52 protein-coding genes (2 of these 52 only partly in view) are annotated in these 57,671 nt (G+C 62.2%); 29 read left to right on the top strand and 23 right to left on the bottom strand.

The window, feature by feature from the left end; genetic code table 11:
• From WG900_RS02650 to WG900_RS02605, 10 genes are all read right to left on the bottom strand, one after another.
• Positions 1-644, bottom strand: the 5' portion of a protein-coding gene (locus WG900_RS02650) for a sugar MFS transporter (protein WP_339964458.1). 628 nt of this gene lie to the left of the window's left edge; 644 of the gene's 1,272 nt are visible here — the first part of the coding sequence; it begins with the start codon at positions 642-644; its stop codon lies beyond the left edge, outside the window.
• 67 nt (positions 645-711) lie between these two features.
• Positions 712-1,824, bottom strand: a complete 1,113-nt coding sequence (locus tag WG900_RS02645; protein WP_339964456.1) for an S-(hydroxymethyl)glutathione dehydrogenase/class III alcohol dehydrogenase — start codon at positions 1,822-1,824, stop codon at positions 712-714.
• A gap of 27 nt (positions 1,825-1,851) precedes the next feature.
• Positions 1,852-3,021: a 4-hydroxybenzoate 3-monooxygenase gene (gene pobA, locus WG900_RS02640; protein WP_339964454.1), complete on the bottom strand. Its 1,170-nt coding sequence runs from the start codon at positions 3,019-3,021 to the stop codon at positions 1,852-1,854.
• Positions 3,018-3,983 (bottom strand): fumarylacetoacetate hydrolase family protein, encoded by a 966-nt coding sequence (locus WG900_RS02635; RefSeq protein WP_339964453.1) that lies wholly within the window; start codon positions 3,981-3,983, stop codon positions 3,018-3,020. Before WG900_RS02635 ends, pobA begins: the two co-directional genes overlap by 4 nt.
• A gap of 3 nt (positions 3,984-3,986) precedes the next feature.
• Entirely contained in the window at positions 3,987-4,778 is a 792-nt protein-coding gene (locus tag WG900_RS02630) for a cyclase family protein (RefSeq protein WP_339964451.1), read from the bottom strand.
• The gene (locus WG900_RS02625) at positions 4,775-5,959 is read right to left on the bottom strand and encodes a cytochrome P450 (protein WP_339964449.1); all 1,185 of its coding nucleotides are present in this window, start codon (positions 5,957-5,959) and stop codon (positions 4,775-4,777) included. Before WG900_RS02625 ends, WG900_RS02630 begins: the two co-directional genes overlap by 4 nt.
• Before the next feature lie 44 nt (positions 5,960-6,003).
• Positions 6,004-7,167, bottom strand: a complete 1,164-nt coding sequence (locus WG900_RS02620) for an alpha/beta hydrolase family protein (protein WP_339964447.1) — start codon at positions 7,165-7,167, stop codon at positions 6,004-6,006.
• Between the two features lie 3 nt (positions 7,168-7,170).
• Positions 7,171-8,073 (bottom strand): VOC family protein, encoded by a 903-nt coding sequence (locus WG900_RS02615; protein ID WP_339964445.1) that lies wholly within the window; start codon positions 8,071-8,073, stop codon positions 7,171-7,173.
• An 11-nt stretch (positions 8,074-8,084) separates the two neighbouring features.
• Positions 8,085-9,200 carry an FAD-dependent oxidoreductase gene (locus WG900_RS02610; protein WP_339964444.1) on the bottom strand — a complete coding sequence of 372 codons (1,116 nt, stop codon included), beginning with the start codon at positions 9,198-9,200 and terminating at the stop codon, positions 8,085-8,087.
• Between the two features lie 73 nt (positions 9,201-9,273).
• Positions 9,274-10,194 carry a LysR substrate-binding domain-containing protein gene (locus WG900_RS02605; protein WP_339964442.1) on the bottom strand — a complete coding sequence of 307 codons (921 nt, stop codon included), beginning with the start codon at positions 10,192-10,194 and terminating at the stop codon, positions 9,274-9,276.
• 101 nt (positions 10,195-10,295) lie between these two features.
• On the opposite strand from WG900_RS02605, the gene WG900_RS02600 reads away from it, so the two are divergent.
• From WG900_RS02600 to WG900_RS02590, 3 genes are all read left to right on the top strand, one after another.
• Positions 10,296-12,572 carry a TonB-dependent receptor gene (locus WG900_RS02600; RefSeq protein WP_339964440.1) on the top strand — a complete coding sequence of 759 codons (2,277 nt, stop codon included), beginning with the start codon at positions 10,296-10,298 and terminating at the stop codon, positions 12,570-12,572.
• Positions 12,573-12,618: 46 nt separating this feature from the next.
• On the top strand, positions 12,619-14,997 hold the full coding sequence (locus WG900_RS02595; protein ID WP_339964439.1) for a TonB-dependent receptor: 2,379 nt from the start codon (positions 12,619-12,621) through the stop codon (positions 14,995-14,997).
• A gap of 103 nt (positions 14,998-15,100) precedes the next feature.
• Entirely contained in the window at positions 15,101-16,375 is a 1,275-nt protein-coding gene (locus tag WG900_RS02590; protein WP_339964437.1) for a family 1 glycosylhydrolase, read from the top strand.
• A 22-nt stretch (positions 16,376-16,397) separates the two neighbouring features.
• On the opposite strand, the gene WG900_RS02585 is transcribed toward WG900_RS02590, so the two are convergent.
• The 5 genes from WG900_RS02585 to WG900_RS02565 all read right to left on the bottom strand — a co-directional run bounded on the left by WG900_RS02585 (position 16,398) and on the right by WG900_RS02565 (position 24,510).
• The gene (locus WG900_RS02585) at positions 16,398-17,387 is read right to left on the bottom strand and encodes a Gfo/Idh/MocA family protein (protein ID WP_339964435.1); all 990 of its coding nucleotides are present in this window, start codon (positions 17,385-17,387) and stop codon (positions 16,398-16,400) included.
• Positions 17,387-20,101, bottom strand: coding sequence for a glycoside hydrolase family 2 TIM barrel-domain containing protein (locus WG900_RS02580; protein WP_339964433.1), 2,715 nt, complete (start codon positions 20,099-20,101; stop codon positions 17,387-17,389). Before WG900_RS02580 ends, WG900_RS02585 begins: the two co-directional genes overlap by 1 nt.
• A 54-nt stretch (positions 20,102-20,155) precedes the next feature.
• On the bottom strand, positions 20,156-23,317 hold the full coding sequence (locus tag WG900_RS02575; protein ID WP_339964431.1) for an alpha-L-rhamnosidase: 3,162 nt from the start codon (positions 23,315-23,317) through the stop codon (positions 20,156-20,158).
• Positions 23,318-23,813: 496 nt separating this feature from the next.
• Positions 23,814-24,032 carry an AlpA family transcriptional regulator gene (locus WG900_RS02570; RefSeq protein WP_339964429.1) on the bottom strand — a complete coding sequence of 73 codons (219 nt, stop codon included), beginning with the start codon at positions 24,030-24,032 and terminating at the stop codon, positions 23,814-23,816.
• Positions 24,033-24,036: 4 nt separating this feature from the next.
• Complete coding sequence (locus WG900_RS02565) at positions 24,037-24,510, bottom strand: hypothetical protein (protein WP_339964427.1); 474 nt, start codon at positions 24,508-24,510, stop codon at positions 24,037-24,039.
• Positions 24,511-24,864: 354 nt separating this feature from the next.
• Here WG900_RS02565 and WG900_RS02560 point away from each other — a divergent pair, with 354 nt between their 5' ends.
• From WG900_RS02560 to WG900_RS02475, 18 genes are all read left to right on the top strand, one after another.
• The gene (locus tag WG900_RS02560; RefSeq protein WP_339964425.1) at positions 24,865-25,191 is read left to right on the top strand and encodes a hypothetical protein; all 327 of its coding nucleotides are present in this window, start codon (positions 24,865-24,867) and stop codon (positions 25,189-25,191) included.
• Between the two features lie 30 nt (positions 25,192-25,221).
• The gene (traL, locus tag WG900_RS02555; protein ID WP_339964423.1) at positions 25,222-25,509 is read left to right on the top strand and encodes a type IV conjugative transfer system protein TraL; all 288 of its coding nucleotides are present in this window, start codon (positions 25,222-25,224) and stop codon (positions 25,507-25,509) included.
• A 14-nt stretch (positions 25,510-25,523) separates the two neighbouring features.
• Positions 25,524-26,096 (top strand): type IV conjugative transfer system protein TraE, encoded by a 573-nt coding sequence (locus WG900_RS02550; RefSeq protein WP_339964421.1) that lies wholly within the window; start codon positions 25,524-25,526, stop codon positions 26,094-26,096.
• Entirely contained in the window at positions 26,096-26,845 is a 750-nt protein-coding gene (locus tag WG900_RS02545) for a type-F conjugative transfer system secretin TraK (RefSeq protein WP_339964419.1), read from the top strand. Before WG900_RS02550 ends, WG900_RS02545 begins: the two co-directional genes overlap by 1 nt.
• Entirely contained in the window at positions 26,838-28,193 is a 1,356-nt protein-coding gene (locus WG900_RS02540) for a TraB/TrbI/VirB10 family type IV secretion system protein (RefSeq protein ID WP_339964417.1), read from the top strand. The genes WG900_RS02545 and WG900_RS02540 overlap by 8 nt, the downstream gene beginning before the upstream one ends.
• Positions 28,194-28,261: 68 nt before the next feature.
• On the top strand, positions 28,262-29,071 hold the full coding sequence (locus WG900_RS02535) for a DsbC family protein (RefSeq protein WP_339965310.1): 810 nt from the start codon (positions 28,262-28,264) through the stop codon (positions 29,069-29,071).
• A gap of 5 nt (positions 29,072-29,076) precedes the next feature.
• Positions 29,077-29,820 (top strand): conjugal transfer protein TraV, encoded by a 744-nt coding sequence (locus WG900_RS02530; protein WP_339964415.1) that lies wholly within the window; start codon positions 29,077-29,079, stop codon positions 29,818-29,820.
• Positions 29,820-32,366: a type IV secretion system protein TraC gene (gene traC / locus WG900_RS02525; RefSeq protein ID WP_339964414.1), complete on the top strand. Its 2,547-nt coding sequence runs from the start codon at positions 29,820-29,822 to the stop codon at positions 32,364-32,366. Before WG900_RS02530 ends, traC begins: the two co-directional genes overlap by 1 nt.
• Positions 32,367-32,395: 29 nt before the next feature.
• On the top strand, positions 32,396-32,866 hold the full coding sequence (locus WG900_RS02520; protein ID WP_339964412.1) for a hypothetical protein: 471 nt from the start codon (positions 32,396-32,398) through the stop codon (positions 32,864-32,866).
• Entirely contained in the window at positions 32,863-33,279 is a 417-nt protein-coding gene (locus WG900_RS02515) for a TrbI F-type domain-containing protein (protein ID WP_339964410.1), read from the top strand. The genes WG900_RS02520 and WG900_RS02515 overlap by 4 nt, the downstream gene beginning before the upstream one ends.
• The gene (locus tag WG900_RS02510; RefSeq protein WP_339964408.1) at positions 33,266-33,811 is read left to right on the top strand and encodes a S26 family signal peptidase; all 546 of its coding nucleotides are present in this window, start codon (positions 33,266-33,268) and stop codon (positions 33,809-33,811) included. The genes WG900_RS02515 and WG900_RS02510 overlap by 14 nt, the downstream gene beginning before the upstream one ends.
• The gene (traW, locus tag WG900_RS02505) at positions 33,811-34,467 is read left to right on the top strand and encodes a type-F conjugative transfer system protein TraW (protein WP_339964406.1); all 657 of its coding nucleotides are present in this window, start codon (positions 33,811-33,813) and stop codon (positions 34,465-34,467) included. The genes WG900_RS02510 and traW overlap by 1 nt, the downstream gene beginning before the upstream one ends.
• Positions 34,468-34,520: 53 nt before the next feature.
• Positions 34,521-35,492, top strand: a complete 972-nt coding sequence (gene traU / locus WG900_RS02500; RefSeq protein ID WP_339964404.1) for a conjugal transfer pilus assembly protein TraU — start codon at positions 34,521-34,523, stop codon at positions 35,490-35,492.
• 80 nt (positions 35,493-35,572) lie between these two features.
• Positions 35,573-36,247 (top strand): type-F conjugative transfer system pilin assembly protein TrbC, encoded by a 675-nt coding sequence (trbC, locus tag WG900_RS02495; protein WP_339964402.1) that lies wholly within the window; start codon positions 35,573-35,575, stop codon positions 36,245-36,247.
• Complete coding sequence (locus WG900_RS02490; protein WP_339964401.1) at positions 36,244-37,944, top strand: conjugal transfer protein TraN; 1,701 nt, start codon at positions 36,244-36,246, stop codon at positions 37,942-37,944. The genes trbC and WG900_RS02490 overlap by 4 nt, the downstream gene beginning before the upstream one ends.
• Entirely contained in the window at positions 37,925-38,758 is an 834-nt protein-coding gene (locus WG900_RS02485; RefSeq protein ID WP_339964400.1) for a conjugal transfer protein TraF, read from the top strand. The genes WG900_RS02490 and WG900_RS02485 overlap by 20 nt, the downstream gene beginning before the upstream one ends.
• 76 nt (positions 38,759-38,834) lie before the next feature.
• On the top strand, positions 38,835-40,184 hold the full coding sequence (locus WG900_RS02480; RefSeq protein ID WP_339965308.1) for a conjugal transfer protein TraH: 1,350 nt from the start codon (positions 38,835-38,837) through the stop codon (positions 40,182-40,184).
• A 33-nt stretch (positions 40,185-40,217) separates the two neighbouring features.
• Positions 40,218-42,941, top strand: a complete 2,724-nt coding sequence (locus WG900_RS02475; protein WP_339964399.1) for a conjugal transfer protein TraG N-terminal domain-containing protein — start codon at positions 40,218-40,220, stop codon at positions 42,939-42,941.
• Here WG900_RS02475 and WG900_RS02470 read toward each other — a convergent pair.
• The 6 genes from WG900_RS02470 to WG900_RS02445 form a co-directional block, all read right to left on the bottom strand.
• A complete protein-coding gene (locus WG900_RS02470) occupies positions 42,928-43,161 on the bottom strand; it encodes a hypothetical protein (protein ID WP_339964398.1) in 234 nt (77 codons plus the stop codon). The two genes, WG900_RS02475 and WG900_RS02470, sit on opposite strands and share 14 nt — an antisense overlap.
• A 799-nt stretch (positions 43,162-43,960) precedes the next feature.
• On the bottom strand, positions 43,961-44,554 hold the full coding sequence (locus WG900_RS02465) for a DUF6338 family protein (RefSeq protein ID WP_339964397.1): 594 nt from the start codon (positions 44,552-44,554) through the stop codon (positions 43,961-43,963).
• 22 nt (positions 44,555-44,576) lie between these two features.
• The gene (locus WG900_RS02460; RefSeq protein ID WP_339964396.1) at positions 44,577-45,047 is read right to left on the bottom strand and encodes a hypothetical protein; all 471 of its coding nucleotides are present in this window, start codon (positions 45,045-45,047) and stop codon (positions 44,577-44,579) included.
• 104 nt (positions 45,048-45,151) lie between these two features.
• On the bottom strand, positions 45,152-46,051 hold the full coding sequence (locus tag WG900_RS02455; protein WP_339964395.1) for an S-4TM family putative pore-forming effector: 900 nt from the start codon (positions 46,049-46,051) through the stop codon (positions 45,152-45,154).
• Positions 46,052-46,064: 13 nt separating this feature from the next.
• Entirely contained in the window at positions 46,065-47,510 is a 1,446-nt protein-coding gene (locus WG900_RS02450) for an SMODS domain-containing nucleotidyltransferase (protein WP_339964394.1), read from the bottom strand.
• A gap of 211 nt (positions 47,511-47,721) precedes the next feature.
• On the bottom strand, positions 47,722-47,865 hold the full coding sequence (locus WG900_RS02445; RefSeq protein WP_176217829.1) for a hypothetical protein: 144 nt from the start codon (positions 47,863-47,865) through the stop codon (positions 47,722-47,724).
• A 155-nt stretch (positions 47,866-48,020) separates the two neighbouring features.
• On the opposite strand from WG900_RS02445, the gene WG900_RS02440 reads away from it, so the two are divergent.
• The 8 genes from WG900_RS02440 (at position 48,021) to WG900_RS02405 (ending at position 53,401) form a co-directional block, all read left to right on the top strand.
• Positions 48,021-48,350, top strand: coding sequence for a helix-turn-helix domain-containing protein (locus tag WG900_RS02440; RefSeq protein ID WP_339964393.1), 330 nt, complete (start codon positions 48,021-48,023; stop codon positions 48,348-48,350).
• On the top strand, positions 48,350-49,234 hold the full coding sequence (locus WG900_RS02435) for an ImmA/IrrE family metallo-endopeptidase (RefSeq protein ID WP_339964392.1): 885 nt from the start codon (positions 48,350-48,352) through the stop codon (positions 49,232-49,234). Before WG900_RS02440 ends, WG900_RS02435 begins: the two co-directional genes overlap by 1 nt.
• 418 nt (positions 49,235-49,652) lie before the next feature.
• On the top strand, positions 49,653-50,081 hold the full coding sequence (locus WG900_RS02430; RefSeq protein ID WP_339964390.1) for a transposase: 429 nt from the start codon (positions 49,653-49,655) through the stop codon (positions 50,079-50,081).
• On the top strand, positions 50,078-50,434 hold the full coding sequence (gene tnpB, locus WG900_RS02425; protein WP_339964389.1) for an IS66 family insertion sequence element accessory protein TnpB: 357 nt from the start codon (positions 50,078-50,080) through the stop codon (positions 50,432-50,434). Before WG900_RS02430 ends, tnpB begins: the two co-directional genes overlap by 4 nt.
• A gap of 32 nt (positions 50,435-50,466) precedes the next feature.
• Positions 50,467-51,990, top strand: a complete 1,524-nt coding sequence (tnpC, locus tag WG900_RS02420) for an IS66 family transposase (RefSeq protein WP_339964387.1) — start codon at positions 50,467-50,469, stop codon at positions 51,988-51,990.
• A gap of 133 nt (positions 51,991-52,123) precedes the next feature.
• Positions 52,124-52,768 (top strand): S24 family peptidase, encoded by a 645-nt coding sequence (locus WG900_RS02415; RefSeq protein WP_339965307.1) that lies wholly within the window; start codon positions 52,124-52,126, stop codon positions 52,766-52,768.
• A gap of 10 nt (positions 52,769-52,778) precedes the next feature.
• On the top strand, positions 52,779-53,207 hold the full coding sequence (locus WG900_RS02410) for a thermonuclease family protein (protein WP_339964385.1): 429 nt from the start codon (positions 52,779-52,781) through the stop codon (positions 53,205-53,207).
• The gene (locus WG900_RS02405; RefSeq protein WP_339964384.1) at positions 53,198-53,401 is read left to right on the top strand and encodes a DUF6961 family protein; all 204 of its coding nucleotides are present in this window, start codon (positions 53,198-53,200) and stop codon (positions 53,399-53,401) included. The genes WG900_RS02410 and WG900_RS02405 overlap by 10 nt, the downstream gene beginning before the upstream one ends.
• An 11-nt stretch (positions 53,402-53,412) precedes the next feature.
• On the opposite strand, the gene mobF is transcribed toward WG900_RS02405, so the two are convergent.
• Together mobF and WG900_RS02395 are read right to left on the bottom strand one after the other, a co-directional pair.
• Positions 53,413-56,343, bottom strand: a complete 2,931-nt coding sequence (mobF, locus tag WG900_RS02400) for a MobF family relaxase (protein WP_339964382.1) — start codon at positions 56,341-56,343, stop codon at positions 53,413-53,415.
• 31 nt (positions 56,344-56,374) lie between these two features.
• Positions 56,375-57,671, bottom strand: partial view of a type IV secretion system DNA-binding domain-containing protein gene (locus WG900_RS02395; protein WP_339964380.1) — the 3' portion only. Its footprint extends 1,112 nt past the window's final position; the window shows 1,297 of its 2,409 coding nt (coding positions 1,113-2,409); its start codon lies off the right edge, out of view; it ends in the stop codon at positions 56,375-56,377.

Genomic DNA, 57,671 nt, shown 5'->3' with positions numbered 1-57,671 from the left:
CCAGCGATTAGCGCGAGAACCGCAGCGATTCCGAGATAGGCATCGCCAATAACAGCAGCCTCCTTAGCCAGTAAAGCGGTTCGTTGATTTTCTGGAAGTGATACCGGGTCGATATTCGCGAGCGAGCCAAGTATGATCGCACCGCCGATTGGCGGAAAGACTGTGGTACCCAGTGAGTTGAAGGCCTGGGCCAAGGTCAAGCGGCTCGATGCAGTCGCTCGGCTACCCATGTTTGCGATGAGTGGGTTGGCTGCGACCTGGAGGATCGTAATTCCTGAGGCGAGGACAAATAGCGCCAGGAGGAAAGTCGCGTACACGCCTGAACTTGCTGCGGGAATGAAGGCCAAACATCCAAGCGCCATGGTGCCAAGGCCGATTACGATTCCCTTCAAATAGCCGACCCTCGCGATCAGACTGCCTGCAGGTAGTGACACCAAGAAATAGGCTAAGAAGAATGCGAACTGGGTGAGCAATGCTTCTGTGTAGGTTAGCGAGAACAGGCCCTTCAGTTTCGGGATCAGTACGTCGTTGAGGCTGGTCAGACCGCCCCAGATGAAAAACAGCGATATAGGGGCAACGATCATCGGCCTGACCGCCGAACCATTTTTGTATTGAATGGCTGCGCTCGTCTGGAGCGGTTTCATATTCATACTTTTCCCTTCACGACCGACCGCTCAAATTTCACAGTAGGAGTGACAATTATTGTCGGTATCAGAACACCACGACCGAACGGATCGACTTGCCCGCGTGCATCAGGTCGAAGGCGGTGTTGATTTCCTCCAACCCCATGACGTGCGTGATCATCGGGTCGATTTCGATCTTTCCGGTCATGTACATGTCGACGATCTTGGGTACGTCGGTGCGGCCCTTGGCCCCGCCGAACGCCGTGCCGCGCCAGTTGCGCCCGGTGACGAGCTGGAACGGGCGGGTGGCAATTTCCTTGCCGGCTTCGGCCACGCCAATGATGATCGAGGTGCCCCAACCGCGGTGACACGCTTCGAGCGCAGTCCGCATAACTTCGGTGTTGCCGGTGGCGTCGAAGGTATAGTCCGCGCCGCCGTCGGTCATGGCGACGATCTTCGCCACGGTGTCTTCACGGCTCAGCCCGCGCGAGTTGAGGAAGTCGGTCATGCCGAACTTGCGGCCCCATTCCTCGCGGTCGGGGTTGAGATCGACGCCGATGATCTTGCCCGCACCCGCCAACCTCGCGCCCTGGATGACATTGAGGCCGATGCCGCCGAGCCCGAAGACCACGACATTGTCGCCCACCTGCACATTGGCAGTATTAATCACCGCGCCGACCCCTGTGGTCACGCCGCAGCCGATGTAGCAGCTCGTCTGAAACGGCGCGTCGTCGCGGATTTTCGCAACGGCGATCTCGGGTAGCACGGTGAAGTTCGAGAAAGTGCTGCAGCCCATGTAGTGGAAGATGGTCTGGCCCTTGTAGGAAAAGCGGCTGGTGCCATCGGGCATCAGCCCCTGCCCCTGTGTGGCGCGGATCGCGGTGCACAGGTTGGTCTTACCGCTCAGGCACGACTTACACTGCCGGCATTCGGGCGTGTAAAGCGGGATCACGTGATCGCCGGGCTTGACGCTGGTTACCCCGACCCCGACCTCGCGTACGATCCCGGCGCCTTCATGACCGAGCACCGAGGGGAACAAGCCCTCGCTGTCCAGTCCGTCGAGCGTGTAGGCATCGGTGTGGCAGATCCCGGTTGCCATAATCTCGACCAGCACTTCACCCGCATTGGGCCCTTCGAGATCAAGCTCGACAATCTCAAGCGGCTGCTTGGCGGCAAAGGCAACGGCGGCGCGGGTCTTCATGATGGATTCCTGTCTAATAAGCGCAGATTAAACCGGCAGTCCGACATAGTTCTCGGCAATGCTGGTCTGGGCGGCGCGGCTGGAGGCGATGTATTCGAGCTCGGCGACCTGCATCGCCCGCTCGAACGGGCCGTCTTCGGGAAAGCGGTGCATCAGTTTGGTCAGCGACCAACTGAATCGCTCGGACTTCCATACCCGGGCGAGGGCCTTGGCCGAGTAACCGGCGATGCCATCCGCTTCGCCGCGCCTGAAGAAAGCGGTGAGCGCCTCGGCGGCGTAGTGCACGTCGCTTGCGGCAAGGTTGAGACCCTTGGCTCCGGTTGGGGGCACGATGTGCGCAGCGTCACCGCACAAAAGCATGTTGCCGTGGCGCATCGGCTCGAACACGTAGGACCGCAGCGGCGCGATCGACTTCTCGATCGACCGCCCACGAGTGATGTTGGCAGCGGGTTCGGGGCCAAGGCGGATGGCGAGCTCGTCCCAGATGCGCTCGTCCGGCCAGTCTTCGACCTTCTCGGTCAGCGGCACGTCGATGTAGTAGCGGCTACGGGTCTTGCTGCGCATCGAGGCGAGCGCGAAGCCGTGCTCGTGGTTGGCGTAGATCAGCTCGGAGTGGCAAGGCGGGACATCGACGAGGATGCCGAGCCAGCCGAACGGATAGACCCGCTCGAACTCGCGCGCGACGCTTGCGGGGATTGCCTTGCGGCTCGGCCCGTGGAACCCATCGCATCCGGCGATGAAGCGCACGTCGATGCGCTGCGCGGCGCCGCCCTTGGTGTAGGTGACGTAGGGCGCGTCACTCTCGATGTCGTGCAGCGCCACGTCGGCAACGCCGTAGATGACTTCCAGTCCGCGCGCGGGCGCCGCGTTCATCAGGTCGCGGGTGATCTCGGTCTGGCCGTAGACCACCACCGTCTTGCCAGTCAGCGCTTCACAGTCGATGCGGATCAGGCGTTCGCCGTCGGCGAGGTTGAATCCCGCTTCGACTAGCCCCTCGGCCTTGAGCCGCGCGTCGAGGCCGAGGCGCTCCATCAGGCTGACGGTAATCTGCTCGAGCACGCCGGCGCGGATGCGACCGAGGACATAGTCAGGGGTCTGCCGCTCGAGCACCACGCAGTCCACGCCTTCCGCGCGGAGCAGATGGCCGAGCATCAAACCGGCCGGTCCGGCCCCGATGATCGCAACCTGAGTCTTCATGCTCGTGCGACTTCCTGCACTATGGCGCCGAAGGGCGCTGCGCCGTCAGAGCATTGGCCAACCATGCGGATCGTCTCGCCAAATTGCAGAAACGGCGTGCTCGGCGCACCAACTGCGATGATTTCGATTGCGCGACGTTCCGAGATGCAGGCGGAACCGGTCGACGCGTACTGCGCATTGGAAACCGTGCCCGAGCCAATCACCGTACCGGCGACAAGATCACGTGTGCGAGCCGCATGAGCGACCAATTCGGCAAAGGAGAATGCCATCTCACCGCCATTGACGAACCCAAAACGCGCTCCGCCACGCTCGACCAGAAGGTCAAGGCACACACGCCCGTTCTGCCAGTGCTCACCCAGGTAATCGGGTGTCACGGCGAACGGTGCCATCGAACATGCGGGCTTTGCCTGGACCCAGCCGAAACCTGTCTTCATCTCCACAGGCGCGATCGTGCGCAGCGACCAGTCGTTGATCTGCACCACCAACCGGATGTATCCTGCCGCCTGCTCCACGCTGGTGCCCATCGGCACGAAATCGACGATCACGCCGAATTCACCTTCGAAGTCGATGCCGTCAGCCTCACTGGGAAAAGCAGCGGGCTCAACCGGGCCGAGAAAACGATCCGACATCCCTTGGTACATCAGCGGCCGCGCGCGATCGATCGGGTCCATGCCGAAGGCGACCTGCATCAGCTCGCCGTGGGTCACGAAGGCCGAGCCGTCGAGCCATTGCCATGATCGAGGCAGCGGAGCGCGAAGTTTCTCGCTGACGACGGCCTCGCCGTCACCGGCCTCGAGCCTGTCGGCAAGGCTGCGGAGATCCGGCAGGGCATCGGACCAGCTCTCGATTGCCGTTAGCAGGCTGGGCCACTTCGGACCGGCTGACATCGATCGTTCGCCATCGCCCGAGACTACGATCAATTCGCCATCGGGAAGGCCGTTTTCGTAGGTTGCCAAACGCATCCGTCAGTCCTCGAAAATCGCGACAGCCCGGGTCCATCCGGCCGAAGCGCCCTTGATCTTGTGCGGGAAGCAACTGACGAGGAAACCGTCTGCCGGCAGCGCCTCGAGATTATGCAGCTTCTCGAGATGGCAGTAGCCGATCTCCCGCCCCGCCTTGTGTCCTTCCCAAATCAGCGAGGTGTCACCGGTCTCGGCCACTCGCCGCGCGGTGTGAGCAAACGGCGCGTCCCAGCTCCACGCATCGGTTCCGGTCACCCGAATGCCGCGCGAGGTCAGGAACATCGTCGCTTCGTATCCCATGCCGCATCCGCGGTTCACATAATCGGGGTCGCCCAGCGCGGCTCCGGCGGCCGTGTTGACCAGGACGATCTCAAGCGGCCTCAACTGATGCCCGATGCGGTGGAGTTCGGCTTCGACATCGGCTGCTGTGACCACGTAGCCATCCTCGAAATGGCGGAAATCCAGCTTCACCCCTGGCTGGAAGCACCAGTCGAGCGGTATCTCGTCGATCGTCATGGCCGCCACGCCGCCATCCTGGGTCGGGTGATAATGCCAGGGAGCGTCGAGATGCGTTCCGTTGTGTGTGGTCAGCCGCACCCATTCCGCCGCCGCGAACCCTGCCCCGTCCGGGGTCTGCTCCGCGGTCACACCAGGAAAGAAATGCGCAAGTTCGGACATGGTCTCGCCGTGCGCCTGGTAGGTGATCTCGGGACGGAGAAACGGCGGGTCGCTTACAACGTCGTTGCATAGCGTGATCGACAGGTCGACGAACCTGCGGGTGGCTGCGGTGCTCATGCCGCCACCAGTTCGACCGGGAGGGTGCCGAGCGCATAGAGGGTGTTGTTCGGCCGCCGTGTCGCTGGCCCTGCGGCTCTGATCTCGGCAACCTGCTCGACCAGCGCGGTCAGGACCGCTTCCGCCTCGTATCGGGCGACCATCTGGCCGAGACACTGGTGAATGCCGAAGCCGAACCCGACATGGCCACTCGCATTGCGGTCGATGTCGAAGCGGTCGGGATCGTCCCAGCGCCGCGGATCGCGGTTGGCCGAGGCCAGAAACAGCAGAACTTTGCTCCCCTCCGGAATTGTCGTCCCCGAAACGTCCGCATCGCGGCTGGTCGTCCGGTAAAACGTCTGCGCCACCCCGCCCCAGCGGAGGCTCTCCTCGATCGCTTTGCGATAGAGCTCCGGTTTCTCCTTCAGCTTGCGCCATTCGTCGGGAAACTGGGTAAAGGCGAACACCAGGTTGGCTATGCCGTTGACCGTCGTGTCGACGCCGGCCGAAAGAAACGAACGGACAAGGCGCTCGGCTTCATCCTCCGAGCAATCTCCCCGGTCGGCCGCGGCATAGACCTCGCGGCCCCAGCCATCGGGCTTGAGGAACTCGCGCTTGCAGCTTTCGGCAACCCACGCCGTGGCGGCCGCGGCTTGCGACATGCTCTGTTCAAGCAGCGCGTTGCGGGGACCGAACGCATTAAACACCGTGGTGGCGTAGGGAATCAGGTTCTCCCGGCCTTCGTCGCGAAGTCCGATCATGTCCGGGAAGATGCTGAGCGGAAATGCCTCGGACAGGTCCGCTACCGCATCGACCGTGCCGCGCCCGACCAACTCGCCCACCAGCGCTGCGGCCTTGGCGCGCCATTCCGGCTGCCGGGCTTTGAGACTCGGCAGGGAGGCGACCTTGTTCATCAGTCCGCGGGTACGTTCGTGGAGCGGCGGATCGGCCTCGAGCAGCAGCGACGGCGGGCGCCAAGGCTGCTCGGTGGCAAAATCGGCCAGGCCGACGCCGCGCGAGGACACGAAGGTCTTCCAGTCGTCGAGCGCATCGCGGACTTCGGCAAAGCGCGCGAGCCCGTAGCACTGGTACCGCTCCAGCCAGACGACCGGCCCCGCTTCGCGCAATCTTTCGTGATGCGGGAACGGATCGGTCAGCACCGCCTCGTCATATGGATCAAAATCCAGTGCGCTGATCTTCATGTGGCTTCTCTCCCGGCGCGATCATCCACGCTCATCCCGGCATTTCAGGTGCTGCCGGTGTTTCCGCCCAGCGTTTCGGCAAACCAGTCGGCGATGCAGTCACGCCCATAGGCCATGTTGTCTGCGCCCACGTGCTCGACGCCACCTTCGCGAGCCGTGAAGATGACCTTTTCGCGGCGCGGCGAGTTGACCAGCTGGTCATACAGGTCGTCGGCGTAGGACAGGCTGATCTGCCGGTCTTCGGCCCCGTGCGTGACCAGGAACGGCACCCGGATGCGATCGACATGTCCGTTGAGATTCATCGCTTCCGACTTGACGAGGAACTCGTCCATGTCCTTCGCCCCGAAGGCCCACATCACATGCGCCCAATAGTGCGGGACCGGGTTTTCGCCTTCGCGCATCATCCGCTTATTCTGCACCTCGCGCCAATTGTGATTGGCGCCCCAGACCGCGCCGCTGGCGAACCTCGGCTCGTAAGCGACGGCGCGGGGAGCGAAGTGCCCGCCAAGGCTGATCCCTGTCATCCCGATCCGCGCGGGATCGACATCGGGCTGGCTTTCCAGCCAGTCGACCGCCCTTGCGGCCCATCTTTCCGAATGCGGATCGACCGGCAGTCCCTGCAGACGCAGCGCCTCGCCCGAGCCCGGCTGGTCGACGCACAGCGTGGAAATGCCGCGCCGGGCCAACGCCTCAGGCAGTCGCGACCAGTAGAGCAGCTCCTTGCAGCTATCGAGACCATTGCAATAGACAACTACAGGCTTGCGGCCCTCGCCCGGCGCGCGCGTATAAAGCGCTGGCATTGTTCCTTCAGCCAACGCGATCTCAACCCGGTCGCGGTTGATCTGCCCAAGTGCCGTCGAGCGGTCGAACGAATCCCTCGCCTTGCTGTAGGTGGCTTCGCGGCCGGGCGCACCATGCCCCTGCATCCGTTCCGCAGTGATCAGGTAGAGCGAAGCCCGCTCTAGCTTGTTCGAAGCGGAGATCGCATGCCCCCTTGCCTCGTCCTCGGCGGCGAGCTCGATCAGCTTCTCGCCCATCGCCGCCCACTGTTTCATGAATGCCGGCGTGCCGGCATCTGCACCGCTCGCCGCCGCGTCCCGGATTGGCTGACACATATCGACAATCTCGCCAATCTGCCCGCCGCTCTCCATCGCTATCGCAACAGAAAGGTTCCAGATGTAATTCGGGAAGAGTTCGAGCAGCGCCATCGATCAGGCCTCGACCGCAACGAATAGCCCGGGATTGGGATGGGCATGCGGCATTGTCTGCGGCCCCCCGACGCCGATACCCCACTGATCCATGATCAGCGGCGCGGGCGTATAGGTATTTGGCTGGTGGCTCTCGAAATCCACTTCCTCCAGCTCCGAAGTATACTCCGTGACAAAACCACCCGGCGTGACGAAATAGCTGAAGGTATTGTTTCCGGCGGTATGACGGCCCGGCCCCCACTGGATGTCGATGCCCTTGAGCTTGAGACGATGTGCTCCGCGCATCATATCGTCGACGCCCAGCATATCGTAAGCGACGTGGTTCAGGCACGGCGGCCCCGGCAATATGGCGAGACGATGGTGCGCGCTGTTGCAGCGCAGGAAGCACATGAAGTCGCCGAGCCAATCCGAAACCTTAAATCCCAGCACATCGCAAAAGAACCGGACGAGCCCCTGATGGTCAGGGGAGTGCAGGACGAGGTGGCTAATCTTGACCGGTAGCCCTTCCCACTTGGCAATCTCGCGCTTTGCCCCGCGCGCCACATCGGACGATATCTCCATCTGGATGCCGTCCGGAGTGAAAAAGCGGAACCCATAGCCGCCCCCTGGCGACGTCAGCTTGCGCGGTTCATGGACGACCTTCGCACCGGACTCCTGAACCTTGGCGCACAACGCATCGACGTCGGCGCTGCAGTCGGCAGCAAGTGCGATCACGTCGACACGGTTCTCTTCGGCCTTTCGAAGGCGCACCACATGGTGTTCGTCATGACCGGGAGTCTTGAACCAAGCCATGCCGTCATCGCTTGTGACGGGGTCGAGACCAAAGATCTCGCCATAGTAAGCCTGCTCGGCTTCAATATTGGTAACGCCATAGCCGACATAACGTATTTCGGAAACGCGGGTCATTGCTGATCCTCTCAAATGGGCTGGGATATGACCGCGAACATCTCCGCGGTGGCCTTGTGGTTGTCGATCGCGGGGCCCTTGCCGAGCTGCCCGTGACAGATCGCCAAACTTGACGTCACGATGTACGCGCAGCGTTCGAAGCGGCGATCGCGATAGGCGCGAAACGCCGATTCCGGATCGTCGTGCCGGGCCAATTCCTCCGCGAGCACGATCGCGTCCTCGATCGCCATTCCGGCGCCTTGGCCGAGATGCGGCGTGGTCGCGTGCACAGCATCGCCAAGCAGGACTGTGCGGCCGCTGTGCCAAGGACCGGTGACAAGGACACCTTCGAGCGGCCGATACACCACTGCCGCATCGTCGACTATCTGATCGGCAAGCGCACGGATGGCAGGCGCGCAGCCCGACAGCTTCGCAGCCATAGTAGCAGCTAGGCCGCGCAACGGATAACGGGGGTTCCCGGGCTCAGGGGTGGTGACGTACATGTACATCACTTCATTGCTGATCGGCACCAGTCCGACCCCGGTCGAGCCGTTATAGACCTGCAATGCGTCAAGCGCCGCAGGGCGCGGAAAATTGTAGCGCCAGACGGATTGACCGGTAAATTCGGGCTTCTCGGCCGCAGGCAAGACCATGTCTCGAACTTGCGAGTAGACACCGTCCGCACCGATCACCAGATCGTAGCGGCCCACCGAACCGTTTGAGAAGGTCACGGTGACCCCGGCCCCATCGTCGTCCAGTTGCTTCAGCGTCAGACCCAACCTGGTCTGTGCGCCGAGCGCGGCGGAGCTTTCGGCGAGCACCTTCTGCAGGGCCGTCCTGCTGATACCGACGTTCGCGGGTTGCCCCTCGACGAGACGGGGTGTCGGCACCCGAGCCGCCATCGTGCCGTCCGGCAGGAATATCTCGACGGCGTCGAACCCGCAGGCGGCATCCAGGAAAGCACTCAACACGCCAAGCTGGTCCATCGCCCTGATTACGTTGGCCTGCTGGATGATCCCGACGCCGTAGACGCTCCAGTCCGGATCGCGCTCGATCAGCTCCACCGAATGACCGGCCCGCGAGAGCGATATAGCCGCGGACAGTCCGCCGATGCCCGCCCCAACGATCAGAATCTTCTGCTGATGCACGCTGCTCTCCCCATGGAGAGCGGTGCGTAGCAAGCGCAGCCGAATATCAAAAAGTGATTATTCAAATAGAATTCTACTTGAATTTCTGATTGAACTTCTCCGAGCACTTCGCGATCTGGGCAACCATCCACTTGATCCCCGGATCGTCGGCGCGGGTTTTGTGATACTGGACCATCTCCTTCATCACGGGAAATTCGAAGGGGAGTGGCTGGTAGACGATCTCGCCCCTGCTCCGGACCATCTTCGCCAAACGCTCGTGCATGATGGCGAGACGGCTCGTTCCGACCAACAACTCGGGAACGAGGGAAAACGACGCCGCGTAGATCTCGATCCTCCGCTCCTTCCCCCGATCCTTGAGATGAGTCTCGGCAAAGGTGACGCGGCTGGTTCGGCCCATTTCGACCGCGACGTGACCGTGCGCATAGAAGTCGTCCTCGCTTAGCGGCTTCTGCAGCACGGCATTCCCGGACCATCCCGCGACGACATATTTTTCCTCAAATAGCAGTTCGGTCGGATGGCCGGGATGACAATGCTCAGTGGGAGTGAGAATCAGATCCAATTCTCCCCGATCCAGCAAGCCGAGCATTTCATCGGAAGGCGGTTGCAGATCCAGCCTGATGCCTGGCGCCAGCGCAGCCAGCCGCGGCACCAGATCCGCAAACAAAATCGTCGACAAGTAATCGGAAACGCCGATCCGGAACCAGCGATCGGACTTCAGGGGATCGAAGGCCGAAGTCTGGGTTATCAGCTGGTCGACCTGAGCGAGGATCGCCTTGGTCGGCTGATGCAGCGCCAATGCGAAGGCGGTCGGCATCATCCGCTTGCCGTATGCTGTAAGGATCGGATCGCCAAAGTAGTCCCGGAGCCGGGCCAGAGCCGCGCTCGCCGCTGGCTGACTGAGGTGCAGCCGCTCCGCTGCCTTCACCGTGTTGCACTCGTCTAGCAGCACATCGAGTGCCGCGAGCAGGTTGAGATCGAGACCCTTGACGCGCATGTTCTATCACCCAAACAAGTTGCAACCGATAAATACAAACAGTTTTACTGATTATCAGACCATCGGTATGGAAAGTCAAAATCAAAAGGGGGAGGCGTGTAATGGCCAAAATTCAGTTTCTCGCGGGCGTTGGTCTTGCCGGAATCGCATGGGCGACCCCGGTTGCCGCGCAGTCGGCCGCACCGGAATCAAGCGATCAGGGGCTTTCGGAAATCATCGTCACGGCCCAGCGCCGGGAAGAGAACCTTCAGAAAGCCGCCCTGCCCGTCAGCGCCGTTGCCGGCGACGTGCTCACCCAGCAGAGCATCACCCAAGCGACCGACATCACACGTCTCGTTCCGTCCTTGCAGATCGCGCCGGCCGCCTCTTTCACGCAGATCTACCTGCGCGGGGTCGGGACGTTCGGCGCGAATGCCTTCGCCGAACAGGGCGTCGCGTTCAATCTCGACGGCGTATATCTTTCGCGTCCCGCGGCGCCCGCAGCGCTATTCTACGATCTCGAGCGCATCGAGGTTCTGAAAGGTCCGCAGGGCACCCTATATGGACGCAACGCCACGGGCGGTGCCGTCAACCTCATCACCAAGCGCCCCGCTCTGGGTGACGCCTCGGGTTACATCAACGCCGAATACGGCAACTACGATGCCCTGAAAGGCTCGGGGGCGATAAATCTGCCGGTGGGGGACATCGCGGCTATCCGGCTCTCCGCCCAGTACGCCAAGCACGATGGCTACTTCAGCGACGGGTACGACGACGAAGACACGCTAGGGGTCCGCGGGCAGTTCCGCCTGGATACGGGCGCCGGCTTCAACATGAACTTGATGCTCGACTACGGGCATGTCGGCGGCAAGGGCTCGGGCGGTACGATTATGCCGTTGCTGAGCGGCAACCGCCGCCTAGGACCCAGCGATCCGGCCGTGATCGCCGCATATCTCGCGCGGACACCCACCGCGCCGGTGCCTCAGCTCATCGCCCGAAACGACGGGTTCCAAGACAACGACTATTACGGGGCGGTCGTCACTGCCAACGCCGACCTGGGTTTCGCCAAGCTCACCGTGATCCCGGCCTGGCGGCGCACCAACCTGGACTTCGAGAGCTATGCCTCCTCGTTCTTGATCGACGTCACCGAGGACAGCGACCAGATGTCACTCGAAGCGCGCCTCGCCAACGAGTCCGCGCGGTTCAAATGGGTCCTGGGCAGCTACTACTTCAGCGAGGACACCTCGGCCCGCCAGTTCTTCAACCAGGCCTCGAACGGCACCCGCATCAACTCCGAGCTTCAAACGCGCAGTTTCTCGGTCTTCGGTGAAGCGACCTTTTCGCTCTCCGACACTTTCCGCCTGACCGGCGGGCTGCGCTATACCCGCGATAACAAGCGGCAGGTCACCGAAGCGCACACCCTGCCCTTCGTCGGCTTCGTACCCCCCGGCCCGCCCGCGTTCATTCCGATCATTCTGGACATCCGGACGGACGCGACCAGCGACGTCGACTTCTCAAAGGTGACCTGGAAGGCGGGGGTCGAGTTCGACCTGGCGGAACGCTCGCTGCTCTACGCCACGGCCTCCACCGGCTTCAAATCCGGTATCCTCTATTCGGCGCTGGGCCAGAACTACTCGCAGCCCGAACTGTTGACCGCCTTTACCATCGGGTCAAAGAATCGCTTTCTTGACAATAAGTTGCAGTTCAATCTTGAAGCATTCTACTGGGACTACAAGGATCAGCAGGTGTCGCACCTGGCGCCCGTGCAAGTCGCATCGACTCCGGGCGGCCCGATATTCGGTCCCGTGTTCAAGACCGAAAATGCAGGGGCAGCCACTATCTATGGCGCGGAGGTGGAACTGCTGTGGCAACCCAGCCGCAATGACCTGCTGTCGCTGAATGTGCAGTACCTGCACACGAAGTACGACGACCTGCGCTACCAGGCCTATTCGACGACCGGTCCGGCACCCGTCATCGGCTGTGCCGTTTCGCCGACAAGCCTGACCGGAGCTTCCGCAGCGGCCCGCATCTACAACGTCGACTGCTCGGGCCAGCCGCTCCCCAACGCGCCGCGCTGGGCGATCAACGCAGGCTACGAGCATACCTTCGAACTGGCCGGTGGCAGCAAGGTCATCGCTGGTGTCGATACGCGGATCGAATCATCCAGGTATCTGTCGCTCGATTACCTCACGCTCGGTCGGCAGGGCAGCTACATGGTGTCCAACGCCAGGGTGACCTGGGAAAGCGCGTCGGGCGCGATCTCGCTGACCGGGTTCGTCAACAACCTCGAGAACGAACTGGTCTTCGCCAATTCCCTGCAAAGCCCTGCCAAAGCGGGGGTCATCTACAACCAGCTGCGTCCGCCGCGGACCTACGGCATTCGCGCAAGTGTGCGCTTCTGATCCTGCATCGGTTCAACCCGAATTTCAATTCATGGAGTATCAAACGATGAAGACTAACTCGAGACTGAAGGCTGGCCTTGTCCTCACGACAATGCTTGCGAGCATACCTGGCGTCGCTTTTGCGCAAGAGACCGCTGCCGCTGAAGGAGACGCCGCAGCCGGTGAGATCGTCGTGACCGCCCAGCGGCGCAGCGAGAGCATCCAGAAGGTGCCGCTCAGCCTGACCGCGGTGACCGGGGCGGAACTGCGCGATCGCGGGATCAGTGACCTTGCCGGCGTAGCGGCGGCCGCTCCCAGCCTCCAGATCGGCTCCGATGCCAGCTTCTCGGTTCGCGGCGTCGGTACCCTGGCTTTCGCCGGAACGATCGACTCCAGCGTGGCTCTTGCAGTCGATGAGGTCAACATGGGCCGCCCAGCACTGGGCACTCCCTTGCTGATGGATCTGCAGCGCGTTGAAGTGCTGAACGGGCCGCAAGGCCTTTTGTTCGGAAAGAACGCCTCGGCCGGCTTGCTCAACGTCGTGACGGCGCGGCCCGAACTGGGCGTCTTCGGCGGCTCGACCGAGCTCGAGTTTTCCTCTCGCGACACGCCCGGCTCCAACCGCAGCGCTCCGGGCATCATCGCCAAGCAGGTCCTCAATATCCCCGTTTCGGCGAACTCGGCGCTGCGTCTGAACGTCCTCTACGGCTATCAGGAATCCCCGGTTACCAACATCGGGACCGTCGCGGCGGGCAACCGGTTCGATTCCAATCGCCGGAATTTCCAGATCAAGGGCAAGTACCTGGCCGAGTTTTCGGACTCGTTCTCGCTCTACGTAATCGGCGATTACAACCGCGCGACGGGCGCCGGATCGTTCTTTGACGCCACCTGGCGCCAGTTTGGAACTGGAAGCGCGGCCCGGCCGGTCTATGCGCAGGTCGGCGGCGTCGCCGGGCCCGACAATTTCCTCTATGCCGGTGACGGCGCGATGTATCGCGACATCAACACCGGCGGAGCCCAGGCCACGCTCAAGTACGTGACCGGATCGGGCCTTGAGATCTCGAATCTCTTCGCCTGGCGCTTCTATGACGTCGAGCAGTCGCTCGACATCGACCGCCTTCAGACCAATCTGGTCAACGTCAACTACACTAAGGCCCGCTACGACCAGTATTCCAACGAGCTGCGCGTCGCCCTGCCGTCGGGCAACCGCCTGGGCGGTCAGGTCGGGCTCTACTACTTCCAGTCGAAGCTCAACCAGGAAGGCGAAATCTTCGGCAACCAGGGGCTTCCTTCGTTCGTCCTGCCATCCTTCCCCTTCTGCGTCGGCGCCACGGCTGTACCGGGTGCATTCCCTCCGACCTGCTCGGTCCGCAACGACTACTTCATCGGCCGCGATGCCAAGTACACCATGGACACCAAGAGCTATGCGGCGTTCGGTCAGCTAACCTACGAGATCGTCGATGGGCTGCAGGTGATCGGCGGAGCACGGTTCACGCATGACAAGATCGACGTCGACCTGTTCCACGGCAAGCGTAACTACTTCATCTCGCTTTCGGGCCCCAACGGTCGCTACCTGCAGACCTCTTCCAACGACAATTTCAGCTGGAAGCTCGGCGCGCAGTACCAAGCCACTCCGACGATCATGTTCTATGCTTTCCATGGCCGTGGCTACAAGGGTCCCGGTTTCAACGATACAGCGATCCGGAACTCAAGCGGCGTCGGCTTCATCCCAACCATCCGGCCCGAAATTTCGAACACCACCGAAGTTGGCGTAAAGTCGAGCTTCTTCGACCGAAAGCTGACCTTCAATATCTCGGCGTTCAACACGGACTTCGACGACTACCAGGTGCAGTCGCTCGATACTGCGCTGCAGACGTTCGTCGTCCAGAACGCGGCGAAGGTGCAGGCGCGCGGCATCGAAGTGAACGTCAGTGCCCGTCCCTTCGCAGGCCTCACGATCAATGGCGGCTTCAACATCCTCGACACGAAGTTCAAGAGCTTCCCGGGTGCGCAGTGCTATCTCGGGCAGGCGGTTGCGAGCTGTGCGGTGAACAACACGTTTGACGCGACTGGCCTAAGGCTGCCCATTTCGCCGAAGTTCACCTCGACCGTCCAAGCGACCTACGAGCTCCCGGTGTCGGGAACCACCGTCCCCTATATCCAAGGCAACTGGTATCACCGCTCTTCGGTCAACTACATTCTGAACGGCGCGCCCGGCGGCGCATTCGGAGCGGTCGACACCTTCGGGTTCAGCCTCGGTGTGAAGGTCGGGGACAAGATGCAGTTCAGCCTGTTCTGTAAGAACTGCACGAACGAGCACATTCCGCAGAGCATCGGGATCGATCCAGGCGACCTTGCTGGCCGCCCTGCGGCCCTGTCCTACACGCAGGTGTTCGGTCTCGATGCCGTACGCTCCGTTGGCGGGACGCTGACCATCCGCTACTAATCGGTGCTCGGGGTGGCCCCGCTGGGCCACCCCGACACGCAATCTGATCTTTTCGGAACTTGCCCCAATGGACCGACGCACTTTCAGCCAAGCGGCCGCCGCCATGATCACCCTGGCCGGCGTCCCCGCCGTGGCAGCGGGCGCGGTTCGACGGCAATTTCCGTCAAGGTTCCTGTGGGGCGCATCGACGTCGGGCCATCAGACCGAGGGAAACAACGTCGCCAGCGATTTCTGGCACATGGAACATTGCGCCAAGAGCATGTTTGCCGAAGCATCCGGCGACGCCGCGGACAGTTTCAATCGCTGGCCGCACGACCTGGATCTGGCGAAGTCGCTTCATCTAAACAGTTACCGTTTCTCCCTGGAATGGGCGCGTATCGAGCCTGAGGAGGGGAAGTTCTCGGACGCGATGCTCGAACACTACCGTTCGATCGTCGAAGGGTGCAAAGCGCGCGGCCTCGCAGCTGTCGTGACATTCAATCACTTTTCCTGCCCGCGCTGGTTCGCGGCACGAGGCGGCTGGAGCAATCCTGCCGCGCCCGATCTGTTTGCGCGCTACTGCGCCAAGGCAGCTCAGGCGATCGCGGCGAACATCGACTATGCCGTGACAATGAATGAGCCCAACCTTCCGTCGATCCTCGCCTGGGCCAATGTGCCCGGGCAGCTCTACGAAGCTCATGCTAGCATGCTTGCGGAGTGTGCGAGGTCGCTTGGCGTTGCAGATTTCTCCGCTGGCTTCTTGCTCCCGCGCGCCCAGTTCGCCCCGATAATACCCATTATGGGCGCGGCCCATCGCAAGGCAAGAGCTGCGATCAAGTCGGCTCGCCCAGACCTCCCTGTCGGGATGTCGTTGGCGATTACGGACGATCAGGGGGTCGGGACAAATTCGAAATTGAACGCGAAGCGGGCCGAAGCTTATCAGCCGTGGTTCGAATTTGGCGCTCAGGACGAGTTCGTGGGCGTCCAGAATTACGACCGGATGCAGATCGATGCGAACGGGCCCGTCGCACCGCCCGCTGCAACTCCGCGGAATTTCATGGGTACGGAAATTTATCCGGCCTCTCTGCAAGGTGCCGTACGATATGTGCACGCTGCAACCGGCAAGCCGGTTTTGGTCACCGAGCACGGACTGGGAACAGACGATGACGCGCTTCGCAGGGGCTTCATCACCGACTCCCTCGCTGGGCTTCACCAAGCCATCGTGGAAGGCGTTCCCGTGCTTGGCTACATGCACTGGTCGCTCATCGACAATTTCGAATGGTATTTCGGCTTCCAGCCCAAGTTCGGCTTGGCTGCGGTCGACCGACAGACCCAAAAGCGAACGCCCAAACCGAGCTCCGCCGTCTTGGCGCGGATCGCGCGGTCGAACCGGGTCTGAGGATCGGCGCGCGTGCCCTTGGCTACGCGCGGCCCATCATTTTCGTGATCAGCCGCTGAGCGGCCAGCGCATCTTCCCCGGACGGCACCGGGCTTCGACCGGCTTCGATCGCGGCATGAAATTCGCGCAAGACCTCGCGGTGCGCCTGGTGATCGAACGCCATTATCCCGGCGCCTGATCCGGAGCTGCCGCTGTCGCCGGCTGTTTCAACTCTGCCATCGTGCCAGGTCACTTCCAGAAGCCCACCGGTCAAGATAGCCGTCCCGCTCGTGCCAATCAGCTCGATCACTTCGGGACGACCCGGGAAGCAGGCCGTCGTCGCCACGAAACTGACACTGGCTCCGCGCACCGTGCGCAGCAGCGCCACGACGTGATCTTCGGCCTCCATTTTGTGAATGCTTGTCGTGGTCGGTACGGAGGCGATCAGGTCCAACGGCCCGACCAGCGACAACAGTAGATCAATGCTGTGAATTGCCTGCGTGAGCAAGACTCCCCCGCCGTCGCGATGGTATGTCCCCCGCCCCGGCTCGTCGTAATAGGATTGCGGCCGCCACCACATGAAATTGAGGCTCGCGGCCACCACTTCGCCCAGTTCTCCCGCCTGCACCAATTGCCTGAGCCGCACCGCGCCCGGGCGAAAGCGATGCTGCAGGACCACCCCGAGCCTGCGTCCCGCGCGCTCGGCTGCGGCGACAAGGGCCGATGCGCGCTCAAGCGATATGTCGAGTGGCTTTTCGACCAGCACATCCTTGCCGCACTCGAAAGCGTTTCGTGCCAGCTCCAGATGCGAACTCGGGGGCGTCAGCAGTATAACCGCGTCTGTTCCGGGATCCGCTATCGCCGCATCGACATCGGCGCTCACCCGAAATCCCAGGCTTTCAGCCAATCCCTTGCGCGCGCCCGACCCTCTGCTGGCGACCTGGACGACCTGTATCGTATCCTTCAGGTCTGCAAGGCTCAGCAGATGGGGCTCGGCCGCAAGCCCGAGACCGATCACTGCAACTTTGAGCATCAGTGATCGACGCGTTCGACTTGAATCGCCGAGACGATCGCCTGACCGGACCGCGGCTTGAACCACAAGTCAAGCAGTCCGTCCCTTACCGGTGTCACGAATGAACGGATCACTGCTGCGTTTGCCGCAGCACCGCTCTTGGCCGGATCAAACCGGCCGATCGCGACCCTTCCGCCAGCCAATACGTCGAAGACCCGCACGCTCTTGTCGGAAGGTTCGATGAAAGTCAGCGTCACCCGGTACTTGCCGTTTGAAACCGGAATTCGATAGCGGAACTCTCCCTCCCGGTAGGTTGCGGCAATCTCGCTGTCGGCTGTACCCGCTATCTGGGTTGGCTGCGCCGGCTTGCCGAAGTCGGCTGGCTTGACTACCGATCCTGGCTTGCCGCCTTGGAAGAAGTTGTCCGAGCCGAACACCCCTGCCGCAGCTCTTGCGGCGACCATCGCGCCACTGTCGATCCGTGTGCTGCGCAGGGCCTCGGGAGCGACCTGCCAGAATATCCTATCTTCCTGTGAGCCGCTGGAGAACTCCCCGCGCGCTAGAATTTCGTTGGCGCCCGATTGCAACTGGATGCCCGTCCAGACGCAGACCCGCTGAGGGCAATCGGTCAAGGTTGGCAGAGCATTGCCATTGACGGTCAGGGTGGTTCGCCGGGCATTGCTGTAGACGCGGACATCCGTCACTGCGTAGGCCCGGTTCGCATAGCGCCGGCCGGTAACATAGACCATCGGGGTCGAGGTCCAGTTCGCCATGTAGAAGTAATAGGCGTCCTTGCGGGTCTTGTGGTCGAACGCGATCAGACCCTTTGTGTTGATGTCATCGGCATCGCCTTCGTGGCGAACGGTCGAAGCAAAATCGAAGGCTGCCCACAGCCACGTTCCCCACAGGTCGCTACGCCGCGAAAGGAGCGGCCAAGTCTGCTCGTGAACGTAGCTCTCGTATTCCTCGGGCTGGGCTCGGCCGCGTGAGTCCACCATGCCGCCGAGCACATTATCGGTATGCACCGAAAGTGCGCCGCCGGCACCGTACTCGGTGACCGACAACGGCTGGCTGGGACGCTGCGATCGCAGCAGATCGAGATGACCCGGCAAATCGCCGGGCTCGCCGAAATACCATCCGAAGTAGCGGTTGGCACCGCCGACATCAGCGGCGGGCGCCGTGATCGGCACCGTCACATCGGCGGCGAACAGACGCCCCTCGCAACACGTCGCAAGCGCCGTCGGCCGGGTGGGGTCCAGGGTCTTGGCGTATTGGTTGAGTTCCGCCAGCAGCGGCAAGGGATCGGGACCCGCTCCTTTGAAGCCCGTCAGGAACGCGGGAAGCGAATTTCCGAAATCGACCTCGTTGGCGATGCCCCAGACCGCCACCGAAGCGTGGTTCTGATTCTGCCGGATCAGCTCGGTCATTTGCTGTCTTGCGTTGGCCCGGAGCTTCTCGGTGGCGACTTCTGCCTCGCCGAACGTCCACTGGGAGACCAGGGGGATCTCGTCCCACAGGATCAGGCCGTACTGATCTGCCAGTTCGTGAATGTACTGGCTGTGCTGGTAATGGGTCAGGCGGATCGACGTCGCACCCATCTCGCGCAGGAGTTTGATGTCCCCTTCGACGTCGGCGCGCGAAATCGCCCAGCCCTTGTCTTCCCGATCCTGGTGGTAGCCCACGCCCCGAATTGCATAGGGCTTTCCGTTCAGCAAGAAGCCCCGCGTCGGGCTGATCTCGATGGTCCGGATTCCGAATGGCTGCTCGACGCTGTCGATCACCTCCCCGTCCGGCTTGAGGACGTCGAGCACGAAGCGGTAGAGGTAGGGGTCATCGACCGCCTGCCACAGCCGGGCCTTGTCGACGCGCAGCGAATTCTTGACGGTTACCATGCCGCCCGGAGCGATTGCCTCGAGCTGATCCTGCGATGCGACGACGGTCCCTTGCGCGTCGATCAGGCGCGCCCGGACCCTTACGGTGGATGCCGCTTTCGCTCCGTTGGCGACCCGGGCTTCGGTGTCCACCACGGCCGAGCCGCCCTCGATGCTTCGCGTCGTCGCGTAGGTGCCCGGTCCACCCGAATCGAGCATGTCGACATGGACATTGTTTGTGACGACGATCCTGACAGGCCGATAGAGTCCGCCTGGAACGAAGAAATCACCCGACAGCGGCAGGACGTCGACTGTCGAAGAGCCGGGAGCTGGCCGGGAATTGTCCGTGCGTACGGCCAGGATGTTGGGCCCGTCGGTGCGCAACGCGTCCGTCGCGTCGAACCTGAAGCGCGAATAACCGCCCTGATGCTCCCCGAGCAACTTGCCGTTCAACCACACCGATGCAATTCGGCTGGCCGCATCGAACTCCAGCCATACCCGCTTTCCGGCGAGCCGCGCTGGGGACGTGAACGACAGTCTGTACCAGCCCAGACCCATCGCCTTGTTGATCACTTCGGGAGTGTTGATCCGGCTGGGCACCTGCGGCTGATAAAGCCCGACCCGGTTCCAGCTGTGGGGAAGCGATACCGAGGCCCAGGCATGGTCGTCGAATGTGAGGCCTTCGGCACGGGAAGTTCCCTCGCCCTGACGGAACCGCCATCCGTCTGTCAGCGGAATGACGATGCGCGCGCCGGTTACACCTTGAGAGGTCGCTTCGCGGGGGTACGGGCCATTCGCGTAGGACGCTGCAGGAAGGAGGAGCAGACAGACAAGACAAGCCCTCACGGCGAATTTCGACGACATTCCCAACTCCCTTTCTTGCACTCAGCTCGAGACGCTTGAGGCCTTCACCCCGGCCTAGACCCCTGTCAGCCTGATGAGGTGGCGGCCCGAGCGGAGCAGATGGAGCCGCCCCTCGCCACCCGGACATTCCGCTCCGTCACCCAGCGCTTTGCCGCCGGCAGTTCCGGTCGCGCCTACCGGAAGACAGAGATCAGCGCTTGCGCCTGACGGCACTTGCACGTCGAGCTCGGCTCCGCCGTGAGTCGGCCGAATGTCGACCGCGATTGCGCCGCGCACGCTCTCGTACCGTGCTCTAATCCTGCCGAGTCGTCGGTCGAACAACGGAGCAATACGCATCCGCGCAAAGCCGGGTTCGATCGGGACTATTCCGGCCACACGCCGGTAAAGGAACCCGCAAACCGCACCGAAGGCGTAGTGGTTGTAGGAATTCATCGCGGGATCGCCGGAATCGCCGTTCCACCGCTCCCACATCGTAGTCGCACCAGCGCGCACCATGTGGCCCCATGACGGGAAGTCGGTGCGAAGCAGCAGATCGACCGCAGTGTCGCGATGACCCGTGTCCGCCAGGACGTCCAATGCCAGCGGGGTCCCGAGGAACCCCGTGCTAAGCGCCGTGCCCCTCCTTTGAATGTCGGCGACGAGCTTGTCGGCCGCCAACGCACGCAGGCTCCGGGGCACCAGGTCCATCGACAGACCCAGGATGTAGCTCGTTTGGCTGCCATTGCCGACCGAACCGTCCTCCCGGACAAATGCCCCGGCGAACGCCTCCCGCACGCGTTCGGTCGCCAATCGCAACTCGCCGGCCTCGCTTTCGCGGCCGGTCCAGCGAGCCAAGTCCGCCAGTTGAGCCAGTGAGCGCGCCAGCATCGCGGTCGCAACCAGCCCCTTCGGCGTGGTCTCGTCGCCCGGCTGCTTGGCGTCGACCGCCAGCCAGTCGCCGAAATCCACGCCACGATTGTGCGCCCATAGCCCGTCCGGATTGGCCTTCAGAATACCGTCGACATATTTGCGCATCGCCCGCCAATTCTCGTCGACGATGGCGCGATCACCGTACCGAACATAGCTAATGTAGGGCAGCATTACGCCCGCATCAGCCCAGCCTGGCGTGGACTGCGGCGGACCGAAGCCCGCGGTTGCCGGCATCGGCGCCCACAGCGGATAGTTTCCTGCCGGCCCCTGTGCCGCGCGAAACTCTCTCAGCCATTCGCGCGTGAAGGAGCCGACGTCCATGTTGAAGGCGGCGGTGTCCCAGAAAATCTGGGCATCACCTGCCCAACCAAGGCGCTCATCGCGCTGCGGACAATCGGTCGGGATGCCCAGAAAATTCGAGCGCTGGCTCCACATCGTGTTGAGCCAGACCTTTTGCACGACTGGTTGATCGACCGCGAAGGTGCCGGTCTCCTCGATCCCGCTGGTCATCACCAATCCCGCAACCTGGTTCGCCGCCAGTCCCGTGACCCCCGAGATCTCCGCGTAGCGAAAGCCCTGGTAGGAATAGCGCGGCTCGAGGACCACGCGGTCGGTGGCCTTGTCGAACCGGTAAGAGTCCTCGGCGCGGGCTGCTCGCAGGTTGCGCCGGTCGAGTTCGCCTTTTGCGTCGATCAGTTCGGAGTGTCGAACCGTGATCGTCCGGGCGTGGACTCGCGGCAATCGCAGCCGGACCCGACCGGCGAAGTTCTGTCCGAAGTCGGCGACATATCGATCGGGGCCGACTTGCCTGAGCGCTTGGACGCTCAGTTCTCTCGTCACTTCGATCGGCGGCGTAATTGACGACACCAGCGGCACCGCCGGGCCGGAAGCGAGATGCGCCGGCTCCCAGGCACTGTCGTCGAAGCCCACTGCCTGCCATCCGGCCTGGTCTTGCGAGTAGTCCCAATCCTCTCCGCCGTAGACCTCGGAATAGCGCAAGGATCCAGCAGCGCCCCGCCAATCTTTCGCGCCGCTAACGATGGTTGTCCCTGCGGGTGAAGTCGCTTCGAGCTGGACCAGCAGGCGCCGCGGGGCAGGCCCGAATGGGTAGCGTCCAACTGGCGCGAGATAGCTTGCGTAAAAGCCGTCTGCGACGCGCGCTGAGATGACGTTCACCCCAGGGCGCAGGAACCCGCCGACGTCATAGACGCGGTAAGGCACGTGGTGAGCGAAGTCGCTCGGGCTGACCTCCAGCGCGGCATCGCTGACTGGAGCGCCGTTTATCCAGATTTCGTAGGCGCCCAGCGCCGCTGCGTAGAGCCTCGCCCCCTGCGGTCTGGCCTCGAGGCGGAACTCCCGCCTGAGCAGGCGGGCGGGCGCAGCTGGCCAGGGAAACAGCGGTTGCGGGTCCATGACTTCCGCCACCGCGGCCTTCCGGGTTGCGAGATCCTCGGCAAGGAGGGTCGTCCAACCTCCCGAGATGCGCCGGTGCTGGCCTCCCTCCGTCACGCGGACCTGCGCCGCCACTGCAACGTTCGGTTTGGTGAAATAACCCGGGGTTGCCGATATCTCGGCCTCAAGCACGTGGTCGCCCGCTTCAAGCGGGGACTCGAGGCGCAGCGCAGGCGGGGCGCCGAAAGCGTTCCGGTCCCACGACGGAAGCGGCAGGTCGCGTCCGTCCAGGCTCAACCGGTGCAGGGTGCCATCGACGGAAAGTGTGATCAGGCCGTTCGCCTTCTCGCTTGAGAAGCCCAGCCTGAACAGGCGCGGCTTCCCTACCCCCGCGGATCCATTCACCCAAGCGGCGCCGGCTTCGCGGTCGCCGCGTTCGACCGCGTCTTCGCAAGCCAGCCAGGAGAGGTCCCAGTCTTTCGGGTTCAGAAGCCCCATTTCCCAGAACGATGATTGGGAAGTGGCCGTCGCTCCATGCTGGTCGCGAACCGAGACCATCCAGAAACACCGCTGACGCGAAGACAGCGCCGCGCCTTCATAGACCGCAGTAATCGCGTTGCGACTTTCGACCCACTGCGAATCCCAGAGGTCTGCGACACCGGACCTGAGGGCCTGCTCGCTGCTCGCGACCCGGATGCGGTAGGCCGCCGCCGAAATGCCGTCGCCGGCCTCGAAGCGCCAGCCCAGCGATGGCTGGCTGGACTCAACGCCGAGCGGCGTTTCAACCTGCGCAACCCGCAAGCCGAAGACCTTCAGCTTCGTCAGGTTGGCCGCAAGAACAGATTTACTGGATAGAAGTGGAGCGGCCGATGTCGTAACAATAAATGCGCGCCTGCTGAGGTGTAGTTTTCCCACGAATTATCACCTCAAATTTCTTGCATCGCATTCTACCAGCTCGCCCAACCCGCACATACATCTACTTGAAAGTGCTGATCAAGCTCAGGTGCCGAATAGGTATCGATAAGCAAGGCTGATAGGTAGCGCGGGAGTGACTGCCGCCCTGCCGGGCACTGCCTGGAGTTCGCGGCAGGGGTGCAGTCCGCGTCGAATTTCTGCTTGAGGTGCTCTACACCCGAAAACCTGGACCGTTCTGGGTTAGAGTTTCGGCTATGAGTCCGCGAAATGGCGACTATCCGGATGAAGTTTGCCATTTCATGTCTCAACTTTAGATCTTCAATCAAGGTGTTGTCGGCACGACTGGCGACTTTCCACCCTCTGCTCTGCCGCAACATTTCGGTAGTAGAGCAGCGTCACCAATGAGCAATTCCAGTGCAGTCCAAGATAATTTTACACGAACAAAGCGCGGACCACTCAATGGACGTCAGTCAACGGGTACCTGCAGTTGCACGGCTCACTTGAATGCCTGCTCACAAATCCATTGCTCAATTTCGCTTTCCACCCAAACGGTGCAGCGAGTTCCGAGCAAACGTGACTTCGGAAATCTACCATCGCTCATCCTCTGGTAGATCGCGGAGCGCTTCAGACCTACGCGGCGCATGACTTCGGGCAGGCGCAGCAAGCGCTGATGGATGCTTGGCTCGAACATTCGATTGTCTGGCATCGTGGTCATGGGATCATTCTCCGACCACGGCGGAGTACCGGGACCCGCCGATCACGTCGCCGCGTCGATTGAGATCGGCGATGTGCTGGGTGAGCGTCCGTGCGAGCAATTTGGCGGTGCCATGCGCCCAACGAGGACGTAACTCATCGATATCTTCACCCAGCTGTTCGACTATCTCGATAGGCGCGCGTTTGAAGAGCTCACCCAGAAATTGCGCTGCTCCTGTTCCGGATCTGGCCAGTGCGAAATCCTCTCCGACCAACAGGAGCAGCAACAGGGTCTCCTCGCCGGCAAGATCGGATGCCTCAAGAATCATCACGACTTCGCCCAAAGTGACAGGCCGCCCGCCGCTGAGCGAGCGGCGCAGGCTGTCACGCTTGATTCCGGCGACCCGCGCTATCTCTGAATAGGATTTGCCACTTTCCTTGACGGCGCGCTCGATTAAACGCGCGACGCGTGCCGGAAGATCATTGTGTGAAGTGGTCACGCCAGGCCTCGACTCGAATGGTTGAGCCGACAGCTATCCTGCGCAATCAGGCTGTAGGAAAGCGAAAAGAACAAACAAAGAACTTATAGGAATTCCAGAACGGGACGCGAATCACCGCGTGCGCTGCAATGCGTGACAACTGCGCATTCGTGAGCGGCCCTTGCGCAACGGCTCGCCGAATCCGCGCAAACCCGACGCTGTTCTGCGCACTACGCCGATACAAGCGTTCTTGACCTGCAATTCCTCTCAAAATCTGGGCTGAGGAAGGCCTTCCCCATTTCCTACAGCAGAACTTCTCCGCAATTAGAACAGACAGCGAACGAACGCTGCGACACTCAAGCGGAGAATACGTCCATGAATGCCCCTGCCCTTCCCTCGATCGGCGGCAACCGCCTCGGCAAGATCGCCAACTTCACCCTGCCGGTTGCCGTCGCGGCGCTTGCCGCCAGTGCTGCCTATGCCGGCGCCGACACGACCTTCACCCCTGCCCTGCAGAAGTTCACTGATTTCCTGGAAGGCTCGGGCGGCAAGATCATCACCGTACTGAGCCTCGCCGGCGGCCTGATCGGGCTCGCTTCGGGCCGCTTCACCCTCGCGCAGATCGCGGTGCCGGTCGGCGTCGGGATCGGCGTCGGCACCGGTGTGCCGATCGTCACCTCGGTTGTCACCGCGGTCATCTGAACCGGGTGTCACTGGAGGGCGTGCGTCATCATGAGCGACAGGTACATCGTGCCAAGGCGCCTCGACGATCCGGAACTGATCGGCTTCTGGACCCTCGACGAGTTCGCCGGGATGATCGTCCCTTTCACCTGGGGGATCCTCGGACAGCATGTCTTTATCGGCATAGCCCTGGCCGCTGCCTCCTGGTTTGCGCTCCGCAAGGCCAAGGCAGGCCGCAGTTGGGCCTGGGTTATCCATGCCGCCTACTGGCATCTGCCTGCAGGTCTCTCTGGCCTCAAGATGACGCCGCCCTCCCATTGCCGGCTGCTGGCCGGCTGAGGGGAGACAAATCCATGCTTGTCCAGATTTCTCACGAGCGCAGCCAGGCGCTGCTGAGGCAACGCAATCTGTTCGCGCTGACCAGTGCCGGATTGGCGATTGCCTTGGTTGTCGCCGGTGGTTTCGCCGTGACCCGCGACCGCGAGGTCGTGCTGGTCCCCACCGTCCGCGCGCCGCTCACCATAACGAGTACCGGCGCTGACGCCCAGTATCTCGAATTCGTGACCCGCGATGCCGCGTTGTTGCTGCTCAACCGCAGCCCCGAGGGGCTCGACTACTGGATGAGTCAGATCCTCGAACTCGCCGATCCTGCGGCCAATGGCACGCTCAAGGGCGAGCTGCTGCGGATCGTCGAGGAACAGCGCGGCTCAGACGTGACCCAGGCCTTCGTGATCAAGCAGATCAAGGTCGATCCTGCCGCCCTCACCTCCGAGGTCAAAGGCACGCTCAAGACCTTCGTCGGGGCGACCGTAATCGGCAGCGACGAGCGACGGTTCCGTTTCAGCTGGACCTACCAGGGCCTGCGCCTCGGCCTCGCCGGGTTCGTCCAGCTGCCACCCGAAGACACAACCAAGGAGTCCAAGTGATGCCCTTTGCCCAAAAGCGGCGCGCACCGATAATCGCGCTTGCAGTCTCGCTGCTGACATTGGCCAGCCCGGCGCTCGCCGACCAGTTCAAGCAAAGCGCCGATGGCGGCACGATCGCATGCTCAGTTTCAGCCCGTGAACTCACCCGGTTCGCGCTCATCGGCGACCAGTTCGCCAGCGTCTCGAAGATCTCGAGCGGCTATCCCTACAACGACTTTGCGGTGACCCACGAGCCGGTGCGCGGCGACATCTATGTCTCGGTCCCGGAAACCTTCGCGGCGGCGCGGATCAGCTTCTTTGCCACCACCAAGGCGGGCTACGTCTACAAGTTCTCCTGCTCGATCGACAAGATCGAGGCCGCCCAAGTATTCATCACCAACCCGGCGCTCGCCAAAGGCGATGCGGGACACTGGGAGAACCAGACCACCCCGGAAGAAGCTGCACTGCGCCTGGTCCAGGCCATGGCGGCGCAGCAGACGATCGAAGGGTTCGAGGTCAGCCAGCCTGCTGCGCTGCCGAGCCGGGTCGGCTCGCTCGAAGTCCAGCTGATCGCCGAATACCGCGGCGCGGCACTGGCCGGAAAGGTCGTCCGCCTCGTCAATCGCGGCGCCAAGGCCATGACACTCGCCGAAAAGGATTTCGCTCCTGTGGGTGCTCTCGCGGTGTCGATCGCGCGGGCCACCCTTGAGCCCGGTGCCAGCACCACGGCCTATCTCGTCGGCCCGAACGGGGGGCAAGGTCATGACTGATCAGACATCTGAAAATGCAATTGGCAGTGAGCAGCGGTCCCGCGAGGTCCATGAACCGGTCAGCGCCGGACAGCTCAATGAGCGCACCGCCAAGCGCCAGCGAATGCTGCTAGCCGGGATCGCAACCGTGATCCTCGCTGGCACCAGCTGGATCATTTTCGGCAGCGATCATTCGAAGAAGGTACACGCGGAACGCGAGGCCGAGACGATCGAGACCGCAAGCCTGGTCAATCGCAACCTGTCGCAGCGGGAATTTACCACCGTCTACGGCAATCAGCTGGGTGCGGTCACGCGCGAGCAAAAGGCCCTCAAGGAAGGGGCGGTCATGCGTCCCGAGATGGAAGCCGAACTTGCCGCGCTGAAAGCCGAGAACCAGGCGATGCGCACCGACGGCCAGGCGGCGATCGACGCAATCTCGGCCGAAAACACCCAGCTCAAGAACCAGCTGCAGAGCCAGGCGAGCACGCCCGTCCCCAATGCCGCGGCCATGCCTGCCTATGGCCCGCGCGCTGGCGGCTACGACGCGCGGGGACCTGCGGCCGCCTCGCCGCAAGCCGGATCCATGGCTCCCGGCGGGGCTGGTGCCGACGCGGCGCCGCCGCCCGCAGAGGTCAAGTTGATGAACTTCAGCGGTGACAAGGCAGGCAGCACTGGCGTCAAGCTTGCACGCGCCGATGTGCCGCCCCTGGTGGTCGAGGATTCTCCCGATTACCTGCCGCCCAACTCCTATGCACGGGCTCGGGTAATCGTCGGGGTCGATGCTTCGGCCGGGGTCGCCAGCCAGACCGATCCGCTCCCCGTGGTGCTGCGTATAACCGGCCCAGCGCGATCGGTACTGCAGAACGGGCGGGTCCTGACCACCCGGCTTGAAGGCTGCGTGATCAACGGCGCAGCGCGCGGCGATCTCTCGAGCGAGAAGGTCTACGTCAAACTGGCGCGGATGACCTGCGACCAACCCGGCGGCCGCGTCGCAGTTTCCGAGGTCAAGGGCTTCATCTCGTTTGCAGGCAAGTCCGGGGTGCGCGGCCGGGTCGTTAGCCGCGAGGGTAACCTCGTGACGCAAGCCCTGCTTGCCGGGATCGTCGGCGGGTTCGGACGCGGCTTCTCCGCCAATGCCAATTCGGTGTTCTCAAGCACCCGCACCAATGCCGACGGCTCGAAAGCCAAGCTCTCGCCTGGCGACATCCTCGGCGGCGGGCTTGGCCAGGGTGCAGCCGATGCGGCCGATACGGTGAGCAAGTACCTCATCGAACGCGCCGAACAGTACCAGCCCGTTGTCGAGATGCCGACCGGCATCGAGGTCGAGGTCGTGTTCCTCGACGGCGTCTACGTGAGGAATTCAAAATGATCGAAGGATTGAACGCGGGGCCCCACTCCAATTGGGGACGCCGCCGCTGGCCCAAACTCGCACTTGGTATGACCGCGCTGGTCGCGCTTTCGGGCGCGACGGGATGGGGTGTCGCTCATCTCGCGGCGAAGTCGGTCGCCGCGACCGATGTTGCCAAGGTCAAGGCAGCCCTCAAGCTGCGACTGCCCAAGACGCCGATCGATCAGATCAATTGCGAAGGCCTTGGCGGCCTGTGCGAAGTCGCCTCGAAGACCACGCTGTTCTATGTCGACGCTCGCGCCAAGTACCTGGTGATCGGCCGGGTCTACGACATGGAAGCGCGCCAGGACCTGACCGCAGCGCGGCTGCTCGCGCTCAATCCCGATCTGCTTGCGGCAGGCGCAGCCCGCCGCGGGGGCGGTAATGACGAAGCTGCGCAGCCCCAGGCTAGCAGCGCACCAAAACAGGTTTCGCTTGCCGGACTCCCCGCGAACGGCGCGATCACCTGGGGTCCGACAAATGGTCCCAAAGCCGTGGTCTTCTCCGATTTCCACTGCGGCTACTGCAAGAAGCTCTCTGCCGAATTGAAGGCAATCGGCGCGCGGGTCGAGGAACGCCCCATATCGATCTTCGGAGCCGAGGCGCGCAAGGATGCCGAGCGGGTGCTGTGTTCACCCAATCCCGAGACCAGCCTCCATGCCGCCTATTCCGGCCTAGCGCTCGCCAATCCGGCTCCTTGCGACACACGCGGGCTCGATGCCAACGAAGCTTTCGCAAAGGCGCACGGCTTCAATGGCACCCCGGTGATCGTCCGCCCCTCCGATGGCGCGGTGCTCGAGGGCTACCGCGATGCGGCCGGGCTGCGTGCCTTCCTTTCCCCCTCCCAGCCCAAAGGATAATGCTCATGCACCGCTCAATCCCGCTCGCCGCGCTTGCTCTCAGCCTCGCTGGTTGCACCCACCTCGGCACCAATATTGCCGGCGATTTCTCGTGCCGTTCACAGGCCGGTCAAGTTCATCGGACAGGCTGTCAGCCGCTGAGCGAGGTCGATGCCAAGGCGATCCGCGAACTGGTCAAGTCCGAGGGCTCGGCCCTGGCGGAGGTCCGCCAGCGCATCACGGTGCCTGCAGCCGATACGACCCGAGCCGGAGAACGCACGCTTAGGATCGTTTTCCCGGCCCATGTCGACGGATCTGGCACGCTCCATGACGAAGCGGTCGCCTGGACGGTAGTCGAAGCGGCGCGCTGGGCCGGCGAATTGCGCCGCGACGAAGTAGGCCAACCCAAGGGCACGATGCGCGCGCTGCGCCAGGCGCTCAAGGAACAGGCCCGCCGTGCGAGCGATGCAGCTGTGAACCCTAAGCCCCGGTCTCCCGAAGACAGTGGCCCTGCCGCACCTGCCAATCCTTTCCTGCCATCCTCGCCGCTTGCCCTCCCCTCCCCAGGCGGCGAGGCCCAGACCGACGTGACCACGCCCGTTCCGGCCACGTCGGCAGCCGAGGGGTCCGACATGTCCCCCACCCCGCATGTTCGGGCCCCTCGGCCTTTGGAGGAAAGGCACCGCATCTGGCCAAGCGCGGCTGCGATCGAAGCCGTCAAGGCGCTCAAGCACAAAGCCGACACCACGCCGAAGAAGGAGCCCAAGTGATGGCACTGTCACTGCGGGCACTGCGTGACCGGCTTCTTGCAGGTCTGCTCGGTGATGCCGAGCAGACCGAGGCGGGGCGCCCCATGCTTATGCTCGACATGCTGTCGGACTGGCTGCCCTACCGGGTCTACGATCCGGCAAGCCGGCTCTACGTCAATGCCCGCTCAAAGGGGTTCGTGCTCGGGGTAACTCCGCTGATCGGCGCCGACGAGCGCACCGGCGAGATCCTCGGGGCGTTCTTTTCCGAAGGCCTGCCGGCAGGCGCCTGCCTCCAGGTCCTCCATCTCGCAAGCCCCCGGATCAGCCGGATCGTCGCGCCGTGGTTTGCCCCGCGCTACGAACAGGGCGGGGTCTACGAGGCGATCGCGCGCCACCGGGCGAAGAAGCTCTATTCGATGGTCTGGAAATCGGGCGCCAGCGATGCGCCGTTCCACGCCCGCGCGCACCAGGTGGTGATCTCATTGGGGGTGCCAGCGTCCAAGGCGATCAGCAACGAGGAACTGAGCCACGCCCGCGAAGGGCTGATTGCCATGCTGAAGTCCTTGAACCTCGGCGTGATCGAATACGAGCCGCACCACCTCATCGCGCTGCTCGACGATCTGACCTCGCCAACCACCGCGCCGCAGGACGATGCGGTCCCCTACAACCCCAATGACCCCATCGCCAATCAGGCGATCCGTCGCGACATCGAACTCCTGGTCCACGAAGACCGGATCGAGCTCGGGACCGAAAGGTTTCGGCCCACCGGGGTTCACAACCAGGGCGTGCCCGAGATCGGCGCGGTCTATCCCGACCGCTTCGACGTGCGCCATTTCGCGGTGCGTAACATGCCGCCGCGCTGGGCGCCGCACGAGTGCGCGCGGCTGATCGGCGACCTCTTCACCGACAAGCTCCGGTTCCCCTGCCCAGCGGCGACCATGCTCTGCCTCGTCTATCCCGATCAGGAAGCGGCTGCCGCGAAGGCCGGGTTCAAGTTCATGCGCACCACTAGCCTGTCGCAGACCCGCAGCGCGCGCTTTCTGCCGCGGATCGCCGAACAATCGGCCGAGTGGCAACACGTCCAGGCCGAGCTCCAGGAAGGTCGCCGCCTGGTCCGGGTGTTCTACGGGATCACCACCTGGTCGCCGCTGGGCCAGGGCGACCGCCATGAGCGCGCGTTCAAGTCGATCTACAAGGCCGCAGGCTGGGATCTCTCAGACGAACGCTATCTCCAGATCCAGGGGCTTTTGGCGGCCATGCCGCTGACCCTTGCCGACGGGCTCGGTGCCGACATGGAGCGTCTCAAGCGCTTCAAGACCCTGCTCTCGACCACTGCGGCAAACATCGCGCCGCTACAGGGCGAGTATCTCGGTGGGCCGGTGCCGCACCTGCTGTTCGTCGGACGGCGAGGCCAGCCGTTCTACTGGTCGCCGTTCGAGAACGAAGCGGGCAATCACAACGTCGCGATCTGCGGCAAGTCGGGTTCGGGCAAGTCGGTACTGCTGCAGGAAATGTGTGCGGCGCTGCGCGGCGCCGGGGCCAAGGTCGTGGTAATCGACGACGGGCGCAGCTTCGAGCATTCGGTCAAGCTCCAGGGCGGACGGTTCATCGAGTTCACCCTCGCCTCGGGGTTCTGTCTCAATCCCTTCTCGATGATCGACGCGGCCCGCGCTGCGGAAGACGAGGATTACCGGCTCGACTGCTTCGCTATGGTCAAAGCCATTGTCGGACAGATGGCGCGGCATTCGGCGCGGCTCACAGATACCGAGCGCGGGCTGATCGACCGCGCGGTCAATCTGGTCTGGTCCGAGCACCAGTCCAGCGCCAGCGTGACCAAGGTCGGCGCGTGCCTCGCCGCCATGGAGAACGAGACCGCCGCTGACCTTGCGACCTCGCTCGGGCCGTTCACCGCTGGGGGCACTTACGCCCGGTTCTTCGAGGGCCAGGCGAGTCTCGATCTCGAGGCGGACTTCACCGTCTTCGAGATGTCCGATCTCGCCACCCGCGAGGAGCTGCGCTCGGTGGTGCTGTCGGCCATCATGTTCATGACCAGCCAGGCGATGACCCGGAGTGCGCGTTCGGTCCGCAAGCTGCTGCTGATCGACGAGGCCTGGTCGATGCTCAAAGGCGGGTCGATGGGCGAGTTCGTCGAGACCTACGCCCGCACCTGCCGCAAATACGGCGGTGCGCTCGCCACCGCCACACAGAGTCTCAACGACTATTACAAGTCGGACGGTGCGACTGCGGCGCTCGAAAACAGCGACTGGATGCTGATCCTCCAGCAGAAACCTGAAACCATCGCCGATTTCAAGGCGAGCAAGCGCCTCGATATGGACGAGCGCACCGAGACGCTGATCCGCAGCCTCAAGCGCTCGGGTTCGGCCTATTCCGAAGTCTTCATCAAGGGGCCCGAGACCGAGGCGATCGGCCGGCTCGTGCTCGACGACTATTCCGCGACGCTGTTCTCGAGCTCGCCCGCGACCTTCGCCGCGATCGATGCCGAAATGGCGCGCGGCCACCAGCTTGCCGATGCGATCGAACGCATCGCCTTCCCCGACAACCCATGAACCCCAGCAAACAGGAGGAAAGAGATCCCATGCCGCACTGCCTGCAGACACCCTTTGACCGCGAGGTCGAAGCGAAACCCGAGCCGGATTGGCTCCCACATCGTCCGATCATCGCGGCAACCCAGGAAGGACACGACCTCCCCCGGCCGCCACGTCTTGCTGCGCGCAGGCCGCGCCGTCACTGGTGGGGGCTTGCCGCCGATGGCTGCTACATCATGATCCGGTCGGGCATATTCCTGATGGCCTGCTGGGTCATTGCGATGGGCCTGCCGCTCATGTTCCTGCTGCTGCTGACCGGCGGGCAGATGGATGTGACCTTTGCCTTTCTGGGTTCACTGTTCGGCGCTTTCGCCGATGCCACCCCGGACCGTCAGTATGTCTTCGCCAACCGGTCGACCTGGTTCCTGGTCGCGCTCGCCACGGCGGTGGCAGCTTGGCGGCTGCCCCGGTTCCTCGACGAAGTCAGCGAAGGGCTCAAGACCTTGGAGAAAGGCGCGTGAGAAACATTATAGCAACATCAAACGCACCGCGCCGCTTCGCCGGGCTCTCGCCGACTGCACTGGTCATTGCGGGTTCGATGCTCGCATCCACGCTGTGGGGCGCCTGGGCGACCCGCGAGATCGTGACGCTAGGACACCGCGAAGTGGTCACGGTCCAGCTCTCCCGCATCATGGGAGACTTCGTTGAAGCCGAAGCCCGTTCGGGCCGACCCGCCGAAGAGACCCAGACGCGCGTCGCCGCCTACCTCAAGGCGGTCGAGGCTTCGGTCCAGGCCTTGGGCAAGGACGGCCGCACCGTGCTCGTCGCCGAGGCCGTGGTCTCCGGCGGAGTGCCCGATCTCACCGAACAGGTCCGCGCCGATGTGGCGCGGCGCCTTGGAGCACCAGGAGCTGCGAGCCATGGCACCCGTTGACACGCTCCGCTTGCCCAGCTGGATTGGCAGACAGGTCGCCAGGGTGCCGCGGCTCGCACTCTTCGTAGGCGTTGGCGCGGGCGCCCTCGCGCTCGCGGCAACAAGCCGGTTTGCCGAAAACCATGCGCTGATGATCAACGCCAGCCCGTCGCTCCCTTATTGGGCGATCTGGCTCGATCGGACGGACACACCCGCGCGCGGCGACCTGATCGTGTTCATGCCGCCGCGTTCCGATCTGGTTACCCGCCACTTCGGGGCGAAGCCGCAGCCGTTCGGCAAACGCGTGCTGGGCGTGGCAGGTGACCGGGTCACCGAGAAGGACCGCGCGTTCTTCGTGAACGGTGTGGCCGTAGCCCGCGCCAAGGCCGCGAGCCGCCTCGGCGAACCGCTGCCGCTCGGGCCGACCGGCACGATCCCCAAGGACTGCTATTTCGTCGGCTCCGAGCACAAAGACGGGTTTGACAGCCGCTACGCTGCGATTGGCTGGATCTGCCGATCACAAGTCATCGGGGTCGGGAGGCCAGTCCTGTGATGACCGCTATCAAGCGCCTCGCCATCCCGCTCTGTGCCACTGCGCTCGCACTGGTCGTCGCAAGTTCAGCGCAGGCCCGCGACTACGGTCAGCATGGCACGGTCTGGCCGGTCATCGAGCCCGACCTGCTCGCACAGATCCATGCCCGGCTGCTTCACCTCGAAGCGAGCGGCGAGACCGCCAAGCTCAATGCCGAACTGAAGCGCCGCACGATCGCAAGGGTGAGCCGCCCCGCCCCGGTCGCAGGGATTGCGCTAGCGGGTGCCGTGCGGCGCTGGTCATTCGATCCGACGATCACGGTCGATACCGACATCAAGGACGACAAGGGCCGCACCGTCATCGCGCGCGGCACACGGGTCAATCCGCTCGACACCGTACCGCTGCGCGCCCCGCTCGTTTTCGTCGATGGCGATGACAAGGCGCAGATCGACTGGGCCCTGGCGCGCTACGGCAAGACGCCCGCCAAGTTCATCCTCGTTAGCGGCGCGCCGCTCGAGCTGATGAAAGGACGCCAGCGCCGGTTCTACTTCGACCAAGGCGGCAAGCTCACCGCGCATTTTGCCATCCACGCGGTTCCTGCTGTGGTCGAACAACAGGGCCGCGTGCTGATCGTGACCGAACAGCCCCCCAAACTTCCGCAATCGAGGCCGTCATGAGCCGCACAAAATCATCGCTTTCAAAGCGCCTCCTCTCGTTCCTCGCAGCGGGGATGATAGCACTGGCCACAGGCGCACCCGCTGAAGCAGGGACGCCTGGCAAGTGTACCGGACACTTCGTCAACCCGATCACCGATATCTGCTGGTCGTGCCTGTTCCCGATTTCGATTGGGGGGCTCAAGATTTGGCCGTCAAATCGCCCCGATCCCGACAACCCTGACTTGCCGGTGTGTCTGTGCGGACTGCGTCCCGGCATCGCGATGGGGTTCTGGGAGCCGGTGCGGCTCGCTGACGTCTCGATGAAGCCCTGGTGTTTCGTCAACCTGGGCGGGCTCAAACTCGACCCTGGTTTCGACATCGGATTCAAGACCATGGCGGGGCCGTCAGCGGTTGGCGGCGCGACCCAGTACCAGTCACAGTGGCATGTCCACTGGTATGCCTATCCGCTGATCTACTGGATGGAGCTGGTCGCCGACTTCCTCTGCCTCGAGAGCGGCTCGGTCGACATCCTCTATATCACCGAGATCGATCCGCTGTGGCAGGACAGCGAGCTCACCGCGATCATCAACCCTGAAGCCGTGCTGTTCGCCAACCCGCTCGCGCTCGCTGCCTGCGCCGCCGACTGCGTGCTTGCCACCACCAAACTGCCCTCGGACAGCCTGTTCTGGTGCGCCGGCTGCCAGGGTTCGATGTATCCGCTCAATGGCAACGTCTCGGCGACGATCGGCCATGTCCAAGCCTCGCGGCTCGCGCTCTCGCGCTTCGCCTACAAGCTCCACCGCGAGCTGGTCGCCTGGGGCACGATGGGCGGCAAGGGCCTTTGCGGCAAATACCTGATGCCGGTGATGCGCAAGCAGCAATACCGCTTTCAGGCCACCAACCCCAATCCCCAGACCAGCGGGCGCTACGCCTGCGCGCCGATCGGCGCCTCCACCACTTTCATGTCGGCCGGCCAGGTCTACCCCGCCATTGGCGAGGACATGGGCTACCTGGTCTGGCGCAAACGGAATTGCTGCGCGCTATGAAAACCTCCCTCCAAGCTATTGCTATCACTGCCCTTATCGCTAGTTCTGCGTTCGGCGGTGCGCTCGCGCAATCCAGTGACGTGGGAGTAGATCTTGCATCGATCCGCGCGCGCGCCGCCGACCAGACCGCTGAGGCCGAGGCACTTGCCGTCACTGCGCGAGACCGTGCCAAGGCCATCACCGCCGATGCCAGCCAGAGCGCCGATGCAGGCAAGGCCAATGGCCGCCGCTATGCGGGCAGCGCGCCGCACTCAGCACCAAGCGATGCGATGTTCGATTTCGACAAGATGGTCGCCGATGCTGGCGATATGGCCAGAGACGGTCTTGGCGAAGCGCCGCGGTTCATCGCCTTTGCTTCACTGTCGATGCCAGCCCAGGCGCTGCGCCAGATGATGGACGATGTCACCCGCGCCGGCGGCGTCGTGGTGTTTCGCGGGCTCACCAAGGGCTCGGCCAAGGTCATGACCGAGGCGCTCGGCAAGGTGCTGGGGCCAGGTGAGCGCATGGACGGGGTCGGGATCGATCCTCGCTTGTTCCGCGCGTTCAATATCAGCGAAGTCCCCGCCTACATCGTCACCGCGAGCGACTTCGATCTGTGCTCAGGCTTCGACTGCACCAGTGCGGCACCGCCCTTCGACCGGATGAACGGCAACGTCACCGCTGAATATGCCCTGCGCACCTTCGCGTCAGGAGGTGGCCCCGGTGCGCGTATCGCAGCCCAGCACCTCGCTCGCCTCCAGGGAGACCAGCCATGAGCCGCTTCGCCCTTGCCTTCTTTTTGGCAACTGCCTTGCCCTGTTTCGCCCAGGCCCAGACCACCACCGACGCTGCGAAAGCCGACGGGAAAGCTTTTGGCAAGGACATCGGGGCGGCAGCACAAAGCGCCGCGACCACCCAGCCCAACGCAGACCGCGTGCCGGGCTACTCCGGCACACCGAGTCAATCGGGCTATTTTGACGATCCCAAGGCTATGGAACGTGCCGCAGCCAGTCAGGCGAGCGCGAACACTGGCTACCAGACGATGCGGAACTCGAGTGCGAGCCGGGCAACATTCAGCAAGGTCGACCTTGACGCGGCAATCGCCCGGTCGAAGACAATCAGCGAAGATCCGCTCTCCTACACCAGCGGGATGACGGTCGGCGGCACGCAGGGCCGCTGTGTTCTGCTTCCACCCGCGAGCGGCACTGCCGCGCGCTACAAAGCCACCTGCAACACGGGCTACACGGTCGACAGCAGCACGCAAAGCTGCACGGTGACACTGCAGGCCAGCGTCACCACAGTCACCGATTATCTCTACTACTGCCCGAAACTCGACCCCGAGTGCACGGCTTTCGACCTGGCAACCTGCCGCTTAACCGGCAGTCATCCGGGCAAGTGCCTGCAAGGCATCGATACACCAACCGGGTACAAGTGTTTCGAACCGGGCGATCCGATCGCGGAATACACTTGCTCCGAGCCGGTCGCAGGCCTCACTCCGATACGGGTCACGCCGAGGCAGGTTGTCACTACGACCAGAGACGAGAGCCAGTGCGCGAGCCTTGCTGCCGACGCCAACTGCACAAGCCCGGTTGAAACCTGCAGCGACAGCGATCCGGTGACCCGCACGATTGACGGCTATTCCATCACCCAGCCCTGCTGGGCCTGGCGGCGTGATTACCAGTGCAACAGGTTCACGCCCGCGCAGGATTGCACAACGCTCGAGCAGACGCCGGGCTGCAATCTCGAGCAGGAGTACTGCCTGACCGACGAGACCCCGTGCAGGACCTTTGAGCGGGTCTACGACTGCCCGGTTCCGGACCAGCCCCAGGACCCGAACCAGTTCATCTGCGACGGCGATGTCTACTGCATCGACGGCTCCTGCGAGACGATCCAGCGCCAGCCCAATACCGAGTTCAAGGATGCAGTGGTGGCCTTGAACGCGATGGATCAGGCCCGGCGTGAGTTCGATCCAAACAACCTGACACTGTTCAAGGGCACTCGCGAGAGTTGCTCGTCCAAGGTCTTCGGGATTCTCAATTGCTGCAAAGGCAAAGGCTTCCCGCTGATCCCGGGTATCCAGCTGCTCGTTGCGCTGGGCTGCAGCCGCGAGGAAATGCTGCTCCACCAGAAGGACGTTCAGGGCCTTTGCGCCTATGTCGGGACCTACTGCTCGTCCTCGTTTCTCGGTGTCTGCCTGACCAAACGCAAGGTTTACTGCTGCTTTGAATCCAAGCTCAGCCGGATTCTTCAGGAACAAGGCCGTGTCCAGCTGAACAAGCCGTGGGACAAGCCCAAAACCGAACAATGCCTCGGCTTCACGATTGACGAGTTCGCCCGGCTCGACCTCTCAAAGATGGATTTCAGCGAGGTCTATGCTGAGTTCACCGACGCCGCGCGGCTCCCCGACGAGCTTCAGGCCGCTACCCAAATCCAGCAAAAGATCGAGGACTACTATGCCCGTGCCCGTCCGTAAGCGCGGCCTTCGGCTCGTTGCCGTCTGCCTGCTCGCCGCCAGCCTCTTCGCCATCCCAATGCCCGCATCAGCGCAGGATCAGCCCAATGCTCAGACCGCCGACGGCCAGGACCCGTTTTACTGCGCCGAGCGGCGGCTTGGATACTGGTTCTACTGCACCAAACCCAAGCCACCCGAAAAAATCGAGCCGCAACCGCCCCTGCAGCAAAGCGCGACGAGCCGTATGGACGCGATCACAGCAGAGTTGCGCGAACTCAAGGCCAAGGCAATCCTCGAGCCCAGCCCTGAAAACGTCACCGCCTATATCCGCTTCCAGCGCCGCCAGCTCGATCAGGCTTCGCTGTTCAGCGACGTCTGGCAGCGCGCGATCTGGCAGGAGCCAGGGCTCGACTACACCCTGCAGCGCCCGGTCTCGACGCTCGGTAAGCGCGCCTGGCAGGATAACCGCAAGACTGAACGCGACAGCGTGATGGCCCATCTCTCCGAGCGTTACGGGCTGTTCTACTTCTTCGCGCAGAGCTGCGGCGCCTGCGAAGTGATGTCGCCGATCGTCCAATCGGTCGCCACGACCTGGCGAATTACGGTGCGTGCGGTTTCAACCGACGGCGGGCCCTCAAGGCACTTCCCGCGCTACACCGTCGAGACCAACCAGCGCCAACGGATGAGGCTCGATCCGGGCATTACCCCCGCCGTAGTCCTTTGGGATGCGGCCAAGGGCCAAGCGATCCCGATCGGTTACGGTGTGATGAGCGCCGACGAACTCCAAGACCGCATCTACCTCCTCACCTCGAAGGAAGCCGGACGTGACTACTAGGTTCAAGCAATTCGTTGCGGCACTGCTTGTCGCCGCCCTTCCCCTCACACCTGTTCAAGCTGACGTCGGCAGCTCAATGGACTCGTTCCTGAACGATGTCGGCGGTGCCGCACAGGTCAACGGCCCCACTGCGTTCCAGGGGCAGTCGGCGGGCTATTACAGCCTCGGCAATGTCTGGACCCGTTTCCCGCAGAAGACGACCAACATCGCCAACCTCCAGCTGCCTCGCGCCCGTGCCGGCTGCGGCGGGATCGACATCTTTGCCGGCTCCTTCAGCTTCATCAATGCGAGCGAGATCGTCGCGATGCTCAAAGCCGTCGCCAACAATGCAGTCGGGTTCGCGTTCAGCCTTGCGATCGACACGGTCTGCCCCGAGTGTTCGAAGATCATGCAGGAGTTCAGCCAGAAGGCTCAGCTCATGAACAATCTCAACATCAATTCGTGCGAGCTGGCGCAAGGCCTGGTCGGCGGAATCTGGCCCAAGGGCGACCTTGCCGACAAGGCGATATGCGAGGCGATCGGAAACTCCGAGGGGATCTTCACCGACTATGCTGCGGCCAAGCACGGCTGCGGCACCCGCGGGCAACGCTCAAGCACAACGTCTGCGGGCGCGGGCAAGTACGACGACGTCAATCCCGGCGTGCCGCGCAACTACACCTGGACGATCCTCAAAAAGTCGGCGTTCTTTTCGCCAGGTGGCACGCTCGACCAGGAACTCGCCGAATATGCGATGACGTTGCTGGGCACGATCATCTACGTGCCGCCCAAAGACGACGAGCCGGGCAAGTTCGTGCCGATCGTCGGCGAGAGCTCCTCGACTCTGGTGACCTCACTGCTCGATGGGACGACAGGCGGCAATGTTCTGATCTTCCACTGCGACGAAACCGACAAGTGCCTCGATCCGGGGTTCCGTTCGTTGAACTTGCCCGTCTCGAAATCACTGCGCCACCGCGTCTCGGCACTGATCGACGGAATGGTCCAGGCCATTCGCGACGACACCCCGATCACCGCGGCGCAAAAGGAGCTGCTCCAGGTCTCGAGCGTACCGCTCTACAAGATCCTCACCGTCCAGGCCGCTTACGGTAGGGGCATGCCGACCGACGATCGCGAAACGCTCGCCGAGCTCGCTTCCGTCGACCTGCTGTTTGCGGTCCTCGACCGGATTGTCAGCGAAGCCGGGCGCTCGATGTCGAGCTTCATCGGCGCCGACGAAGCCAAAATCCAGATGTGGCAGAGCCAGGTTAACACGGTGCGTCAAGCGCTCGCCGACCGGCAGGCCAACACGCATTTGAAGGTCAATGCGGTCCTCCAGATCATCGAGAAGACCGCGTTCATCGAGAACGTGCTCGCGACGCAGATGTCGCCCGGCATGGCCGCCGCGCTCGACTGGTCGCGGGGCTTGCAGACCCGCGCGCTCACCCACTGATTTCCCTTCAAGCCAAAGAAGGCTCCCAATCCCATGCTCGAGATCTTCACGGTTGGCGGCGGCGACTATCTGGTCAATGTATTCCAGGCGGTCGCCACCTGGACCGGCAATGGCGGCTACAAGAGCCTGCTCCAGGTCGTCATGGTCATGGGGCTGGCGCTCTCGGCGATCACGCTCGCGTTCAATCAGGACTGGCGCGCCTGGATCAACTGGTTCCTCGGCGCGACGCTGATGTACACCTGCCTGATGGTGCCGCGCACCGACGTGCATATCACCGACCGGCTCAATCCCAGCCTCGCGCCTGCCAATGTCAGCAACGTTCCGCTTGGGCTCGCGCTGATGGCGAGCTTTACGAGCCAGGTTGGCGACTACCTGACCGGCTCGGCCGAGGTCGTGTTTGGCCTCCCCGGTGATCTCAACTACTCCAAAAACGGGATGATCTACGGGGCGCGGCTTTACGATGCCACGCGGTCCTTGCGCATTTCCGATCCCGAATTTGCCGCGAACCTCGACGAGCATTTTCGTCAGTGCGTGTTCTACGATGTCCTGCTCGGTCGCTATTCGATGAAGCAGCTCGCCGAAAGCGGCGATATCTGGGCGACGATCGCGCCCGGCAGCCAGGCCCGCGCGCAGCGTTTCCTCAGCCGGGACGCCACCACCGGCCAAGTCACCTCCACGATTATCACTTGCCGCGAAGCCTATGACGCACTGAACGCGCAGTGGACCTTGTTGATCGATGAAATGGGTACGGTGTTCGGCCGCCAGCTCTACCCGGGCCAGACTGCCGCACTCGCCAAGGCCAAGCTGTTTGCGGACCTGCCGGTTGCTTACCAGTACCTCACTGGCGTTTCGGCGAGCGCTACTGACCTGTTCAAGCAGACACTAACAATCAACGCGATGAGCCAGGCGATGCACGGGTTCACTGGCGCGAGCGGTGCAGGCAATGTCGATGTCTATGCCCAGACCCGCGCTGACATCCAGACCGAGCGGACCTACAGCTCGATCGCCAATTCCGCGATGAAATGGGTGCCCTTGCTCAACGTCGTCCTCACCGTGCTGTTCTACGCGCTGTTCCCCGTGCTGTTTCCGCTGTTCCTGCTGCCCAAGACTGGGCCGACCGCGCTCAAGGGCTATGTCACCGGGTTCTTCTACCTTGCCGCCTGGGGACCGCTGTTCGTGATCCTCCACATGATGCTGATGTACAAAGGCGCCGCCGACATGACCGCGGTCGCAGGCACAAATGGGCTCAGCCTTGCAACTTTCACCGGCATGGCCGACGTCAACTCGGACATTGGCCTCCTCGCCGGTTACCTGATTGCCTCGGTGCCGTTTCTCGCGGGCGGCGTCGCCAAAGGCGCGTTGGCAATCTCGCACCAGGCAACTTCCTATCTCAATCCGAGCCAGAATGCTGCGGAGGAAGCCGCACGCGAGGCGAGCACCGGCAATGTCGCGCTCGGCAACACCAGCCTTGAGAACTCGACAGTAATGACCCGGCAGTTCGCGCAAGGGACGGTCGCGCCAAGCTTCACTTACGGCGCAGCGCAGACCCGCACGATCAGCGACAACGGTAGCCAGACCACCAGCTATCCCGAAGCCGCCTATGACCAGCTCCCGAATTCCAGCTACCCGTTCACCCCGACGCTCGGCCGCGACTTCTCCTCGCGCCTCTCGACCATGGCGAGTGGCTATCATGCCAACAGCCAGGCAAAGAGCGCACTAGCCCAGCAGTCGACGATCAGCTCGATCGCGCAGTTCCGCGAGCTGCGCGATCAGACCAACAGCGGCCAAAGCATCGAGACCGCCACGGGCACCTCAAGCTCCGACAGCGTACAGACTGCCTACAGCGAGGTTGATCAAGCCTCCAGCGTACTGCAGCAGCGATATGGGCTTTCGCGCCGGGCTGCCGACGACATCACGGTATCCTGGTTCTTGAATGGGGAAGCGGCGGCCGGTGTGGGTGGCAATTTTGGTCCGGCTACGCTGAGCGCAGGTGCGAAGGGAGGTCGCAACCAATCGTGGACCGACAGCGATATTGGGATCGCTTCAGAGGATCGCGACAAGATTGCAGGAACACTCAGCCAGATCTCGGACACCCACAACTGGACGAGCACACGCGACGGCTTTCTGCGGACAGTCAGCACTTCGACCAACTCCCGAGTTCAGTCGACCGCAAGCGGACTCAATGCCTCCCTCACGGAAACCAAAACCAGCACGCTCGAAGCGCGGCGTTCTGAAGAGACAGGCAACCGCCTGGAGCAACAGGCATCGTTCTTCTCGGGTAGCAATGCAGCCGGGAACCTCAACCTCAGCCAAGCTTACCGCGAATGGGGCATGGCCGAGATCGAAAACAACCGAGACTACTATGGCGATGTCCGGTTCGATGACACGACCTTCCAGCTCAGCCCCAAGGGCCAAGCACTTCAGCGCAAGTTCGTTGAATCTTATGCAGGAAGCATCAAGTCAGAGGTCGAGAGCGAACTCGCACTCCCGCCCATTGCGCCGATTGGCAGCCCTTCGATCAGCACCCCTGCCAGCGTTCGTGCCTCGGCGCCGATAGGCTCCATCGCTGCGCCTGGTGGCCTTCCGCAAGGGCCAACGCCATCGGCACTCCATGACGAAGTGATGGGGCAGCAGGGCGCGGGTCGCCAGCGGATTAGTGGTGAACGATCACGCCTTGAGGGTCTCACCGGCGGGGCGAAAGGCGCGAGCGCGGAAGCTGCGGACGAAGTGAAGGAATGGAAGCCTAGTGGCCAATGATCAGATCGCTGATCACCACGTAGCCGACGAATGCGGTCAGCAAAACGAAGACAATGACCATCACAATGCGATTGATCGGATCGGCCCACGCCTTCTTCCAACGGTATTCGGTCTGACGGTTCTCAGCGAGCGCACGATCAAGCTCGGCCAAGCCCTCCCACTTTTCCGGGACTGGTTCGCTACCGTGCTTGAAGTCGAAATCGTTCATGATGGCGTTCATTGATCTGCTCCTTTGGAACATAGCAGAAACTTCCGAGCCGAGAAGCTGAAAATACTCGGGAACGGTCGCATTGTTCGGCGCCAATCCAAAGCACACTCCCCTCCCTCACTAGTGGGGGGCGGCTGCCCGCTGATGGCGGACACGACGCAGTGAGTCAGGCTCGCACCGCGAGCCAGCAATGAACGGCACCCTTGCAAGGCTCGACGCAGCAGAACGCCAGGTGCGCGGGACTGGGCGCCAGCCGGCGGTCGGCAAGGAGAGCCGCAAGAGTGCCAGCGGGTCAGCGACAAGTACTCCGCACCCTGGTCCGAGCTTGCGAGGCCAGAGTGCGGCCTTGGAGAATTCCCGCTCAGCTCAAATATCGTGTGACTTTGAAGGCCCCCAAAAGAGGCCTCAAATCTTTGGTCGAATTATTTCTTGTTCGAGCCAGAGCCCCCGCTTTTGCCGCTTCCTCCGGATCCTCCACCTCCGCCGTTTCCTGTCGGAGGTGTGCCAAGACCTCCGCGCGGACCTTGGTAACCCCCTAAGACCTTTTTAGGGCCGCCAACCGCGATTCCCCTGACGGTTCCGGATCCGCTTCCGCCTTTGATCTTGCTCATCTACGTTGCTCCATCGGCCAACTAGTCTTTCTTGTTCACAGGCGGCTTGGACACGACACTTCCTGATGTTGGTGGAGCGCCAAGTTGACCACTTGCAGGCCTATGCCCATCGTTGGCCATCGTCGGCGATTTGGGGGCGGTGTATCCCTTCTTCAGGATTACTTGACCGGCCGCCTTGTTATTTTCCGGATTTTCCACACTTAGCCTCCTTCAATAAATTCGACCATTCGGATTGATCCGCCACAAATAAGCATTGCGCGCGGCGGATTCACACAATGCCAAGAGCCACTAGGATCAACGGTCCAGAGCTGTGAGACAAGCAAGTCCCGATCGCCTGGCGTCGAAGATGCAAACGAACCCTCAACCCAAACACCGGCCACCGTCGAACCATCATTCAGATGCACCAATAAATAGGAAGGGCCCCGGCTCCGGTAAGCAAAATCCCATGCGGTCGGCTCGTGATGAGTTGGCCTCAGCCCAAGCTTTTGAGTAAGTTTATAAAACTGCTCTGATCGATCAAAAAATACAAGTACCGCAGCCACCACAAGTGGCACTAGAAAGTTTAACGAAAACTGCCATAGCCACTCAGGCAGAATTAAACCTGCCGGAACATGAAAGAGGGGATAGGAAGCCGCTCGATAAGCAACGGAAATCAGGGCGAAGCTGATGACTTGATCGGTTAGCTTAGATTGAATTGCGTCCCGAAATCTACTGCGGACCCACAGAATGATAACCCCAGGCGAAAGCAGACTGGCCAAACTTGTCAATTCTGCAGACGAAGGGATGTCGGACAAAAAAACCTCCTGTTAACGAATCTTACGCATCTTGAGTCAGATCAACGATTGCCACGCCGGCAAACTCGTTATCGCGCACAATGCCCAGTTCCCATCGGTAGAATGTTGGAATTCCTAGCGGTCGGTAGAAATGTTGTCTGACGCCGTTCAATAGGGTCAGGTATCCACCTGACGCACCAACTCGTCCGGCTGCCTCAAATACCCCGGGGCCTGCGGCTGTGATCAAGAGCGCGCCGCTTCGCGGAAAGGTGTCATTGGAAGCCGCGCTACCAGGATCAAATTTCGCAACTGCGGCACCCAAATCCAGCAAGCTGGAACCAAAATTGTCCTGGAATACATGGCAATTCTGGCCAACACGTAAGAGGCACTTTTCGTTCTCAAATTCGCAAACCAGGGCCACGACACTGGATTGGTCATACCCAGATGACAAAACGAGACTTCCAACGGATACGTTAGCGAATGTGACCAACTGCGCTTGATGGGCAAAAATCATGTGTGGAGACTGCATCAGAATTAGCCCTCATTCCAGAACTAAACCGGAACGCGATTCAAAAATCTGTGGATCTCGAAGCCACCTCAATTCCGGTCGCCATCCGGTCACCCACCGTCCTTCAGCTCGTTCACATACGCCTCAGCCCCTCGGTTCATCTGAATCTCCAAGCTTGACCGAAGGCGGTCATATATTTTGGGAAAAATCAGAGGATTGTTGGCACGTCGAGCAAAGATTGTGTTTTGAAACTCTCGGGAACGACGGGCACATTCCGACGGTTCGCATCCTCCATTCAGCGCAGTAGCCCAAAGCGCTTCGGCCTCGGACCTTGCCAACTTGAGAGCCTCAGCGGCATCTCGCTGTCGAAAAAATTCGCGAAGCGTCCAGCCAAATACCGGTGTAACGGGCGCTATTACTACGGCCACAAAATCAATCAGACTCAATTGAGCCGCAAAACCTACCGAAAACAAAAGAATCGCAATAACGATCGCCGACCAGAGCAGGATCGAACTATATTTCTCACGAAGCGTGCCATCATACCACAGATTGGTGCGCTGGCAGATAATCCGAGCAAGGTGGATGGGCACTTGCTCGACCGCAGAAGGATACCACCCCTTCAGTTTCACCTCGCCATTGGGCCAGCGCTGGGCCGCGTCCTCGATAACCTCAGGCTCCACCTTCTTGCCGGCCGCATAGGGATTCCAGGCCATTTCCAATAGTTCACAGTCGAATTGTTCTGCGATGCGGGCGGCCGTTTTCAGTTTCTGCTTCTGAATGCGGTCGATCAACGAGCTATCCAGCATGGCGATCACCAAGGCGGCTGCAGCAACATAGGGCCTCGCATCCGGTGTCATAATTGCAACGACTGCTCCCACCAGCGGTGTAATGACGGTGAGAACAAATTGCGCAATCTGCCAGTGGCTGGCCTCTCGGTAAGTCTCCGATCTTGCCCGAAGCAATTTCAAGAACCGCGGCTCATTTTGGTGGGTGGTGATTTGATTCTGCATAAGTCAGCACCCGCTATTCGATGATCACCGGGAACGGGTCGCTCTGCCCCACCAGCTTGTCATCGTCCCTCCTGATAATGAATGCTTCCACTAAGTGGACACCACGATAGCTCAATTCTTCCCATCTTCGGTTTCCGCTATGCGGAGCATAGAAGTCGCCGCGTCCTGCATTGAGTGCCATTGCCATAATGCCCGTATTGGTAATCCGCCACTGGACGCGGTAACCGGCCGGCAGTTCTTGACCGCCATTGACGGTCACGTCAAACCAGATCCCGCCATATCGATGAAGCACCTCTTCTCTTTGGAGCGGGCGCCCATTCGCGGCGCTTTTCGAGCCAGACCATTTCGCCACCACCTGCACGTTTCGCGTGAAGGTCTCGGCTCTAGGCCAACGCGGTGCGTGCATGTGTGGTGGTGCAAAAAAATCGCTCGGCAGGATGCGCACGCCGTAGTTCGCCACCGCATCGACGAGTTCGTCAAGGTGCGCTGCAGTGCTCGCCAACAAACGGCCGACCAATGACGTACCCTCCGACACGCTTGCTTTCGTCAGAACCTCCTCGCCCTTGGCAAAATCATCGCCGAAGATGCGACGCCAGGCCGTGATGCTGGCGGACCGGTCCGGCTCGTCGTAAGCCTCGTCGATCCATTTTCGGTACTTGTTGATGAAGTTCCGAAAATTGGAATATTGCACTTCCGACCAACACGAGGCGAGGTCCTCAGAGGTAAGATGCGGATTGGCGATTATCGGTTTGGCGGGTCTCGCCTGCAACCAATCGTCGAGCCTTCCCATAACGGTCTTAAGCGTCGTTGGCACGTCGGCGAACGAATCCGAGTCCTTATCGGTCCAGTGGATATGGCTCGCCAGAAGCGTCGTGAGCAGCACCGACGGGCAGGTGAAAGTCGTCTTGATATCGCGCAGATATTTGAGGAGCCGAGTAATCTTGCGGAACGAGTTCCCGCCCGAATAGCCATTCTGCTTCTTCAGCCACTCGGTATAGCCGACCGGCTCAGAGCGCTCAAACGAGTCCAGCGGCTTGTTGCAGACCTCGAGGCGCCCAGGAATCTGTCGCCCGAGCACGCAAGGCGCGATATCGACCTTGCGATCGCCCGCATAAGTGATCGTCACACAATAGTCCCAGGTCTTGCACTTGTCTCCATAGGTCGAACTGTCAGCAAAGACCTTGCCCAGCGACTTGACGTAGTCGGCCGCCGTCCAGTCTTTGACAGGCTCGACCATCACTAGCAGATCGGCATCGAACTCGCCGCCATCTACCGGCTTGATGATTGTGTCGTGCGCCCAGGAACCCTGCGGGTAAAACGACTTGATCTTCGGATCCCAGTCGCATTGGCGCACGAAATTCTTGATTGCTTCGACATTGGACTCGAGTGCGTCGAGCCGGGTCTGATTGAGATTCACCGTATCGGTCAGGAACGATTTGAATTGGGATACGAGCTTCACAGAGTGACCGCCCTTTCAGCATTCGTGGGGGCCAGTTTCGATGTCGCTGATCGCGTCCGGCTTTGAGCCGGGCGACCAGAACTGCCCGTTGTGCATACTCCGGTGATGTCGCCCTGGCTGTACTTGCCGGAGCGGATAACACAGCGTTTCGCCATATTGACCTCCTTTCATGGAAATGGCGGGTCGGGGACTAGCCGCGACCCGCCGGTGGCTACTTCTTCTTATTGGGACGCTGCGTCAGCGCCGAAGCTGCCGCAGACTTAGCCGCTTTGCTCGACTTTGGATCGCGCAGCACCTTGGACGCTGCAGAGGCAACCTTGGCACTGGTTACCTCGGAGTTTTTCTTGCCTGCCATCACTTTCACCTCCTTCCCCGTTGACCAGTCGCTCGATTCGTCGTACCAAAACCTACGAATTCGTAGGGCTTTCGGGCAAGAATGAGCGTCACCATGGTGACGCAACCCTCCCTACGATATCGTAGATATAGTTATGTTTACATCGTAGGTCAAGGATGCCATCAGAGGAAAACCAGTTTGGAGAGCGGCTGATTGCAGCCCGCGAAGTACGGAAACTCAGCCAAGCTGAGTTGGCGCAAAAATCCGGTCTGCAGGCCGCAGCAATCGGACACTTCGAGCGCAATCGGCGCAAACCGTCGTTCGCGAATGTACGCGCGCTCTCCCAAGCCCTCAATGTGAGTTCGGACTACCTGCTGGGTAGAGTGAAGAGCATGGAAGGTGCGACGACGGCATTCCGTGGTGAGGAGAATTTAACAGATGCCGATCGCGAACACATCCAGATGATGATCGAAGTCATGGCCAAGCGCCGGTCAGAGGCAAAATAATGAGCAGGTTTCGCCTCGAATGGGCTCGCAAATGTGGCGAGCGCAAGGCGAAGGAACACGGCTTTACTTCATTCCCGATTGATCCCTTCAGAATCGCAGCCAATGAAGACATCCTTGTCGAGGCGAAGAAGCCCGACCAAGCGGGTGTGAGCGGCGGCATCATCTTCGGAGACCAAGGCGTAGGTATTTTCTACGCCACAAACATCACCAGCACAGGTTTCCAGCGCTTTACGATCGGGCATGAGCTCGGTCACTACTTTCTCGATGGTCATCCCGAGGAGATCATGAAGCACGCCGCGGTGCATATTTCACGCGCGGGGTTCACCCAAGGCAGCAACTCAATCGAGATCGAAGCTGATCATTTCTCGTCCGGTCTTCTCATGCCGACCGGCCTGGTGCGTCGGGCGCTTGACCACAACCAAGTCGGCTTGGTCGGTGTCGAACGCTTAGCGCTTGAGTCTGAGTGTTCGCTCACTGCGTCGGCAATTCGAGCCGCCGAATGCTGTCCCTATCCGATGGCTGTTGTGGTGAGCCGAGGTGAGCGCGTTTGCTATAGCTTCCTGTCCGATGGCTTTAAGCAGCTGAAACCGCGCGCTTATCCCCGAAGAGACGACCTTCTTCCCGACACCGGTACGCGCGCGTTCAATTTAGATCCCTTGAATGTTGCGCAAGCACGACGGTTCAATACTGAAACGACACTCAGTGAGTGGTTCGACGGGCCAGACGGAATTCAACTTGATGAGGAAATCATCGGGCTCGGAAGTTACGGCTTCACACTCACAGTTTTCTCAAGCGAAGAGCTTCCGACAGTGCCGGACGAAGACGAAGATGATGACGCTGCACTCGTCGAGAGCTATAGGCCTCGTTTTGCTTATGGGCGGTAGCTGAGACCCTATGCGGGACCCGCAAAGTCCTTTGTGTGGCAAAGTGCGGACGAACAGTATCACGCCGAGATCTCCGAAGAGAGCGGACATAAATTGCGCAAGGCCTAACATTTCCTCGATCAATGCGGGCTCGCAACGCTCGGCAGACGTGGCGACTGAGTCCCTTGCGAAAGCATCTGTTGAGCGCTCGCGGCGGACCTCTCAACCAGATAGGATCGCACCCGGTCACAGGTCTTTGCTCGCGGGAGCCGCCCGCACCGCAAATCTTTGACGAACCTCGGATCGCCTACCGCTAACCGCCCGAACTTGCTGGGCGGCATCCGGTGCTGGGCAAGATAGGTCTCGATCTGATCCAGAAGCGTAAGCGGTGTTTCGCCGCCACCTTGTCAGATTGGTTGGCAAAGGCTGATGTGCGGGCATGGACGAGGCCATCGTTACGACCGCATTGGACACCGACACTGGAGTGGCTCTGAAGCCGTTTCGGCGGATTGAAGTTCTCAGCGGTATGGCAGGGCGACGGCGTGTCTGGTCGGTGGAGCAGAAGCTGGCACTGGTTGCAGAGATGGAGCGTTGCGAGAACATCGCGGCGTTTGCCCGCGACCGAGAGATCAGCACGGCGCTGTTGTACACGTGGCGCAGAGAACTCCGTTACGCTGTCGAGGCTGCCAAGTTGCCGCCCAGGAACGAACCCATGTTTGTGCCGGTGGTTGGCGAGGCAACGCCGCCCATTTCAAGCGATAGCGTTGAGGTCGAGATTGGTGGCGCCATTGTTCGGATCGGGCAAGCGGCCCGGATCGATATGGCGGTGGCCATCATTCAGACTTTGCAGACGCCAGCTGGCCGATGATCGGGATCGGGCCTGGTTCGCGGGTAATGGTGGCGACGCGCCCCGTGGATTTCCGCAAGGGGCCAGATGCTTTGGCGGCGCTGGTCGGCGCCGAGTACGGCGGCGATCCCTATTCCGGTGTCATCTACGTGTTCCGGGCGAAGCGCAGTGATCGGATCAAGCTGGTCTGGTGGGACGGCACCGGTCTGTGCCTGATGGCCAAGAGATTGGAGTCCGGCGGCTTCAGGTGGCCCGGCATACAGGACGGTGTGATACGTCTGACGTCGGCGCAACTCGGCGCACTTCTGGAGGGTCTGGACTGGCGCCGGATACATGGCGGACGCCGTCCGATTGCCCCGCAGATTGCTGGTTGACGGGGCTTTCGTCTCCTGATTCACTGCCTCCCATGCTCATGGAAGCGGACCTCACCGATGACGTTGAAGCGCTCCGTGCGCTGGTCCTTGAACAGGCCCGCGAGATCGACGCGCTGAAGGTTTTCAAGGCAGAGATTGAACGCCTGAAGGCGATCATCGCCGCCTTGCAGCGGCATCGTTTCGGGCGTCGGTCGGAGCAGCTCGATCCCGATCAGTTCGAACTTGCCCTGGAGGAAGTCGAGACGGCGCTGGCCGAGGCAGAGCATGCCAGGGACAAGGCAAGCCGGGCTCCGGCCGAGCGGCCCCGCAAGACCAACCGGGGATCGTTGCCAGCCCATCTCGAGCGGATCGAGCAGGTTGTCGATATCGACGACAAGGCTTGCCCGTGCTGTGGCGGCGCACTTCACCAGATCGGCGAGGACGTGGCTGAGCGGCTCGATGTCGTGCCGACCACCTTCCGCGTTCTTGTCACGCGCCGTCCGCGCTACGGTTGTCGTTCCTGCGAGAGCGCGGTCGTGCAGGCTCCGGCACCGGCACGGATCGTCGAAGGCGGCATCCCCACAGAAGCGCTGATCGCACAGGTGCTGGTCGCCAAGTATGCCGATCACCTGCCGCTGTACCGTCAGGCGCAGATCTACGCCCGGCAGGGTATCCACCTCGACCGATCCACTCTGGCCGACTGGGTCGGCCGAGCAGCATGGTATCTGCGCCCGTTGCGCGACCACATCCTCGAGCGATTGCGACGATCGCAGCGACTGTTCGCCGATGAGACCACCGCGCCGGTGCTCGATCCGGGACGCGGGCGGACCAAGACCGGCCAGCTATGGGCCTATGCCCGCGACGACCGGCCTTGGGGCGGCGATGATCCGTCGATGGTCGCCTATATCTACGCCGCCGACCGCAAGGGCGAGCGCGCCGAGACGCATCTCGGCGATTTTGCCGGCGTGCTGCAGGTCGATGGCTATGGCGGCTATGCCGCGCTCGCCAAGCGTCGACAGCAGGTCCAACTCGCCTTCTGCTGGGCACACGTAAGACGCAAGTTCTACGAGCTGGCTGACAGCTCACCAGTCGCCACCGAGGTGCTGCGCCGCATCGCCATGCTCTACGCCATTGAGGACGAAGTGCGCGGCACGTCTGCAGAGCAACGCCGGTCAGTCCGCAATGAACGCAGCCGCATCATCCTCGATGATTTGCGCCAGTATCTCGATGCGCGGAACCGCCAGGTGAGCGCCAAGGCCAAGCTCGGCGAGGCGATCCGCTACGCGCTCACTCGCTGGGAAGGCCTCTCGCGCTTCCTCGATGACGGCCGCGTCGATCTCGACAGCAACACCGTCGAGCGCAGCATCAGGCCCTTGGCCCTCAATCGCAAGAACGCCCTGTTCGCGGGCTCCGATGAAGGAGGTGACAACTGGGCGGTGATCGCCACGCTCATCGAGAACTGCAAGTTGTCCGGTATCAACCCGCACGCTTGGATGACGGAGACGCTTGCCAAATTAGCTGCCGGTCATCCCGCCAACGCCGTCGGCGAACTCATGCCTTGGACCGCCGTGGGCTGAAAACACCGCTTACCCAGAAGCTCCATCAGCGTCCGACTCACTTTAGACTTGCGTTCTTTATATGTTCCGTATAGGACGCCCATCCTATAGTCTAGGATTTTTTCCTATGCAGGCAGCTTTGGAACCGAAAGACATGGACGAGGCACGCGAAGCGCTCGACCGCCTGATCCTTGAGCGGCGGGTCAATTATTCCGGGATTTCTCGACTGTTGGGGCGCAACACCTCCTATATTCAGCAGTACCTCAAGAAGGGTAGCCCGCGGCATCTCGACGAGCGGGATCGCGGCATTCTCGCCCGATTCTTCGGGGTCGATGAAGCGACCCTTGGCGGCCCCACCCGCCGCTCGGGACCGGTCATCGATCTCGTCCAGGTGCCGATCCTCGATGTTGAGGCGTCGGCCGGACACGGCGCCCTCGCCGAGATGGAAGCCAAGAGCGCGCAATTCGGGTTCGATCCGAACTGGCTGCGCAAGCTTACCGCGAGCAAGAGCCCGAGCCTCTCGATCATTGGGGTGCGCGGAGATTCGATGGAACCCACACTGAGCGACGGCGACGATGTCTTGGTCGACCTCGGCGACAATCAGGCCCGGTTGCGCGACGGGATCTATGTCCTGCGCATGGACGATGCGCTGGCGGTCAAGCGCATTGCAATCGAGCCGCAGGGCCGCAAGGTTTCGGTAGTGAGCGACAACTCCGCCTACCCGACCTGGAACGGCCTCGATCGCCGGACGGTGAACATTGTCGGCCGGGTGCTTTGGTTCGGTCGAAAGTTGCAGTAGCTACAATCAAATGAGTCTGCTTGCCCTCGCCGCTGCCGTCGTCAGCGCCGGCCAAACCTTCACCTGCACCCCGACCCACGTCTACGATGGCGATGGCCCGATCTGGTGCGCCGAAGGCCCGCATGTCCGCATCGCTGGGATCGCCGCGAAAGAGATGGATGGGACCTGCCGCGACAATCAGCCCTGCCCCGCCGCGAGCGCGATCCAGGCGCGCGATGCGCTGGTGAGCCTGTTTGGCGGCGCGCGTGGGGTAATCAGCACCGGCCACGTGATTGTGCGCGGGCCGACGATGAATTGCTTGTCTGAAGGATCGGCCGGCGGCAGCCGCACGGCGGCCTGGTGCACCCTGCCCTCGGGCCAGGATCTCTCCTGTGCGATGGTGGCAACCGGTACGGTGCTCAGGTGGGATCGCTACTGGCGGGGCCATCGGTGCCGCTGAGCGACTGGGAACTCTGGGCCTGCGCCAATACGGTGCTTAAAACCCATGGGGATAAGGCCGCTTCCCATGTCGCCGAGCAGATCGGCGCCCTGGCGCTCAAGAACGACGAAGCCGGTATCCGCACATGGCAAGAGATCGCCAAGCGGATCGTTGAGCTCGAGGAAGGCGCAGACGCGCCGGGTACACGGCACTAAGCGAGCGCCACTCAAATCCCGATCTCGAACGGCTTGATGATCGAGCGGTCCTTTTCGGGGGGCTGCTTCTCGGGGGCCGCGACTGCAACCTGGCCCTTGGCCTGTCCTGTCGCTGCCGCATCGCGCAGCAGTCCGACCGTCTCAAGGGCCGAGCGCTTCATGCCAGTATTACGCTCGACCGCTTCCTCGAGCCGCGAGGCATTGTTGACATAGAGCGTCAGACCATCGCGCAGCCGCGTGATCGTGACGAGAAAGGTCTGCTGGTTCGAAAGGTTGCGCTCGCGGCTGTCCATTACGGCGATCCCGCGATCCGAGGTAAGCCCCTGCGCCATGTGGGCATTAAGCGCATAGGCGAGATCGAGCCGTTTCAGCATCGGATCGTCTTTGCTCAACTGGTGTTCGATCCCTGTCGAAGTCGTCAGACGCACCGAACTTGCATCGATTCCCGTGATCCGCGCCTGATCGGCATTGAGCAGTCCCCGCTTGTGATCGGTATGAGTCCAGCGAATGCGGTCGCCGCCGTGCAGCGCCAGGTCCTTGAGTTCGTAGACCCGCAGAGCGTCGTGCTCACCCTGCGGTCGCAACCTGTCTGGCCGGAATTCGAACCGTTTGCCGCGTTCGTTCTCAAGTTCGACCCGCTCGCGCCTAGGGTCGATCCCGACGACCGTATACATGCCACGGACAAGCCCCTGGGCGCGCTTGTCGCGCTCGACCTCGACTACCATGCCGGCCCGGTAGGTCGATGCATGGCGCAGCTCCTCTTGCGTAGTGTTGATCCGGGAGAGCACCTGGAGGCGCAGCGAGGGTTCGCCGATTTCACCATTGGCCTTGAGCCCGGTCTGGACCGCCTCGTTGACTTGGGCTCGCAAATCCCGCCCAGACGCATAAATCGCGGTGCGCTCCCGATCTGCCGGGGGCAACGACAGCCATGCCGCAGCCGCTTCGATCGCTGCGCCCTCCCTTACTTCGACGACATTACTGCCGAGGTGCCGCAACGCCTCATCGATCCGTCCGCCTTGCGCCGCGTACTGAGCGGATCGAAGAGGCTTGTCGCGAGCCCGAATGTTGATGTTCATGGTCGCGGTTTCGGCGCCAGCCTGTTGCATCACATCAAACGGTTTGCCCGCATCAACCGCGCCCAATTGCTTGCGGTCCCCGATCGCAGCGAACCGCTCGAGCTCGAGCAGATTGGCGAGCCGGACCAACTTCTCCTTGTCGGAATTGCCGACCATCGAGGCCTCGTCGAGTAGCACAACGGTTCCCCGAAGCTCGGCCTTTGCCTTGGAGAGCGCCGCCTTGTCGCCGCCGCCGAGCAGCGCGGCATGGCGCCTCAGGAACCGCGCTACGGTCATCGACGGGATGCCGGTGTCGCGCTCAAGCATCTGGACCAGAGTATTCTGGACTGCGAGCCCCAGCACCTGCTTGCCCTCCTCGCGCAGAATGTCAGCAACGGGTTTGAGCATGGTACTCTTGCCCGCACCGGCAATCCCCTGGACTGCCACGATCCGGTTGTGCGAGCCGAGCAGAAGTCGTCCGGCAGCTTCCTGTCCGGGGTTGAGGGTCATGCCGTATTTGAGCTGCGAGAGCGCCTGGAGGCGGGTCCCGGCCTCGTCGGCCTGCACGATTGCAGGCGCCTTGCCCCTGCCCTCCTCAATGCCCGCAACGATGCGCTGCTCGGAAGCAATCGCGCCTGCCGTGGTAACCAGCCCGCGGTCGGCACCCTTGCCTCGTTGCAGCTGCCCCTGTCGCTCGAGCTGCATCACCCGGCGCTCGATCGCGGCCATCCCGGCGGGCAGGCCAAAACCCAATGCGGCCTTGTAGATATCGGTCCGGGCAAAGGCCGCTTCGCGCTCCGACAAGTGGCGGACCGCCGAGGCGACGGCGTGGATCGCCGCGACCTCTTCCTGTGGCCGACGCGCCAGATCGGCGGGGATCAAAGGGTCGCCTTCGCGCAGGCCGAAGCGCTCGGCGAGCGCGGCGATCAGTTCCTTGCCCCGTGCGGCAAGATCGCGGGCCGCAACGGCCAACCCACCCACATTTCCGATGTCGTTTGCTGCCCTGGCATTGGCCCTGGCGATGACCGCTCTGGGATCGAATCCGATCGCTGCAGCCTTGTCGGCCCACTGGCGCGCTAGCGCTTCCCGATCCGCGATCGGCTGTTTCTCTGCCCGGGTCATCAAGGTGGCCGTATCGGTCGCCGATGGCCCCTTGTGCGCCATCCTCTCGACCAGAGCGAGCACTTCGGCGCGGCGGGTGCTGAACGCTTCGATCGCGGTGCGCGGCACGCCAGCGGCCTCGAAATTGCCATGCTTGCCGATCTCACCGATTTCATAGCCGAGCCGTTCGACCGAGATCCGGAAACGCGCCATGGTCATCGCATTGAGCAGCGTATTGTGCTCCCAGAGTTTGTCGTTCTTGAGCGCGCGCCATTTGCCGTCAGGCCCCTGGGTCGCATTGGCCACCACTGCATGGATGTGGGCATTGGGTTCCTGATTACGGTTGGTGTCATGGCTGAAGAGCGCCACAAGAAGATTGCCCGTCTGGACCGGCTTGTACTTGCCGCCCGCTTCCATCCGGGTCTCGGCGAGGTTCTTCTCCGCCCAGGCAAGGGTCTCCCTGACCGCCCCGGCGTAAGCTTCGAGAATCCGCTTGTCGCCACCCACCAGCGCCAGCAGCGACCAGCTCTTGGGCATCGAGAATGTCAGATCGGTTCCCGCGCGGTGCTCGCGATTGTCACTTCCCAGGCGGCTGCCATCGGGAAGGAATCCCTTCAGCACCGCTTCGAATATCTTGGGATCGACCTCGCCCAACAGCCCAAACTCCTCGGCGCCTTTGCCGAACCAGGTACCCGATCGATCGGCATCGGCGCGAGTGTAGTAGTTGTCAGCGGCGAAGTATTTTGCAGCGCCGCCGGCAGTGCGGACATTGGCAACAGACAGCATGCCTCACACTCCCGGCGGACGCTTGGGCTTTTCAGATTTCCATGTCGGCTTCGCCAAGCCCGCGCTCATCGCGGCCGGGCTCGTCGTGCTCGGCAAGGCCATCCTCGAGCATCAGCTTGCGGGCTTCGGCGGCGGCATGGAGCACACCTTGCTTCGCCTCCGGCTTTTGCTCGCTTTCAGCCTTCAGAACCTGGGGCGCGTCGCTGCGCGGCGGGTCTTGACCATCCTTCGACCTGCCTTGCTCCTGTCCGTCACCACTCACCAATCGAAGCGCAGCTTCCTTGGGTAATGCAAGAGGAGCCTGCCCTTCTCGTGGCCCAGCGGCATGCGCCGCATCCAGGGCACTCGGAGCAGGTACGGTGCTTGCGAATTCGGTAGCTCGTGCCTCCTTGAGCACCTCGGCAATCGGCTCGCGTTGCTCCGCCTCACCGCCACTGATGGAGGCTTCCTGACCCGATCGTAGCGCAAGTTCACCTTGGCGCGGAACAATGCGTTGCCCCGCGCCGTCGTCATTCGCCGCGGGCGGCGCGGCAGGGTCATTGCCGCCATTCGCCTGAGGCGCAGGCGCGGGTGCTGGCGGCACCGGTGATGGGCCGGATGGCGGACTATGGGGCGAGGCCGGACCAGCCTTAGATCCCGAATCTTCCGCGCGGCGAATGAAGGGGTCGGCGTGCCTGACCCGGTCGACCGGGACCAGTTTGACCGGGGCTGCAGGGAACCCATCGGGGAATTTGAGATATCCCGAAAGCCGCGGCAGGTTCATCAACTGATCGGGCAGCAGCAGCGGCTCGATGTGCTTGCGCGAGGTCAGGCTGACCGCGTCGCGGGCGTTGTTGTAGCCGTAAGTGTAGCCTTCTTCCATGTCGCGGACCTGACGGTGGCCAATGAAGTCAGAGCACCAGGTCGCGGTTTCCCTGTCAGCCGTACCGAGGATCAGCTTGGTCCGGGCAAGCGATGACAGGGTCATCGCCATGTTCTCGCCGTAGACCTCCTTGAGTTTGGCATAGGCGTGGATCCCGGTGACGATCGCGCCGCCAAAATTGCGCGCCGTCTGGAGACCCTTTTCGAGCGCTGGCAGGCGATGAAGCGCGCCGAGTTCATCGACGAAGAACCACATCCGAACCTCTCGCGTCCGGTCCATCGCCATGAGCGTATTCATGGCAAGGTCGAGCCAGACGGTGAGGAGCTGCGAGCAAACGCTCATGTCGACGTAGCGCGCCGAAATGAACACCATCGACCCGTCACGCTTGTCGCTCTCGATCCAGTCGCGCACCGAGAACCGCTTGCCTGTCTTGGGCAGCAGCGTGAGTGCTTTGGCATTGGCATTG

It is taken from the genome of Novosphingobium aquae (genome assembly GCF_037572715.1).
GTDB lineage: Bacteria > Pseudomonadota > Alphaproteobacteria > Sphingomonadales > Sphingomonadaceae > Novosphingobium > Novosphingobium aquae.
The sequence above is the reverse complement of the archived record's forward strand: the minus strand, read 5'-3'. Positions and strand labels throughout refer to the sequence as shown.

Excerpts from the sequence above, each read along its gene's own strand:
- WG900_RS02645 (WP_339964456.1), bottom strand. The coding sequence starts at position 1,824 with ATGAAGACCCGCGCCGCCGTTGCCTTTGCCGCCAAGCAGCCGCTTGAG.
- pobA (WP_339964454.1), bottom strand. The coding sequence starts at position 3,021 with ATGAAGACTCAGGTTGCGATCATCGGGGCCGGACCGGCCGGTTTGATG.
- WG900_RS02635 (WP_339964453.1), bottom strand. The coding sequence starts at position 3,983 with ATGCGTTTGGCAACCTACGAAAACGGCCTTCCCGATGGCGAATTGATC.
- WG900_RS02630 (WP_339964451.1), bottom strand. The coding sequence starts at position 4,778 with ATGAGCACCGCAGCCACCCGCAGGTTCGTCGACCTGTCGATCACGCTA.
- WG900_RS02625 (WP_339964449.1), bottom strand. The coding sequence starts at position 5,959 with ATGAAGATCAGCGCACTGGATTTTGATCCATATGACGAGGCGGTGCTG.
- WG900_RS02620 (WP_339964447.1), bottom strand. The coding sequence starts at position 7,167 with ATGGCGCTGCTCGAACTCTTCCCGAATTACATCTGGAACCTTTCTGTT.
- WG900_RS02615 (WP_339964445.1), bottom strand. The coding sequence starts at position 8,073 with ATGACCCGCGTTTCCGAAATACGTTATGTCGGCTATGGCGTTACCAAT.
- WG900_RS02605 (WP_339964442.1), bottom strand. The coding sequence starts at position 10,194 with ATGCGCGTCAAGGGTCTCGATCTCAACCTGCTCGCGGCACTCGATGTG.
- WG900_RS02600 (WP_339964440.1), top strand. The coding sequence starts at position 10,296 with ATGGCCAAAATTCAGTTTCTCGCGGGCGTTGGTCTTGCCGGAATCGCA.
- WG900_RS02595 (WP_339964439.1), top strand. The coding sequence starts at position 12,619 with ATGAAGACTAACTCGAGACTGAAGGCTGGCCTTGTCCTCACGACAATG.
- WG900_RS02590 (WP_339964437.1), top strand. The coding sequence starts at position 15,101 with ATGATCACCCTGGCCGGCGTCCCCGCCGTGGCAGCGGGCGCGGTTCGA.
- WG900_RS02585 (WP_339964435.1), bottom strand. The coding sequence starts at position 17,387 with ATGCTCAAAGTTGCAGTGATCGGTCTCGGGCTTGCGGCCGAGCCCCAT.
- WG900_RS02580 (WP_339964433.1), bottom strand. The coding sequence starts at position 20,101 with ATGTCGTCGAAATTCGCCGTGAGGGCTTGTCTTGTCTGTCTGCTCCTC.
- WG900_RS02570 (WP_339964429.1), bottom strand. The coding sequence starts at position 24,032 with ATGACCACGATGCCAGACAATCGAATGTTCGAGCCAAGCATCCATCAG.
- WG900_RS02560 (WP_339964425.1), top strand. The coding sequence starts at position 24,865 with ATGAATGCCCCTGCCCTTCCCTCGATCGGCGGCAACCGCCTCGGCAAG.
- traL (WP_339964423.1), top strand. The coding sequence starts at position 25,222 with ATGAGCGACAGGTACATCGTGCCAAGGCGCCTCGACGATCCGGAACTG.
- WG900_RS02550 (WP_339964421.1), top strand. The coding sequence starts at position 25,524 with ATGCTTGTCCAGATTTCTCACGAGCGCAGCCAGGCGCTGCTGAGGCAA.
- WG900_RS02545 (WP_339964419.1), top strand. The coding sequence starts at position 26,096 with ATGCCCTTTGCCCAAAAGCGGCGCGCACCGATAATCGCGCTTGCAGTC.
- WG900_RS02540 (WP_339964417.1), top strand. The coding sequence starts at position 26,838 with ATGACTGATCAGACATCTGAAAATGCAATTGGCAGTGAGCAGCGGTCC.
- WG900_RS02535 (WP_339965310.1), top strand. The coding sequence starts at position 28,262 with ATGACCGCGCTGGTCGCGCTTTCGGGCGCGACGGGATGGGGTGTCGCT.
- WG900_RS02530 (WP_339964415.1), top strand. The coding sequence starts at position 29,077 with ATGCACCGCTCAATCCCGCTCGCCGCGCTTGCTCTCAGCCTCGCTGGT.
- traC (WP_339964414.1), top strand. The coding sequence starts at position 29,820 with ATGGCACTGTCACTGCGGGCACTGCGTGACCGGCTTCTTGCAGGTCTG.
- WG900_RS02520 (WP_339964412.1), top strand. The coding sequence starts at position 32,396 with ATGCCGCACTGCCTGCAGACACCCTTTGACCGCGAGGTCGAAGCGAAA.
- WG900_RS02510 (WP_339964408.1), top strand. The coding sequence starts at position 33,266 with ATGGCACCCGTTGACACGCTCCGCTTGCCCAGCTGGATTGGCAGACAG.
- traW (WP_339964406.1), top strand. The coding sequence starts at position 33,811 with ATGACCGCTATCAAGCGCCTCGCCATCCCGCTCTGTGCCACTGCGCTC.
- traU (WP_339964404.1), top strand. The coding sequence starts at position 34,521 with ATGATAGCACTGGCCACAGGCGCACCCGCTGAAGCAGGGACGCCTGGC.
- WG900_RS02490 (WP_339964401.1), top strand. The coding sequence starts at position 36,244 with ATGAGCCGCTTCGCCCTTGCCTTCTTTTTGGCAACTGCCTTGCCCTGT.
- WG900_RS02485 (WP_339964400.1), top strand. The coding sequence starts at position 37,925 with ATGCCCGTGCCCGTCCGTAAGCGCGGCCTTCGGCTCGTTGCCGTCTGC.
- WG900_RS02480 (WP_339965308.1), top strand. The coding sequence starts at position 38,835 with ATGGACTCGTTCCTGAACGATGTCGGCGGTGCCGCACAGGTCAACGGC.
- WG900_RS02475 (WP_339964399.1), top strand. The coding sequence starts at position 40,218 with ATGCTCGAGATCTTCACGGTTGGCGGCGGCGACTATCTGGTCAATGTA.
- WG900_RS02470 (WP_339964398.1), bottom strand. The coding sequence starts at position 43,161 with ATGAACGCCATCATGAACGATTTCGACTTCAAGCACGGTAGCGAACCA.
- WG900_RS02460 (WP_339964396.1), bottom strand. The coding sequence starts at position 45,047 with ATGATTTTTGCCCATCAAGCGCAGTTGGTCACATTCGCTAACGTATCC.
- WG900_RS02455 (WP_339964395.1), bottom strand. The coding sequence starts at position 46,051 with ATGCAGAATCAAATCACCACCCACCAAAATGAGCCGCGGTTCTTGAAA.
- WG900_RS02445 (WP_176217829.1), bottom strand. The coding sequence starts at position 47,865 with ATGGCAGGCAAGAAAAACTCCGAGGTAACCAGTGCCAAGGTTGCCTCT.
- WG900_RS02440 (WP_339964393.1), top strand. The coding sequence starts at position 48,021 with ATGCCATCAGAGGAAAACCAGTTTGGAGAGCGGCTGATTGCAGCCCGC.
- WG900_RS02435 (WP_339964392.1), top strand. The coding sequence starts at position 48,350 with ATGAGCAGGTTTCGCCTCGAATGGGCTCGCAAATGTGGCGAGCGCAAG.
- WG900_RS02430 (WP_339964390.1), top strand. The coding sequence starts at position 49,653 with ATGGACGAGGCCATCGTTACGACCGCATTGGACACCGACACTGGAGTG.
- tnpB (WP_339964389.1), top strand. The coding sequence starts at position 50,078 with ATGATCGGGATCGGGCCTGGTTCGCGGGTAATGGTGGCGACGCGCCCC.
- tnpC (WP_339964387.1), top strand. The coding sequence starts at position 50,467 with ATGCTCATGGAAGCGGACCTCACCGATGACGTTGAAGCGCTCCGTGCG.
- WG900_RS02415 (WP_339965307.1), top strand. The coding sequence starts at position 52,124 with ATGGACGAGGCACGCGAAGCGCTCGACCGCCTGATCCTTGAGCGGCGG.
- WG900_RS02410 (WP_339964385.1), top strand. The coding sequence starts at position 52,779 with ATGAGTCTGCTTGCCCTCGCCGCTGCCGTCGTCAGCGCCGGCCAAACC.
- mobF (WP_339964382.1), bottom strand. The coding sequence starts at position 56,343 with ATGCTGTCTGTTGCCAATGTCCGCACTGCCGGCGGCGCTGCAAAATAC.